The organism is Bradyrhizobium australafricanum (genome assembly GCF_020329495.1).
Lineage (GTDB): Bacteria > Pseudomonadota > Alphaproteobacteria > Rhizobiales > Xanthobacteraceae > Bradyrhizobium > Bradyrhizobium australafricanum.
In genome coordinates this window covers 1-50,633 of the sequence record NZ_JAGKJL010000061.1, presented here as the reverse complement: position 1 = coordinate 50,633, position 50,633 = coordinate 1, and the positions used below count along the sequence as shown (strand labels likewise).

Sequence of the window (50,633 nt, the reverse complement as noted above, 5' to 3'; positions counted from 1 at the left end):
CGACGGGCACAAGAGCAGGCGCAGCATCTCCGCCCAGTCGCCCCTGGCGCGCTTGTCGACGCCAGGTGAACAGCAGGCTATGAGCCACCCCGTGCCGGCGTGCTACCCCGCAGACCGTCTCGCCGGGCTGCAAGGTCTCTTCGACAAGGCGGACCTTCTCGTCGTAACTCCATCGCCGCCGACGCTCGGCGCCCAACACATTGACCTGCATTCCCGACGTGACCTTAAAGCTAGACTTAAGGTCAAATCCTCAGGCCGCCTCGCAAACTACACAAGGCGGCCTTCGCCGGAGAGATACTGCTCTGCCAACGCTTTGCGCGTTGTACTCTCGGAAACGCCAGCGACCGAACGGGTTCGGCCGCCTTGATTACGCAGGACGCGCGCTGCACCGCCTGTGCGATCTGGTCGGGGAAGGCGCTGCGGCATTCCGTGAGCGCGCCTTCAGGTTGACCGCTGGCGGCTCAGGCTCGGCCGCCTGCTCGATGGCATGGCGAGCGACCCCGCAACAGGCCAGCACGATACAGAGCGAAACGACGCGCGCGCCGGACATTGTCCCTCAGATCCTGCTGCGCGATTGACCGGGTCACCGGGCGTCTCATGAGTACGGCTGACGGCAATGCCGGTATCCCGTGGGCAAGCAGAGGATCCCGAACGAGAATACTCTCGTCCGAGCCCCTCCTCTGTCGTGCGGTCAGACGAAGCCTAAGTTGTTGTAGTGATCTAGATCGGTGTGGAGATGGCTTGCCGAGAGATCGATGGCTTGACCGAGCAGCGGCACATTTACCACCGGGCCGCTCCATATCGCAGATGACGTCTTGACGGCCGAGCTCGACGTAAGGTCGTCCGCCACCGACAAGGTATGGAAATCCGCACTGTTTTCGATGGCACCCGGTTTGGCTTGCGTGTATTCGAGCCACTTGATTGCATCATCAATGTCGTGCCTTGCAGTGCCGGCCGAACCATTTCCGATTGCATTACCTTCAAGATAATTGAGCCAAGTGGCTACGACGTCCCTGCCCAACATATAGCGGCCATCCTGGACCTGCTTGTCGGACGCATTCAGCAGCGTAAGTGCATCGGCCGTCGAGATGAACAGCACGTTTTCGCCGATGTCCTGGACTCCGTTGAGATTGTAATCACCGATCAAGAGACCCGCTTTGTCAGCAGAGGTAACATGTGTGTCGTGATTTGAATCTACGGCATAGGTGATTTCGCCGCTCGCAAAGCCATCTGTTCCGGCCTGCTTAGGTTGATTATTTGCGTTACCGTCCCAGAATGTTTGCCAGGTCTTTTGTGCCCAGAAGCCGGGCGTCCGCACGCCCGGTCCCAGTAGGACGTGAGCCGTGTCGTAGTCCGTTACGTTTTGATTGTCAGTGACCGTGGCGGTATTATCGAATACGCCATCGCCACCATTGAGCCAGTTGTTGTCCAAGTCCGCTTGGGTCAATGTGTGGGTCGTTGTGTAGGTCCAGGTTTCACCCACATCGAGGACGTGGTTTCCGTTGTCTCCGGTCACGGTCGAATTGTCCAACGTGGCAAGGGAATAGCCTTCTAGCGCATCCGTTACTTTGACCCCGGTTAGCGTCACGTCGCCGGTGTTCTCCACGGTGATCTGATAGGTGATGACATCGCCAACATGATCAGCATGCCCTCCCGTGACGGAAAGGACCGTCTTGGTCAGATCGACCGACGGCTTGTAGTCGATCGGTTGATCCACCGAGTCGCTGACCGGGGTGGTCTGGTCGCTATCCGCGGTCGCCGTATTCGTGATCTTGTCGTCCTGGGTAAGATCAACCAGGTTCGAGCCGTGATTGTCGATGTCAGACTGCGTCAGCGTGTAGGTCGCCGCCAGATCCTCGCTGCTCCCAACCGCCAGGGTCGATAGGCCACCCGTCGGATCGCCCGTCAGCGGGTCGGTCACCGTCACGCCGGTCAACGTCACGTCACCCGTGTTCGCGACATGGATATTGTAGTGAATGATGTCGCCCGCGTCGGTCAGCCCGTCACCATTGACGTCATCTACCGACACCACTGTCTTCACGATCGACATCGACGGCTTGTAGTCGATCGGCTGATCAACCGAGTCGCTGACCGGGGAGGTCTGGTCGCTGTCCGCGGTCGCCGTATTGGTGATCTTGTCGTCCTGGATGAGATCAACCAGGTTGGAGCCGTGGTTGTCGATGTCGGCCTGCGTCAGCGTGTAGGTCGCCACCAGATCCTCGCTGCTACCGACGTTAAGCGTCGACAAACCGCCCGCCGGATCGCCCGTCAGCGGGTCAGTCACCGTCACGCCCGTCAGCGTCACATTACCCGTGTTCGCGACATGGATGTTGTAGTGAATGACGTCGCCCGCGTCGGTCAGCCCGTCACCATTGACGTCGTCGACCGATACCACCGTCTTATCGATCGACATCGACGGCTTGTAGTCGATTGCGACAGACGCTGTATCCATAGCATCGGGAACACCCGGTGCTGATGCTGTAGCCAGGTTGTCGATGAAGCCATCACCTGGCGCGCCACCTGCGCCGGTGCCGTAGCCATCATGGTCGATATCAGCCTGCTGAACGGTGTACGAAGCTGTGTACTGCCAGTGTTCGCCGGGATCGAGCAGGTTATTATGGTTCGTATCACCCAGATTGTACGTCGCATTATTGAAAGTCGTTGTCACGGCAACAGCAGCCGTGGCGCCTAAGCTTTCGATTTGGTCGGTAACTGACGTCAGGGTAAGCACGCCCGTTCCGGTATTCCCAACCTCAATGCTGTAATCAATCTGCTGGCCGGCATGGTCGACCACCAAATTTTGAGTATTGCCATCGATATCGTGAACCTGTTTGACGACGCTCAGCGCGCCGAGCCCGCTCCCTCCACTTCCGATGACACCCCATTCTTCAAAACCGCTATTTGCAGCATAGTCACCGCCAACAGCGCCAAACTGCGAATAGAGATAAACGTAAGGGTCGGCTCCGGACGTATCGAAATTGGAAAGTGGGACAAGGATCACATAATCACCCTTGCCGCTGCCCGCATCCCACTGCGCGTTAAGCAAAACCGTATTGTCGCCAAGGTCGAATTTCGGCGTTTCGCCGGCGAAGTCGGTCAGGAGATTACCGCTGCTTTCCTGATAGATCTTCAATTGATCCAACGAGATCAATTGGGGTTGGTTGGCCGACCCGTTTTGATTGATGTCGAGTCTGAACTCGAGGTACTGAGTTCCTGCAACGGTGCCGTTCTGACCATCTCCGGTGACCACCGGAATCGACGAAAGCAGGATTGCGTTGGTATGCGATGCTTGTTTGTCGTCAAGCGGCAGAGGCGAGCCATCCGTATTGTAGCCCTGCTCGGTGCCGTTGTTCTGGATAACCAGAAAGCTGTCGAATACGCCTGTGCCGGTCGAAGCAACCGACGCTACGTTCGTGAAAACTGCTCCGGTATCGGTGGTGGCTGTTGAGCTCTGAGCTGTAACGTCGATGGTAGCCATGAAGCATAAACCCCCTAAAATATGAGCACTCGCGGCAATGATCCGGCGCTGTATCCGGATCACCTGACCGCGCATTGCACGCGGTCGCTAAGCGCACGCAGCAAAAAAACCGCACCGCTAACGCGCTGCGGGGACACACAAATTCAAACCGGCATGTAATCCGCTTTTTCAAATTAACGCAATATCAACCTATCCGGGAAGAGATCGATCTCCCCCGCGCATCCGATCTCCGCTTTTCCGAGCTTTCGCCAGCGCGCCGACCTCAAAAATGCAAATGATTCCTGCTGGATGACCATTGAAATTTCAAATCCGGTCGAACCGTTGCTCGGCGCTCGCTTCGGACGCAAGCCCTCCGGCCAACGATGCAGGTAATTGTGGACCTCTCCGCGCAGACCAAGCTTCTGCGCCGAACGAGCAGGTATCGCAGCTCCTCTCGAGACGGCTCCCAAATTCGCTGATCGCGGGAGCGCCTGGCAGACCTTCCGCGGCACGAACGCGCAGAATATCAAAATAATGGCATGGCCGCTTGCAAGCCGGCCCGCGACCGCCGTCTTATCAGAAAGCGCACGATTCGTACGCTACCCGCGATCGCAAGAACTTCCGCTTCTTCCCTGCCAAGTCCTTGCTCCAGGATTAATCATTTCGGCTAGGGTGCTCACCCTGGATACGCCCGTGGAATTTTAGAACCACGCACGCCACCTGAGCAGACGCAAACAGAGGCGAACGAGGACTCAAATGATGTTCAACGTCACGAGAACCGAATTCCTCCTCTATGTCATCGCCGCATTGACCATTGCAGTGCTATCGCTTGGAACGAGCCGTGGATCATGGGGCGAATCTGAAGGTGTCCTTGAGAGACCGGCACGCGATGCAATCCGCAGGCTTTGACGAGAAAAACCTGGGGCGCCGGGCATGCCGACGCAGCCTCGCAGGGACGCGGTACGCTAATTAGGCCTGATGACGCCCCACACGTCGACACCTGCGCGCCAGGCCCGATCCTGCGCTGGCTCTTCCATTTGCCAGCGACGTAAGACGCGAGGTGCGCCTTGGTGTTGCCGAGCATTTGGTTTGCGCCCAGGTAAAGGCCGAAGGCGCGCCAAGCTCGCTCTCGATCCGCCAGACGTGTTCTGGGCTCGCGCATGATCAAGTTGATGGGGCCTCGGCGGTTAGTCTTCACCAGATCGCCGTATTCCTCGCATCAGGGTTGCGTATTCAAGGCCGAGCAATAGGATCAGACGATAAAGGCCGTAGCCGGTCGGACAGGCTTCGTAACAGAGCTGCACACCGACAAATCGGCTGGCGATCCGTTCAACGACCCGGCGCATTCTGGTCTCCGACGTGCCGTCGCACGCATCGGCAGGGCGGCGCAGCTCAAGCCCGCCGAGACCCAAGCCACGGGCCACAAGGATCCCCGGAGTTGTAGCACGGAATGTGGGGCGGCAGTTGCCGCCCCGAAGTTCGCCGACGCCTCAGGTTATTTGGCTGCTTCCTCTTGCGGCTGCGGCGGTGCCTTGGGCATCGACGTCAGCATACGAATTTTCCACTGGCCATTCTCACGAACATCGAGACTGGTCCAGAAGGCGTTCAATTCCAGAGGATCACCTTTCTCACTCTTGCCGGTTACGCGGGCCTCGCCGGTTCGCATAGCCATGCTCTCCGACAAGAGCTGAACGTCGGTTGTTCTTATTTCCAAGTGATTCATCCCGGCCTTGAACGCTCCTTCATAATATTTCGTGTTGTCAACAATCCCCATTGGCTTAACGCGCAGGTAATTTTTCGCAAAAAGTGAAGTAATGCCTGCAGCATCCTGCTTGTTGAAATACTGCTCATAGGCGGTGCTAATCTTCCCGAGTTCGTCCTTCTGACTTTGATCGAATGCATTTGCAGGAACTGCAGAAAGTAACAGTGAGAAACATACTGCTCCGAATAATTTGCGCATAATGTTCTTCCCTCTGTTGAAGCCTCAGGGATGGAGGCGGAGGCCCGCCTCCATCCCTTGCTTAGTCCGTGATCGCCAGCCTAGACCTTGATGCAGATCAAAGTGCGTCGGCCTGTGGGCGCTTCGCGCAGCACGCGCTCTAACAGCCCACCCACCACGTGCGAAGCTATCCGAGGCACCCACGTCGTGTTCGTGGCCGAGCCACAGGATTAGGCGATAGAGCCCGTAGCTAGTCGAACCAGCCTCGCACAGAGATGCACACCAATAAGCCGGCTGGCGGTCCGTTTAAAGGCTCGACGCATGCCGGTTGCCGACGCATCGACCTCACGGAAAAAGCGAACCTCTCCTCCCCGGCTTGTTTCGGCGATCGCGATGGCATTTTTCAGATTCGCGACGTCGATTCCGACAAAGCTTCTCAACGAACTGCCACGGCTCGTCCTCCCATGATGAGGATCGGCTCGGACCGCCCAATTGCCGCAGTGTAGGCGAGCCACCTCTCGGGAAGAGGCGGACCTATGACCTTCCACTCAATAACACGTCCCCGAGTCGCCTCCGAGCCGGCCGCAACTGTCCCCATTGGATTGCCGCCATTGCGTGACCGCCAGCGGCGGCTTGCTCCCGTCCGCCGGCGCGGTCGATAGCCTACTGCGCTCTTCTTCGAGGAGCTGCGAATGCAGCTTCTGAATCTGGATGTTGCGCTCAAGCAGGGACATTGTTCTTGCTTGAACCTGCTCGGCCAGCGCTTTGCGCAGCGCATTCTCCCGATCGAGCAGATCGGGAAACGGCAATAGCGGTCGGACGAGCTCGGTCGCCTTGATCACACACGACGCTCTCGCGACCGCCTGCGCGATCTGATCCGGAAACGCGTTCCGGCATTCCGCGAGTGCGCCGTTCAGGTTGACCGGTTCCGCCGCCGGTGCCGGCGTCCCTGTCGCCTCCGGCGTCGGTGTCGTTGTCGCCGCTGGTGTCGGCTCTGTGGCCGCTGTTGCCGTCTCCGTTATTGGATCCGGTGCCGGTCCCGCCTCCTTCTCGATGGCCTGGCGAGCGGCCCCGCAACAGGACAGCATGATGCAGAACGAGAGAACGACCAAGCATCTCGCGCGCCTTGCCCAACACTCCCTGCCGCCCGCCTCGATCGGACGCCCGATTGCGATATCGATCACGGCAAGCCCCATCGCGAGCTCCCCACCCTGCCTCCTGCTGATCGGAACATCGAGCAATGGGTCGATCGCGACGGCTCGTTAGCAATGCATGCGAGAGACTGGTTGAGGCGGCGCGACAGACACGCCGCCGCGCATCCACACCCGCCCGCTAGAATAACCATCTGCGTAATGTGGGCACGCAAGGCCGTCCTTCCTGCGGCGAAATTGGTATCGACCAAAATCTGCATCTGCAAAAAAGTGGTATCTCGAAATATCGCGCCGGCACGAAATGATGCCGCTACACTAGATTGATTTTAGATGTAGTTTTGTCGGTGACGCAACAATCGCCTTGTGAGTAGCGGCGGGCGGCACGGCCGCGCTGCACCTTTGCTCGGCATCGACGGCGGGCGTTCATTTCTGACGCTGCAGAGATCAGAATCGGCGTTGCGCACGTGCTCGAACCGCCGATGCCATCGAATCGCCATGGCGGCAAATTTTTCTGCGCTGGCGAATGCGCCTCCGTGCCTCGTCGGCGCGAACGGCCGCATCGTTGTTCAACGACAATCGTTTTGTTTGCGTGGGCGGCCAGCCGCGCGCTTTCGACCGTTATGTTATCAACAGGCGCATGATTCGTATGGCATCCGGGTTGGCGAAAATTTTCACTTTTTCCAGGCCGAGTCCTTGCTCTAGGATCAGTCATTTCAGTTTTGGCGCTCACCCACGATGCGCTCGAGAATTATTCAAAACCAAAGCGTACAGCGACTGATCCGGGGGTCATGGGGACTTGAGATGACCGATCGCATTGCACTTTTCATCGATGGCGCGAATCTTCACACCACGGTCAAGAACCTCGGTTTTGAGATCGATTTCCGGCGACTGCTCGCGGAGTTCGGCAAGTATGGACAGATCGTCCGCGCCTACTTCTACACGGTCGTGAGAGACGACGACGAGTTCAGCAGCCTTCGGCCGCTGGTGGATTGGCTCGATTACAACGGATATGCGGTCAGGAGAAAGCTGGCCAAAACGCACGATGACGGCGAAGGGCGGCGGCGAATGAAGCGCAGCATCGGCATCGAGCTCGCGGTCGACGCATTGGAAATCGCGCACCGCATCGACCACGCGTACCTGTTCTCTGGCGACGGTGATTTGCGCGCCGTTGTCGAAGCCGTCAGGCGGGCTGGTGTCCGCGTGACGGTCGTTTCCAGCATCCGAACAAAGCCTCCCATGATCGCCGATGAGCTTCGCAGGCAAGCTGACGTCTTCCTCGAACTCGAAAGCCTCAGGGCATCGATCGAACGTCCAGCGCACCCGATCGCGCCCGAGTGAGATCGCGGGCGCCTCTTCCGGCGGGGAAGCAAAGCAGCTCTGCTTGTCCGTAAATCACCGAGTTGCGCGAGTCGGGCGCTGACATCACTATCCCCCAAACAACGAAACAGAGAGTAATACCCATGTGGAGGTCCTGTTGCTGTTCTTGGCGGCGACGAGCGCCGCGGTCGCCGAACCTTCCACGTTCACCTGCGACACGCCGCGGGGCAAACGGGTCGAGCTCGGCCCGTCAGGCAAAGGCGGTGACGCCCAGTGGATCGATGACGATCTCGATACGGTCCGGCCCGCCGTCGTGATCGATGGCGACACCTTCACGGTCACCTGGGGGACATCTGTCGCGGCAGAAGGCAAGGGAGGAGCCAAGCTCACGACCTACGTCTTTGCGGCCGCCCGCCGCACCGCCGCGTCGATCTTCGCGACCCGCACGGACGACACCACGGCCGAGATCTTCCGGTTCTATTTTGGCGACAAGTCGCTCTACAAACTAACGAGCCGACTGGGAGGCCCCTCCGCGGACACCAAGGCCGCCCCCTTCGTTGCAACCTACCTGGCGACCTGTCGTCAGCAGTCGCCGGCTGCCGCCAAACCTTAGGACAGGCTTAACTGATCTTTCATGTTCCGGTGCCCGGTGTTGCGGCTCGGCACCAGCTCACGAGACCAAAAAATGCCAGATAAATCATTGAGTTTTAATAAAAACGTTTAGATTTCCGCGCGCCGGCACTGATGGCTCGGTCCCCACTTAGGGCGCCTGTGTGGCTGAAATGTCATAGGTCGCGGAACTGTCCTTTGTTACCCTTCGGAGGATTCTACAGAATATTTTTGTGAGTAGGGGCTGAGATTATGAAGTCGGCATACACGGTCATTGCGTGCCTATGCTTGGCGGCGACGCCAGCATGTGCCGAGGTTTTTTCAATTAATGATGCTCTGCGCCAGGCCATGCTGACCAATCCGGGTGTTGGCGAGGCTTCCGCGAACCGGCGGGCGACGGAAAGCGAGCTGCGGCAAACCCAAAGCACGCTGCTGCCGCAGGTACGCATTGACGCCAGCTACGGCCCGGAAAAATTCGATCAATCGCCGGGCTTCATTAGCCCGAACATTCAGGCGGCGCCGACCGTGGGGTCAGGCCCATGGCGCAATGGCAGCCAGGAATCTGTGGTGGTACGCCAGCTGCTGTGGGACGGTTTTTCGTCGATCTATGACGTCTGGCGCCAGACCGCGCGCGTCAATGCCGCCGCCTCCCGCGTCAAGGAGAGAACCGAGCTGCTGGCCCTCGACGCCGCCGAAGGCTACATCGACGTCACGCGCTACATGCGGCTGGTCAGCCTTGCCCAGCAGAACGTCGCCAATCACGAGAAGATCTTTTCAAACGTGAACTCCCGCTTCTCGGGCGGCCGGGCCGGCGAAGGCGATCTGGAGCAAGCCCGCGAGCGCGTCGAGGCCGCCCGTGCGGCACTTGCCGAATTCCAGCGCAGCCTCGATGACGCCAGGGCGAAATACCGCAAGACTGTTGGCCTTGAGCCGATCAATGTTCGCTTCCCCGCCCCTCTCGCGGGATTGCCGCACAGCCGCGACGAAGCGCTGGCGACCACGCTCCGGTTCAATTCGACGATCGCGGCGGCACAGTCCGACGCCGACGCCGCCAAGCATGCGTTCAAGGCGACCGACGGCACGTTCGGTCCGAAATTCTATCTCGAGGGACGGGCAACCCATTACGACAACTCCTATCCTTACGTGGCGGCCCCGGGGACTCCCTCCATTACGCATGAGGACTACAGCGGCAAGGTTGTGATGTCGTGGGACATCTTCCGCGGCGGCCAGGATGCCTGGAACAGGTCGGAGAAGGCCGAGCGCTTTACCGAAGCCACCATGCGCCACGCCCGCCTGCAGCGCGACGCGTATGAGTCGATCGACAAGGCGTGGAATGCCCGCACAATTACGGCCACCCGCATCGCCGCTTTGACGCGTCAGCTGGAAGCGGATCGCAAGACCATCGCGGCGTTCCAGAAGGAATACGAACTTGGCCAGCGTTCGCTGATCGATCTCTTGAACGCGCAGAACCAGTTCTTCAACGCGTCGGTCTCGCTCACCTCAGCCCGCGGCGTCGTGGTCTTCGCCGACTACCAGCTGCTGGCCGCGATGGGGACCCTGATCGAATATCTAAAGGCTCCGCCCCCGGTCGACGCTGCGCCGACCGACATGCTTTCGATTGGCCTACCCCGCTACTCGTTCCCGACTCTTCGCGTGAACCTCCCGCAAACCGGGTCCGAGCCACTGCACGTCGCCGTTCCGGCGCCTGTCGCCCGTCCTGCCAAGACCTATGCGGCAGCCCAGCCGAAGGACGTTGGCTTTGCGGACCGTTTCACCGGCGCGACGACGACCGCAGCGGTGCCCGGTTCAACGGAATGGATGCAGCAGCAAAAGACCGCTGCGGACGGCCCGAACGTCATTTACGCAGACCCTTCGGTCACGGCGAACGCGAGCTCCTACGCGTCGACCAAGCCCCACTGGCTGCTGTCGGCCTTCCCGAGTTCCGCTCGGTAGCGACCGCCAGCAAGCTCAGGACAGGACTGCCGGAAGGGCCCCCATCGGGGCCCTTTCGATTCCTTGTTAATCGTTAAGATAAGTTTCGCTGAATTTGTTCGCTATTTGTTGTAGTCTGCCCGAAATCTTCAAATGCGATTGCTGCATTTCCATTTTGCTTGTCGAGGTTTCAGTTGTTGTTTCGAACCCCCAGCGCGGCGGCCGATGTCGTCCGCCCCTCGCCGGATGACTCAACCTTAAAGCCTGTCGCGATAAATGGGCCACGCGCGCTGGGCGACGATCCCCTCACCGCGTCGCTGACTTATCTCGCCGCTCATCACGGCCGCGCGGTCAGCCGCGAAGCTCTGCTCGGCGGGCTTCCGATCACGGACGGACGCTTGTCCGTTTCGCTCTACGACCGCGCGGCGAGACGCGCCGGTCTGGAGACCGAGGCCGTCAAGCGTGACATTTCAGACATTCCCGCGCTGGTCCTGCCTGCCGTCCTCGTCATGAAGAACGGCTCTGCGTTGATCCTTCTGGGTGTGGACCCGGCAAACAAGACGATCAAGGTCGTTGATCCGGCGACGCCGAACAGCCCGCGCATCGCCGACATCGCCTCGCTGGCCACGGACTATACCGGCTATGCGTTCCTGGTAAGGAGCGCGCCGCAGGCCGATGCGCGCGTTGTTGCCGCAGGCGACATCCCAAAGAACCACTGGTTCTGGTCGGTGGTAAAGACGCATTGGCGCAGCTACGGGCATATCGCCGTCGCGGCCTTTCTGACCAACATCCTCGCGCTGGCGACGCCGCTGTTCACGATGAGCGTCTATGACCGCGTCATCCCCAATGGGGCGATCCCCTCCCTGATCGCGCTCTCGATCGGCATGGGGCTCGGCATCGTCTTCGATTTCATCTTCCGCATGGTCCGCAGCCGCATGATCGACGTGACCGGCAAGACCATCGACGTCGTACTGGCCGCAAACATCTTCGAGCACGTGATGTCGGTGAAGATGGCGCAGCGGCCGACTTCGGTTGGCATTCTGGCCAATCAACTCCGGGACTTCGACTCGGTGCGCGAGTTCTTCACCTCCGGAAGCGTGGTTTCGGCGACCGACCTGCTGTTCGCCATTCTCTTCGTCGGGGTGCTGTTCATCATCGCCGGACCGCTGGCCTGGATTCCGCTGATCATGCTGCCGCTGGTGATGCTGATCGGCTTCCTGCTGCAGCGACCGCTCGATCGCGCCATCAAGCGGCTGCAGGCCGAATCGGCCGCCCGGCACGGCGTGCTGGTCGAATCGCTGTCCGGTCTCGAAACCGTCCGTGCGACCGGCGCCGAGGCCCGCATGCAGACCTTGTGGGAGCGTTCGGTCGCCGCGACCGCCCGATCGGGCGAGGAGGTTCACTTCTGGTCGTCGATGTCGCTGACGAGCGCGAGCACGGCCCAGCAGATCACGAGCCTGCTTCTCGTCATCGTCGGCATTTTCCTGATCCTCGACGGCAAGCTGAGCGTCGGCGCGCTGGTCGCCGCAAACATGCTCGCCGGCCGCATTCTGGCGCCGATCGCCGGGATCGCCTCCGTCATCACCAAGGGAACGCAGACTCTATCGGCCCTCAAGGCGATCGACCGCATCATGTCGATCGAGCGGGAACGCTCGCCGACCCGGTCCTATGTCGCAAGACGGATCGATGACGGCAAGGTCGCCTTCGAGAACGTGTCGTTCGCCTACCCCAACGCGGCGGGTAACGCGCTCGAAAAGGTCAGCTTCAAGATCGAGGGCGGAGAAAGGGTCGGCATCATCGGCAGGGTGGGATCTGGCAAGACCACGGTCGGCAGGCTGCTGCTCGGATTTTACGAGCCGAAGGAAGGCCGCATCCTGGTCGATGGCGTCGACTCGCGCCAATACGATCCCTCGGATCTGCGCGCCGGGATCGGCTTTGCGATGCAGGATACCGACCTGTTCTTCGGCAAGCTGCGCGACAACATCGCCCTTGGCAAACCGGAAGCGACCGACGAGGAGATCCTGCTTGCCGCGCGGCTCTCTGGCGTTGAAAGCTTCATCGCCGGCCACCCGATGGGCTATGACATGCCCATCTCGGAAGGCGGCCGCAGTCTGTCGGGCGGCCAGAAGCAGGCCATCGGGCTCGCGCGCGTTCTGATCCGCAAGCCGCGCGTGCTGTTTCTCGACGAGCCGACGGCGCACTTCGATATCCGCAGCGAACAGGAATTCCTTGAGCGGCTCAAGGGGCTCAATGATGATCGCATGACCATCATCATTTCGACCCACCGTCTGTCATTGCTGAACATGGTCGATCGGCTGCTGCTGTTCGACAACGGCCGCCTGGTCGCCGACGGCCCGCGCGACAAGGTGCTCGCCCTGCTTCAGGGCAAGCCCGCGTCCACGGCGCCGGCACCCGAGAATACGATCCAGCCGAAATCTGCATAACGAGCGAATATTATGGCGTCTTCCGATTTTGCATTTGCAAATGACATCCGGTCCGCGGCGCTGCTGCGCACGCCGCGTACCTCCCGCATGCTGCTGTGGACCTCCTGCACGCTGCTTGCGACGTTTGTGATCTGGGCCCACTTTGCCGTGCTTGACGAGGTGAAGCGCGGCAGCGGCCGCGTCGTGCCGTCGCGGCAAATGCAGGTGGTTCAATCGCTCGAGGGCGGGATCGTCGGTGATATCCTGATCCGGGAAGGCGACATCGTTCAGCAGGGCCAGTCCCTGATGCGCATCGATGATACGAAATTCGCTTCCGAGTTCGGCGAAATCCGCGAGCGCCGCGCGGCGATGGCGGCGCGGGTGGCCCGCCTCGACGCCGAGGCGCGCGGCCGAGCCGAGATCACCTTCCCGGACGACCTCGACAAGATGGTTCCCGCTGCCGTCGCGACCGAGACCAGCGTGTTCAAGATGCGCGGGCAGAAGGTCGCGCAGGACATCGACGTGCTCAACCAGCAGGTCACTCGCCTCTCCGGCTCCCTCAAGCTCCTTGAGCGCGAGCAGACCCTGACGCGCAGGCTGTATGAGCAGAAGGTCGTGCCCGAGATCGAGATGCTGCGGCTTGACCGGCAGGCAACCGAGATGAAGGGACAGCTGGCCGAAGCGCAATCGAAGATCGCGAACATCACCGCGTCGTTCCGCTCACAGGCCGATGAGGATCTGGCCAAATCGCGGGCCGACCTCGCCGTGCTTGACGAGAATATCAAGTCCGCCCAGGACCGGGTGCGCCGCACGGATCTGAAGGCGCCGGTCCACGGCATCGTCAACAAACTGAACATCAGTACCATCGGTGCCGTCGTGCAGCCGGGCGCCAACCTGATGGACATCGTGCCGCTGGACGACACGCTGTTGGTGGAGGGGCGGATTCGTCCGCAGGACATCGCGTTTATCCGTCCCGACCAGGACGCGGTGGTGAAGATCAGCGCCTATGATTCCTCGGTCTACGGCTCGCTGAAGGGCAAGGTTGAACGCATCAGCGCCGACACCATCGTCGACGACAAGGCGGAAAAGACCGAACGCCAGGAGACCTTCTACCGCGTCATGGTGCGCACCGATAAGAATCATCTCGGCACCGAGCAGCATCCGCTGCCGATCATTCCGGGCATGGTGACCACGGTCGAGGTCCTGACCGGCGAGAAGTCTGTGCTGGACTACATCGTGAAGCCCGCCCGCCTGCTGCGCGACGAGGCGCTGCGCGAACGCTGATCGGGACCAGTGACCATGGTTAACCGATCATAACCTCGGTTCGTCCAATTTCGAACGAACCGGCAAACCCCGGATTGACCGCCTTTTCGACATTCGAGGTAGCGGACCCTCCACTTAACTCCGCTTAAGCGGCCAAGGCCCCAGTCTGCGTCCCGATAACAGCGGGGACGCAGATCGACGCACAGACGTTGACGGTCCCCGACATTGGGGACGTCATATGAAGTCGCTGAAGTTTGCTTCGTCGGCCGTGATGGCCGCAGCTGCGCTGACAATAGGTCTTTGCGCAGCGCCATCAGCGTTTGCGGCGGACGAGCGCTCTCTCGAAAAACCCGCCGGCGAGCTCGCGCCCGCCGCGGACGCCGCGTCGAACCGCCCGCCTGCCACCTTCTTCACCATCGCCGACGTCCTGGCCAAGCTGGACCGGCAGCGCGGCCGAGGTCCGAACGCCATTCGTACCGCCTCGCTCACGCCGCCAAATACCGCGACCGACGGGGTGCCCGCGGCAAAGCCGCTTCCGCCTGTCGGCACCGAGCCGTTTGGCCTGTTCACCTTCCGCGCACCGGAAAACGGCCTGTGGCGCAAATGGCGCGGCCTCGAATCCGATCTCGCAAAGGAGCAGAACGTTCTTGAGCAATGCCGCGAGAACGCAACCGGCTGCCCGTCGCAGGCCGCGCAATTCCTTCGTCTGATCGGCGCGGTCAAGTCCAAGGCCGGACGCGACCGGCTGGATGAGGCCAACCGCGCCGTCAACCAGGCGATCCGCTATGTCAGCGACTTCGCCCAGCATGGCGAGGCCGATCGCTGGACTGCGCCGCTCGCCACCTTCGCGACCGGCAAGGGCGACTGCGAGGACTATGCGATCGCAAAATACATCGCGCTCAGCGAAGCCGGCTTCCCACGCGAGGATCTGCGCCTGGTGCTGGGCCGCGATCGCGCCATCCGCCAGGATCATGCCGTGCTGGCGGCGCGCCTGGACGGTCATTGGCTGATCCTGGACAGCCGCCGCTCCGAACTGATTGATGACGGCGAGCTCGGCAACTTCACGCCGATGTTCGCGATCAACGACCGCGGCGTGCAGCTGTTTGCGGCCCCCTATGCCAAGCGCCTCCCGCTCGGCGACGAGCTCGACGCGGCGCCGGCGGCCGCCAATGCCGCGGAGACGGAATGGACGGGGGTGGAGTCGCTTGATGCAGCGAGCCCCCTCACCGGCTTCCTGCCCGTGCTGATGTGATTGCCCGCAAGTAGGCGACAATTCAATCAAGAAAAATCCGCGGAGAGGTCTCCGCGGATTTTCGATTTTGCTGCAAGCCTGGCCTAGAAAATGTGAACGTTCGTAGCCGCCGGCACGCCGGTGCTCACATGTGCGAGGTCCACCTTGTCGGAGCCGGTGCCATTTGCCGAGTACCAAAGCTCCTGGGTCGTGTTGTTGAAGAAGAACTTGTTCGTGCTTGCACTTTCGTTCCAGGCGCTGGCGTTGTTCTCGGTCTGGCCGGTGACTGCCGATGACGTGAACTGACCAGCCGTAAGGGCGTTTGAAACGCCCGTCGGCAGGCTCAGACCGGCCACGTCGAGAAGGAGCGTATCACCGCTGTTGAAATCACTGATGATATCGTGGGCGCTGAGATTGAGAACAAACTTGTCGTCCCCACCATTGCCAGTGAGCGTCTCGTTGGTTGGTCCGGCGACAATGACATCATTGCCGGCCGTGCCAAGCAGGGTCGTGGTGCCATTGATGTTGATATTGATGGTGCTCGACGCCGTGTCGCCGTCACCGTCGATCGTCGACACGTTGAAGCTCAGATCCTCGGAGACGTTCGTGGTCGACGAAACTCCGACGCCAACCAAGTCGACCTTGCCGCTGCCTGTCACGTCCGTGAACTGGACAGTGTAGAGCTGCAGGCCGGCCGGCGCTGTGGGCGTCGACCATTCGGTGGCGACCGTGGTGTGGGTGGAAGGATCGAAATCACCGGATACCGATGTGATGGAGGCGGCGTGCACTCCGTCCCAATAAGAGACGACGTAATGGATTTCGTCCCCGCCCTTGTAGTTGGAGAACGTGTAGTTCGCGACCGATTCGTTTGCCGGCGGATGGAACGCCGCGTTGCCGACCGGACTGGCGATTGCGCCGCTGGTGAAATCGAACAGCAGCTTTTCATTGGGGTCGAAGTTATTGTTGTCGACGCCCCAACCGTTGGTAGATCCGTTCACACCGCCTTGGCTGCCGCCGGAGGTCGTTCCCGAAACAACCGCCAGTTGATCGGTGTTCGAAGAAAGAACCTGCTCCTCCGATGGTCCCGAGCCGAAGGAAGATGAACTGCCGACATTCTGGATCGTTGTCTCCGTGAATGGCTGAAGCAATGTGAATAGGTAGTGACCGGTTGTGTCATCCAGATTCAGCGTGAAGATATTATTCGCTGCTGATGGGGCCGCACCGATATAGGCCGTCAAATTCTGTCCAAATGCGTCGATGGAATAGTGCACGGCCTGGCCATTGAACGTCAGGCCGGCCGGCGCCGTGTTTCCAGTCAAGGTGAAGTCATATGCGCCAAAACCATCGGCGCCGGAGAACACGGGTAGGTTACCTAGCACGGACATTCCCGCGTAATCGGCAATGATTCCATGCTCGATCGTGCCGAAACTCGGGCCGTCGTCGAGGAAGCTGATATGAGTGCTGATGTCGGCGGTGGCCGTCACATGATCGCCATCGGCGTCCGTCAACGTGACCGTCGCGCCGATCTTACCGGCCGTCATCGTCAGCAGATCATTCGAACTGGCGGTGCTGTTGTGGTGGAGCGAGAGATAGTCCGCCACATAGAGCTGACCGGTGATCGGATCGATCGCGATCGCGAAGGCCGTTTGGCCCGTGAGGCTGGGGTTGGCGGCATCGTTGCCCACAGTACCGATGATCCGGCCGCTGGCATCCAGCGACAGCGCGATCCCTGTGCCATCCGTCAATGTCAGGCCTGACGCAGCGCTGAGGACGCTCAACGCATAGGTCGTAGACCCCGCGCCGTCAGAGCCGAAGCTGCCGCCGGCCACCGTCAGGATGCTGCTCGCGCCCGTCGAGGCAAAGCTGAGCGCACCGTTGTCAAGTGACGCTGCCGACACATCGGTGTCGACGCCCTTGTTCGCGACCGTGCTGAACAGCGCGGCGACAGTGCTGGCGGCACCGTTGAACGTGATCGCAGTGGAGCCGAGCACGTCGCTCGCGCCGCCGGTGGTCTGCACGCCGGGCGTCTCGTCCACGCCGATCGTAGCTGCGCTGGCCGTCGCTGTCGGCGCCGTCGGGCCGCTGTCCTGGATTGTGAACACGCCGGTGCCGAGGTCGAGCGGCGTCGACACGCTGTCGCCGTCGGCATCGACGATGGTCTGCACCACCTGCAGCAGGTTGGCGCTCGAGAGCATCAGCGTCGCTGCATCGTCCGAATTGTTCGGATCGGAGTGCCAGATGTTGTTGACCTGGGTGAAGGTCACGATCCCGGTTGCGGGATCAATGGTGATCGTGAAGTAGGTCGTCGCGCCAACCGAACCGGTGATGGTGTTGCCGGACTGGTTCAGCAGAATCTGCGCACCCTGTCCGATGCCATCGCCGTCGCCGGCAGTCTTGTCGGTCGCATCGAGCGCATAGAGGCCGGAGGCCACGTTCGAGCCCGTCAGCTTCAGCGTGTAGGTCGTCGAACCAGCACCGTCGCTGCCATAGCTACCGCCGGTGAAGTTGTCGGAGAAGTTCGCCGTCACGGAAACAAGCCCGTTCGGCGCCGTGCCGCCCGCGGTGTCGGTGCCAACAGGACGCGTCTCATCCAGCACGAGCGTGTCGGTCGGACCGGTCACCGTGCCGGCGGTCGGACCGCTGTCCTGGATCGTGAACACGCCGGTGCCGAGGTTCAGCGGCGTCGTCACGCTGTCGCCGTCCGCATCGGTGATGGTCTGCACCACCTGCAACAGATTGGCAGCCGACAGCGTCAGCGTCGCCGCGTCGTCCGGGTTGGTCGGATCGGAGTGCCAGATATTGTTAAGCTGGGTGAAGGTCACGATGCCGGTCGACGGATCGATCGTGATCGTGAAGTAGTTGGTGCCGCCGACCGAGCCGGTGATGGTGTTGCCGACCTGGTTCAGCAGAATCTGCGCGCCCTGTCCGATACCATCGCCGTCGCCGGCGGTCTTGTCGGTCGGATCGAGCGCATAGAGGCCGGAGGCGACGTTGGCACCGGTGAGCTTCAGCGTGTACGTCGTGCTGCCAGCACCGTCGCTGCCGTAGCTGCCGCCGGTGAAGTTGTTGGAAAAGTCCGCCGTCACGGTGTCGAGCCCGGTCGGCGCTGTGCCGCCTGCGGTGTCGCTGCCAACGGGACGGGTCTCGTCCAGCACGAGGGTGTCGGTCGGACCGGTCACCGTGCCGGCGGTCGGGCCGCTGTCCTGGATCGTGAACACGCCGCTGCCGAGGTTGAGCGGCGTCGTCACGCTATCACCATCGGCGTCCGTGATGGTCTGCACCACCTGCAGCAACTCAGGGCGCGTCAGCGTCAGCGTCGCCGCATCGTCCGGGTTGGTCGGATCGGAGTGCCAGATGTTGTTGACCTGGGTGAACGTCACGATCCCGGTCGTCTCATTGATCGTGATCGTGAAGTAGGTCGTGCCGTTCGCTGAGCCGGTGATGGTGTCACCGACCTGGTTGAGCACGATCTGCGTTCCCTGCCCGATGCCGTCGCCGTCGCCGGCGGTCTTGTCGGTCGGATCGAGCGCATAGAGGCCGGAGGCCACGTTCAAGCCCGTCAGCTTCAGCGTGTAGGTCGTCGACCCAGCACCATCGCTGCCGTAGCTGCCGGCGGTGAAGTTGTTGGAGAAGTCCGCCGTCACGGTGTCGAGCCCGGTCGGCGCCGTGCCGCCGGCGGTGTCGCTGCCAACAGGACGCGTCTCGTCCAGCACGAGGGTATCGGTCGGGCCGGTCACCGTGCCCGCGGTCGGACCGCTGTCCTGGATCGTGAACACGCCGGTGCCGACGTTGATCGGCGTCGCAACGCTGTCGCCATCCGCATCGGTGATGGTCTGCACCACCTGAAGCAGGTTGGCGGCCGACAGCGTCAGCGTCGCGGCATCGTCCGGGTTGGTCGGGTCGGAATGCCAGATATTGTTGACCTGCGTGAAGGTCACCACGCCGGTCGTCTCGTTGATCGTGATCGTGAAGTAGGTGGTCGCACCGACCGAGCCGGTGATGGTGTCACCGACCTGGTTGAGCACGATCTGCGCGCCCTGCCCGAAGTGAGCCGGGTCGGTGTCAGTCGGATCCAGCGCATAGAGGCCGGAGGCCACGTTGATGCCGGTTAGCTTCAGCGTATAGGCCGTGTTGCCCGGGCCGTCACTGCCGTAGCTGCCGGGAGTGAAGTTGTTGGAGAAGTCCGCCGTCACGGTGTCGAGGCCGATCGGCGCCGTGCCGCCCGCGGTATCTGTTCCGGTGGGCCGGGTCTCGTCGAGCACCAGGGTATCGGTCGGGCCCGTCACCGTGCCCGCCGTCGGACCGCTGTCCTGGATCGTGAACACACCGGTGCCGAGATTGAGCGGCGTCGTCACGCTGTCGCCGTCCGCATCGGTGATGGTCTGCACCACCTGAAGCAGGTTCGCCGCCGACAGGGTCAGCGTCGCGGCATCGTCCGGGTTGGTCGGATCAGAGTGCCAGATGTTGTTGACCTGGGTGAACGTCACGATCCCGGTCGTCTCATTGATCGTGATCGTGAAGTAGGTCGTGCCGTTCGCCGAACCGGTGATGGTGTCACCGACCTGGTTGAGCACGATCTGCGAACCCTGCCCGAAGTGGGTCGGATCGGTGTCGGTCGGATCCAGCGCATAGAGGCCGGAGGCCACGTTCACGCCGGTGAGCTTCAGCGTGTAGGCCGTGTTGCCCGCACCATCGCTGCCGTAGTTGCCGCCGGTGAAGTTGTTGGAGAAGTCCGCCGTCACGGTATCGAGCCCGGTCGGCGCCGTGCCGCCTGCGATGTCGCTGCCAACAGGACGGGTCTCGTCCAGCACCAAGGTGTCGGTCGGACCTGTCACCGTGCCCGCCGTCGGGCCGCTATCCTGGATCGTGAACACGCCGGTGCCGACGTCGAGCGGCGTTGTCACGCTGTCGCCGTCCGCATCGGTGATGGTCTGCACCACCTGCAGCAGATTGGCAGCCGACAGCGTCAGCGTCGCAGAATCGTCCGGATTGGTCGGATCGGAATGCCAGATGTTGTTGAGCTGGGTGAAGGTGACGATGCCGGTCGTCTCATTGATCGTGATCGTGAAGTAGGTCGTGCCATTCGCCGAACCGGTGATCGTGTCACCGACCTGGTTGAGCACGATCTGTGCACCTTGGCCGAAGTGGGTCGGGTCGGTATCGGTCGGATCGAGCGCATAGAGGCCGGAGGCCACGTTCACGCCGGTCAACTTCAGCGTATAGGCCGTGTTGCCCGGACCGTCGCTGCCGTAGCTGCCGGCCGAGAAGTTGTTCGAGAAGTCTGCCGTCACGGTGTCGAGGCCGGTCGGCGCCGTGCCGCCCGCCGTATCCGTGCCGACGGGACGGGTCTCGTCCAGCACGAGGGTGTCGGTCGGACCGGTCACCGTGCCGGCGGTCGGGCCGCTGTCCTGGATTGTGAACACACCGGAGCCGAGGTTGAGCGACGTCGTCACGCTGTCGCCGTCGGCATCGGTGATGGTCTGCACCAATTGCAGGATTTCCGGACGCGACAGCGTCAGCGTCGCGGCGTCATCCGGGTTGGTCGGATCGGAGTGCCAGATGTTGTTGAGCTGGGTGAAGGTCACGATCCCGCTCGAGGGATCGATCGCGATCGTGAAGTAATCGGTGCCGCCGGCCGAGCCGGTGATCGTGTTGCCGACCTGGTTCAGCAGAATTTGCGCACCCTGCCCGAAATGGGTCGGGTCGGTGTCGGTCGGATCCAGCGCATACAGGCCGGACGCGACATTGGCGCCGGTGAGCTTCAGCGTGTAGGCCGAATTGCCCGGGCCATCGCTGCCATAGCTGCCGCCGGCGAAGCCGTTCGAGAAATCCGCCGTGACGCTGGCAAGGCCGGTCGGCGTCGTGCCGCCCGCGGTGTCGGTGCCAACAGGACGCGTCTCGTCGAGCACGAGCGTGTCCGTTGCGCCAGACAGCGCGCTCGCCGTCGGGCCGCTGTCCTGGATGGTGAACACACCGTTGCCGACATCGAGCGGCGTCGACACGTGGTCGCCGTCCGCATCGGTGATGGTCTGCACCACCTGCAACAGGTTGGCCGCCGAGAGCGTCAGCGTCGCTGCATCGTCCGGATTGGTCGGATCGGAATGCCAGATGTTGTTGAGCTGGGTGAACGTGACGATGCCGGTCGTCTCGTCGATCGTGATCGTGAAGTAGTTGGTGCCGCCGGCCGAGCCGGTGATGGTGTCACCGACCTGGTTCAGCAGAATCTGCGCACCCTGCCCGAAATGGGTCGGGTCGGTGTCGGTCGGATCCAGCGCATAGAGGCCGGAGGCGACGTTGGCACCGGTGAGCTTCAGCGTGTAAGCCGTGTTGCCCGCGCCGTCGCTGCCATAATTGCCGCCGGTGAAGTTGTTGGAGAAGTCCGCCGTCACAGTGTCGAGCCCGGTCGGCGCTGTGCCGCCTACGGTGTCGCTGCCGACGGGACGAGTCTCGTCCAGCACGAGGGTGTCGGTCGGACCTGTCACCGTGCCCGCCGTCGGGCCGCTGTCCTGGATCGTGAACACACCGGTGCCGACATCGAGCGGCGTTGTCACGCTGTCGCCGTCCGCATCGGTGATGGTCTGCACCACCTGAAGCAGGTTCGCGGCCGACAGGGTCAGCGTCGCGGCGTCATCCGGATTGGTCGGATCGGCGTGCCAGATGTTGTTGAGCTGGGTGAACGTCACGATGCCGGTCGTCTCGTCGATCGTGATCGTGAAGTAGGTGGTCCCGCCGACCGAACCGGTGATCGTGTCACCGGATTGGTTCAGCACGATCTGCGCACCTTGGCCGAAGTGGGTCGGGTCGGTGTCGGTCGGATCCAGCGCGTAGAGGCCGGAGGCCACGTTCACGCCGGTCAGCTTCAGCGTGTAGGCCGTGTTGCCCGCGCCGTCGCTACCGTAGCTGCCGGCCGAGAAGTTGTTGGAGAAGTCCGCCGTGACGGTGTCGAGGCCCGTCGGCGCGGCGCCGCCCGCATTGTCGGTGCCGACAGGACGGGTCTCGTCCAGCACCAACGTATCCGCCGCCGCGATCACCGTGCCGGCGCTCGGGCCGCTGTCCTGGATCGTGAACACGCCGGTGCCGACATCGAGCGGCGTCGTCACGCTGTCGCCGTCGGCATCGACGATGGTTTGCACCACCTGCAGCAGATTGGCGCCAGACAGCGTCAGCGTCGCCGCATCGTCCGGATTGGTTGGGTCGGAGTGCCAGATATTGTTGAGCTGGGTGAATGTCACGATCCCGGTCGAAGGATCGATCGTGATCGTGAAGTAATTGGTGCCGCCAGCCGAGCCAGTGATGGTGTTGCCGACCTGGTTCAGCAGAATCTGCGCGCCCTGCCCGATGCCGTCGCCGTCGGCGGTGGTCATATCGGTCGCATCAAGTGCGTAGAGACCGGACGCCACATTCGCGCCGGCGAGGTTCAGCGCGTAGGTCGTGTGGCCCGGGCCGTCGCTGCCATAGCTGCCGGGCGTGAAGTTGTTGGAGAAGTCTGCGGTCACGGAATCGAGGCCGGTCGGCGTCGTGCCGCCCGCGGTGTCCGTGCCAACCGGACGGGTCTCGTCCAGCACCAGGGTGTCGGTCGGGCCGGTCACCGAGCCGGCGGTCGGGCCGCTGTCCTGGATGGTGAACACACGGGTGCCGACATCGAGCGGCGTCGACACGCTGTCGCCGTCCGCGTCGGTGATGGTCTGCACCACCTGCAGCAGGCTGGGGCTCGACAGCGTCAGCGTTGCCGGATCGTCCGGATTCTTCGGGTCAGAATGCCAGATGTTGTTCGACTGCGTGAAGGTCACGATCCCGGTCGACGGATCAATCGTGATGGTGAAATACGTCGTCCCGCCGGCCGAGCCGGTGATCGTGTTGCCGGACTGGTTGAGGACGATCTGCGCGCCCTGTCCGATGCCGTCGCCGTCAGCAGTGGTCGTGTCGGTCGGATCCAGCGCGTAGAGACCCGAGGCCACGTTCGAGCCGGTGAGCTTCAGCGTGTAGGCGGTATGGCCGGGTCCGTCGCTGCCGTAGCTGCCGGACGTGAAGTCGTGGGAGAAGTCCGCCGTCACGCTGGCAAGCCCGCTCGGCGCAAAGCCGGCCGGCGTGTCGCTACCAACCGGGCGCGACTCGTCCAGCACCAGCGTCTCCGCCGGCCCTTCCTTCTCGATCACCGTGCCGGCCGTCGGACCGCTGTCCTGGATTGTGAACACGCCGCCACCGAGGTCGATCGGCGTTGTCACGCTGTCGCCGTCCGCGTCAGTGATGGTCTGCACCACCTGCAGCAGGCTGGCGCTGGAGAGGGTCAACGTCGCAGCGTCATCCGGGTTGGTCGGATCGGCATGCCAGATGTTGTTGACCTGGGTGAAGGTCACGATCCCGGTCGTCTCGTTGATCGTGATCGTGAAGTAGGTCGTGCCGTTCGCCGAGCCGGTGATGGTGTCACCGGACTGGTTCAGCACGATCTGCGCACCCTGCCCGAAATGGGCCGGGTTGGTGTCGGTCGGATCCAGCGCATAGAGGCCGGAGGCCACGTTCACGCCGGTGAGATGCAGCGTGTAGGCAGTGCTGCCGGCACCGTCGGCGCCGTAGCTACCGCCGGTGAAATTGTTGGAGAAGTCCGCCGTCACGCTGGCGAGGCCGGTCGGCGTGGTGCCGCCCGCGGTGTCGCTGCCGACAGGACGCGTTTCGTCCAACACCAGCGTGTCGGTCGCGCCGGTCACCGTGCCCGCCACCGGACCATCGTCAAGGATCGTCAGATGCGAGCCGACGTCAACGCTCGCACTTGCCGACTGATTGTTGTTGTCAGTCACGGTGGCGGTCAGCGTGATCAGACCCGATGCCAGCGTGATCCCTTCATTGAAGTTGCCCGGTGTTGCCTCATGAACCGCGCGCAGATCGGTCAGCGTCACATGACCCGCGGTGTCAACCGAGACCGTGAGGACCAGATCGCCACTGATCGCCGTGCGCCCTTCCACGACGCCGGCCGCGTTGACCGTCAGCAGAACGTGCTGACCGGTCGCCGAATCGATCAGACCGGAATCTTCGTTTGGTGTCGTGACCGACAGCGCATAGGTCAGCGACTGCTGGCCGCCCGGTACCGTGACGTTGAACGACACCTGCACAGACGCGACCGTTGCCCCTGCTGGTCCGAGCCCCGAACCGGCGACACCATGGTTGGTGGCCGCGGTCAGGAAGCTCTCGTCGACAATCAGCGCCGACAGGGGGTTGCCGGAAATGGTCGGAGGCGGAGCAATGCCCAGCACGAAGCCGGTCGGCGGCACAGGGGTCACGAGGTTCGGCAACTCTTCCTGCGGCGCCAACACGTTGGTCGGTACAGGAGCTAGCGGATCAACCGCGAACGGGCGGAAATCCGCGCCGCTCGCCTGCGCGTTGCCGTTCGAGTTGCCGCCATCGTCGGCCGCCGGCAACACGGAGGCATCCGTGGTGATCGGAAACAGACTGGCGAATTCCTGGACCGAGACCTCGCGTCCCGGCGCCATCTCGATCGTGACATTCTTCTGTCCATCCGTACGGGAGTCGAAGAACGGCTCAACCGTGACGGTCGACTGGTTGTCGAACAGGATGATCAGCTTTTCGCCGACGTGAACCAGCGTGATCTTTTCATTGGCGATCGACGAAAAATCGACCTTCACCTTCTGGTCGTATCCAAGATTGACGACCACCGCCTGATCGGTCAGCGGCTTGGTCAGCTTGTAAATTCGTACGGGAGCCGAATTGGTGGAATTGCCGGTGCCGGTTGCCTGAGCGACCTGAAACGAACCCTGCATTATCAACTCCGCAAAATGCGATTAGAGGAAAAGTTGTAGAAAAATTTAGTTTTAGGCTATTGTTAACCCTCCCCGCGGTCAAGAAATGTATTTGGTTAATCAATGCTTTCCGTGGAAGTGTGGTAAAGATCGGACAGGTCGAAGCTGAAAGAACAACGGCTTAGCCGGATTAACTTGGCCAAAGGCAGTATTTCCCCGGCCCCCGTTCGTCCTTCCCGGCGATTTGGAGCAGCAGTCGATGCGGGTGATTCTTCAGGCGTGTGCCGCTGTCTTGATTTGGGGCTGCTTCGGCGCGGCGGCCGCGCAAGCCCCTGCACAACCTGTCCCGCAGGAGACCACGGTGGAGCGCCAGGTTCGCGCCCTGGCCAACCGGGACACCCAGATTGGCCTCTATCTCAACGTGTTACCAGATTGCACGTCGGGGCCGCTGCCGACCATCCGCCTGGTCACTGCGCCGGCTGCCGGAAAGGTTGTGGTGAAGTCGGCGAAGGCGAAGGCTACCAATTACAAGGCCTGCCTGGCGCTCGAGGTGCCGGCCTATGTCGCCTTCTACAAGGCGCCGCCGGAATTTCTCGGCGATGACGCCCTGACCATCGAGGTCAAGTACCAGGGCGGCCGAACCGAAATTCAGAAGATCACCGTCAAGGTCAGCGGCCCGGGAGGCCAGCAAAAGATCTGACCAGATGACGCGAATGCTGATGCCCTGAATGCTCGCGTCGACCGGCCGCCTTAGAGCGGCTCGCCCTCGGCTTCGTCCTGCTGCAACGACACCTCGCTCGGTGCGGAGGCCGGCTGGCTGAGCGAGGCTCTATCCTCGTGGCAATCGCTGATTCGGCGGGCAACCACCCGGTCGGTCCGCGGCGCCTGACCAACATTGGTCTTGTTGACCTCGGTATAGGCCTCGTCACTGAGAACCGTGATGACGGTGCTGACCGGCCCGAGATAGTCGCAGCGGTTGGAGAAGACGTATTTGTTGTTGATCTTCTCCGGCCGCGAAGAGTGGCAATTTCCAATGGACGGAGATGAGAAGGTCGCCTTCATCGCCTGGGTCGGATCGACACAGCGCGTCATTTCGCGCTCGAGCAGCGTTTGCCGGACGTTCGAGGACGTGGCGATTTCCAGCGTCCGCACGAAGCGCCACATTCCCTTTCGGAAGGTCGGCCCGCTGAATCCCTCCTCCGCCATGGCGCTCGGGGAGGCGAGCACGAACACGGAAAGCGCGGTCACGACGCCAAGCGCGGATGCGAAGATCTTCGACGGGGCGAAGCCCTCACGCGATGTCATTTATTGAATCCCTAACCGGCCGATTGACGCGGATCGCGTGACTTCGCTTGAAGCACGTCCAAGCTCACATCATTCAGGAGCATTTCGTGTTAAGACCCCGTAAACGCTTGGCCTTTGCTCGAAGCTCTCACGAGCTCTTGCGCCAAACACGGTGAATGCCCGGTTGCTTCAGGCCGGGGCAGCTTCGGCGCGAAAGGAAGCGCAGCGTCTGCGTCGTCGGGACGAATGGACGCCTCGTCCGCCGCCACTCTGTTTGATTGCCAGCTACTGCTGCAAAGCCGCCGCAGCGGACTTGTCAGTCTTGGCCTCAGACTTGGCCTCAATCTTGGCCGCACTACCGTCGTCGCAGTCGCCGATCCTTGTCGCGACGACCGTGTCGGTCCGGGGATGCTCTCCGGTGCTGATCTCGTTCAGCTCGGTATAGGCTTCGTCGCTGCGCACGGTGATGACGGTGCTGACCGTCCCCATGTAATCGCAGCGGTGCCCGAAGGTGTATTGATTACCGACCTTCTCCGGCTTGTCCGAGACGCAGCTTCCGATCGATCCCGAGGCAAAGGTCGCCTTCATGGCGTGGGTCGGGTCGACGCAGCGCGTCGTCTCCGCGTTGACCACCCGATACTTGAAGTTCTTGTTGGCGGTCCTGACCACATCGAGCGTTCGCACGAAGCGCCACAGACCTTTGCGGAAGCTCGGGCCAGAAAAGGCTTGATCGCCCTGAGCCGGCGCTGCCGCAGCTGCCCGGCCGTTCGCCGGTTGAGGAGCCTGAGTCTGCGCATGAGCTGCCAGCGCAGGCAATGAGACAATCATCAGGGTCAGCAGCGAACGTGCAATGCCACCACGGAAGTCCATTCCCACCCCCGATGTTCGTCCAAATGCGTTCGTGATGCGATCCGGTCAGCTCATTGAAGCAATCTCCGGAACACGACTCAATACATCACACCACTTGCAGGCCAATTGTGGCCGGTAAAGGTGCATTAACGCTACCGGGCAGCTCGCAGCCGAATTCAGACCCACTGCAGCAAACTTGCAACACCTGACACGCCATTCGCATTGACGCCAGCCGATCTCCCCGCACCGCACTGGGCAGAGGTTTGACCTCCGAAGTTTTTTTTGCTCATTTAGCGCGAGATATTTTCTTCAATTACTTAGCCTATCGCTGGACGAGGGGGCACTGATGCGTATTCGGTTTGGCTACACGGTCGCAGGCATTTTGGCGTTGGGTGCAACGTCGTTCGGCAGCTCCGGGCCGGCGGCGGCAGCGGACCTTGGCCTGGTCACAAAAGCACCGGTCGGCACCTGCACCGAGATCGTCTTCACCTGCGAGAACGGCCATCAATATCCGCTGTGCCCGCGCGCTGTGTCGGTCGAGGGCGAAGTGGTCACGGCCTCCCTGCTCACCGGCCGTGGCGGCATCCATGTGCGGCACGTTCCGATGGGCGTCGGCTATCGCTATGCGGGCCGCGGCGTCTGGCTGGACGGCTTCCGGGAAAACGCGCTGCTCAACTTCGGCAAGCGCCACCAGGTGGCGTGCACCATCGCGCATTCATGAATGCGCGCTCTGCGTCGCTGCAATGGGCGTGACGCAGAGCACCTCAAGCAGCCGAACTCTCCTCACCCCTTGGTGCGGAGCACGACGCGCGACGAGCGCGAGAACATATAGGCCTTCGGATTGACGTAGACCGGGCAGTAGTCCTGCCACTGGTACAGCTGCCAATTCCATTTCCAGCAGCCCGATACGATCTGGGGCTCTTGCACGTAGTCCAGCCGGTACGGCGGATCGCCAAACGGATAGTAGTCGCCGCATCGCGCCGCCGTCGAAGACAGAACGACGATTGAAGCGGCCGCGGCAATGATCACAGAAAATGACTTGTTCATAACGCCCCTCGATCGAATGACGTGACCGCGCGAGAGTGCCAAATCCGCCGGTCGTTATCAAGGTGGCGGCCGACTGCCCCGAGACGCCAACCGGCCGTCTACACCGTGCGATTCTGCGTCGGCGCGCGGCCGCCGCCATCGGCGACTAGCACTGCGCCGGTCACGAAGGACGCCTCGTCGGAGGCCAGGAACAGGCAGCACGCGGCGATCTCGGCGGGCTCGGCCATCCGTCCCAGGGCGATGCGTCGTTCGACGCCGAGAATCTCGGCATCGACGGTGGTGCCGTTCTGGTCCGCGAGCAGCTGCATTTCATGGGCGCTCATCGGCGTCCGCACCCAGCCCGGCGCCACCGCATTGGCGCGGATACCGTCGGCGCCGTGGGCGTAGGCCAGCGAGCGCGTATAGGCGACGACGGCCGCCTTGCTAGCGGCGTAGCTTGCGCTGTCCGGGCTGGCATTGAACGCGGCAACCGAGGCGACGTTCACGATCGCGCCGCCACGCTGCCGGAGCAGCGGCAGGGACGCGCGACAGACACGCATCGTCCCCGTGAGGTTGACGTCAAGCGTTTTGGCCCACACCTCGTCGGAGACGCTGGCCGGCTGATCCGGCACGATCAGGCCGGCGGCGTTGACCACGATGTCGAGCCACGCCCCGCAGGCGGTGACGGCCTTTGCGATATCGTCCGGCCGGGTGACGTCACCATGGATTGCCTGCCCGCCGCACTCCGCTGCTGCGGCCTGAAGCTCGGCGTTACCGAGGCCGAACAGCACGACGCGCGCACCGCTCAACGCCAGCAGCGCCGTCGTGGCCCGGCCGATTCCCGTGGCTGCGCCGGTCACCAGCGCCGTCTTTCCGTCGAGCCGCGGCATCAGGGCATGATCCGGAAGAGTGGAAACCGGTTTTCCGAAAAGATCATGCTCATCTAGACTCCCCATTGCCGTTCGACGGCGAATCCGGTCTCCGGCAGCATCGAGCCGCCGTCGACGACGATGGTCTGCCCAGTGACGTATTTCGCCTCGGAGGAGGCGAGATAGAGCATCGCGCAGGCGATGTCGTCGGCGCTACCCATGTGCCCCATCGGAATGAAGCGCTCGAGCTTCGCCTTGTTCTCCGGCGCGCTCATGGTGCCGCGGCCCGGCTTTTCGATGAAGCCGGCCTCGACGCCGTTGACCGTGATGCCGTCGCGCGCGAGCTCGAAGGCGGCGCCGCGGATGAATGCGTTGACGCCGGCTTTCGCCGCCGAGTAATGCGCGCCGCCGCCCATCGCGACGCGCGCGGAGACCGAGGACGTCACGAGGATGCGCCCGAACCTGACGGCACGCATGTGCGGAATTGCGGCCTGCGCGAGCCAGATGCTGGCGTTGAGGTTCAGCGCCAACGTATCCTCGAGCTTGGCTTCATCGAGCTCCTCAAGCGATGACCACGGACAGCCGCCGGCATTGTGCACGACGATATCAAGCCGGCCGTATCTCGCGGCCACACCGTCAACCAGCGCCCGCAAGCTGCCGCGATCGAGCCTGTCGAACGGAACGCAATGCGCCGCCCGTCCATCGGCCGTCAGTTCGCGCGCCAGCGCCTCGGCCACATCAAGAGCCCGGTTGGCGATCACCACGGTCGCGCCGGCCTCCGCGAGCCGTCTCACGATGGCGGCGCCGATCCCCCTGCCCCCGCCGGTGACGATGGCGATGCGGCCGTCAAGATTGAACGGAGGCGCCTGCATCAGATCGCTCCTGCGCCGCGCAGCAAGTCGATGAACCGCGCCAACACCGCCGTGTGTGTGTCGACGTCGCGCGCGGACGTCGCCGGACACATCAGCAGCATGGTGTGGAACGGGGTCACCAGAATGCCCTCGTTGATGTAGAACGCATGCAGCAGGGTCTCGAGATCGGGTTGCCGGCCGGCAATGACGTCGGCGCCGCTGCGTGGCGGCTGCGGCATGAACATGATCTCGGCGCGCGCGCCGATCTGCGTGACGTGCCAGGGCAGACCGGCCGCTGCGATCAGCCGGCGCGCTTCCTGCGCAAGCCAGGTCGCGGTTCCGATCATCCGCTCGTAATTCGCAGAGGTCAGCACCTTCTCCAGCACCGCGCGCATGGTCGCGACCGTCAGCGCGTTGCCGGCAAGCGTGCCGCCGAATCCAAGATGCGCCGACTGCCGCTCGCGCGGATTGACATGAGGGACGATCTTCCAGAGCCGCTCGGCGATCTCCTGGCTGAGCCCGAACACGCCGGCAGGGATGCCGCCCGCGATCGCCTTGCCCGCGACGAAGATGTCGGGCTCGAGTCCATGGCTCTTCGTGTAGCCGCCCGGTCCGCAGGACAGCGTGTGGGTCTCGTCGATGATGAGGACGGTGCCGGCGCGGCGGGTCAGCTCCCGCAACGCATGGTGAAAACCAGGATCGACCGGGATCATGCCGAAATTCGTCATCAGCGGCTCGGTCAGCACGCAGGCGACGTCGCCATGCGCAAGCGCCGCCTCGAGGCCCGCGACATCGTTGAACTCGACGACCCGGCTCACCGCATCATGATCGATGCCGTTGGGATGGATCATGTTGCGCAGGCCGACCCGGCCGTCGCGGATCTCGACATGCGCCTCCTCGACGCCGCCATGATAGCAGCCGGAGAACACCAGCACCTTGCGCCGGCCGGTGATCATACGCGAGATGCGGATCGCGGCACGGTTGGCGTCGGTCGCCGACGTCGTCAGCGTCCAGTATTTCGGGCCGAAGCGCCGCGACAGCTCGGCGCCGACCCAGATACTGTCTTCCGTCGGCAGCATCATGGTCGCGCCACGCTTGAGCTGAGCGAGCGCCGCCTCGGTCACCGCCTCGGGCGCGTGCCCACACATGCCGCCGGTGTCGCCAAGGCAGAAATCGATGTAGTCGCGTCCGTCGATATCCCTGATATGCGCGCCCTGCGCCTCCTCGGCATAGACAGGGAAGCCGCCGGCCCAGCGCCGCATCCAGTGCGACGGGCCGCCATAAAGATAATGCTGCCTTCCCTCCTGCCAGGCCGCGGCCGAGCGTGGGTGCAGCGCGCGAAAGCGCTCCTGCTCGGCATCGAGCAATCGGTTCAGAACGCCCGCGCGTTCGGCAGCCAAAGATGTCATAGCGCGATCCAGGCGGTCTTGAGGTCGGTATAGGCGTCGAGGGCGTGCAGCGACTTGTCGCGTCCGAAGCCGGATTGCTTGAAGCCGCCGAGCGGCACCGTGATGTCGGCGCCGCCATAGGCGTTGACGTGCACGACGCCGGCCTTGATGGCGCGCACCATACGATGCGCCGTCGACAGACTTGCGGTCCACACCGCCGACGCAAGTCCATAGGGGGTCGCATTGGCGAGCGCTGTGGCATCTTCCTCGCCCTCGAACCGCGTCACTGCCAGCACCGGGCCGAACACCTCATCGCGCCAGACCTGCATCGACGGCGTCACTTCGGTGAGGATCGTAGGCGCCATGAAGTTGCCGCCGCTCTCGGCGCGGATTTGCTCGCCGCCGATCAGCCGCGTCGCGCCCTGCGCTTCCGCGCCGGCAACGGCATCCAGGTTCTTGCGCAACTGCGGCTTGCTCGCGATGGCGCCGATATCCGAGGTCAGTTCGAGGGGATCGCCGACGCGGAGCTTCGCGGTGGCGTCGCGCAGTTCGGCCATGAAGCGATCATAGATCGAGGACTGCACCAAGAGCCGCGATCCGGCCACGCAGACCTGGCCGGAGTTTCGGAAGATCCCGCTCGCGGAGACTTTGGCCGCATGCTTGATGTCAGGCACATCGGCGAACACGATGTTGGGCGACTTACCGCCAAGCTCTAGATGGACGCGCTTCAAGTTCGATCGCGCCGAGCATTCCAGGAGACGCCGGCCCACCGCACCCGAGCCGGTGAAGGCAAGCACATCGACATCCATGTGCAGCGCGAGCACTTCGCCGGCCGTTGCGCCGCGGCCGGTGACGACGTTGAGCACGCCGTCGGGCAACCCCGCCTCGGTCGCGAGCTCGGCAAACCGCAACAGCGTCAGCGAGGCAAGCTCCGGCGGCTTGACCACGACCGAATTTCCGGCGGCGAGCGCCGGGCCGATCTTCCACGCTCCGATCATCAGCGGGAAATTCCACGGCACGATCACGCCGACGACACCAAGCGGCTCGCGATGCACGAGCCCGAGCACATCGCCTGAGGTCGGCGCGATCTCGCCATAGACCTTGTCGATCGCCTCGGCGTAGTAACGGATGGTGCCGGCGGCCGAGAGCGGTTCGGCCTTGTAGGCCATGCTGATCTCGGTGCCGTTGTCGCGGACGCCGAGCACCGCAATCTCGAGCGCATGCCGCTCGATGAGGTCGGCGAACCGCAGCAATACCTTCTTGCGCTGCGCCGGCGCCGCGCGCGACCAGCCACCCTGCTCGAAGGCCTGCCGCGCATGTCTCACCGCGGCGTCGACATCGGCCGCATCGCCGTCAGCGATGCTGGTCAATGGCTGGCCGTCGATCGGCGACACGACATCAAGCCGTGCCTCGCTGATCGCCGGTGTCGGCCGGCCGCCGATGAAGAGCTGCTGGGCCGGAATGATGGCCGCACGTAGTCGATCGATCTGGGCTTGCTGCATGCGAGACAATTATGACGATGACAAAAGCGGCTTCCGAGCGAGACCGCTGGCACCGCGCAATCCTCGCCAAATCAAGGCTTTGGCAGCAATCAACCGATAGGTGGATGTCACGGCAAGGCGCGTCCCCATAGCGTGATCGCACGATGGCCGAGCGCTCCGCCTGCGCTATGCAAACCGGTTGTCACCATCCCTTACGCCTGCCGGCGAGCCGAAGGTCATGCCTGAGATGACGCAGCCCCGCATTCTCCTGATCGGAACGGGAGACACCAAGGCCGACGAACTGCTGTTCATGAGCGAGTGCATCGCGCGCGCCGGTGGCCGAACCATCATGATGGACATCAGCGTGCTCGGCGATCCGCCGTACCAGGCGGCACATGACAAGCACGCGGTGGCGGCCGCCGCACAGACCACGATCGAGGCGATCGCATCGAGCGGCGACGAGAATTCCGCGATGTCACTGATGGCGGTTGGCGCCGCCAATCTGGCGCGCGCGCTCGCGGAGCGCGATGCCATCGACGGCGTGATCGCGATCGGCGGCACGATGGGCACCGACCTTGCGCTCGACGTCGCGCAGGCGCTGCCGCTCGGCCTGCCGAAGCTGATCGTCTCGACCGTCGCCTTCTCGCATCTGATCCCGCCGGAGCGCGTCGCCGCCGATCTGATGATGATCCTGTGGGCCGGCGGTCTCTACGGCCTCAACGGCACCTGCACCGCCGTGCTGTCGCAGGCCTGCGGCGCGATCGTCGGCGCCGCCAGAAGCGCAATCAAGCCGCGTAAGGACCGGCCGGTCGTTGCGATCACCTCGCTCGGCAAGAGCTGCCTGCGCTACATGGTCGAGCTCAAGCCGCAGCTCGAACGGCGCGGCTACGAGGTCGTCGTCTTCCACACCACCGGCATGGGCGGCCGCGCGATGGAATCGATCGCCGCGCAAGGTGGCTTTGCCGCAGTGCTGGACCTCAGCCTGCAGGAAGTCGCCAACCAGCTCACCGGCTCGGTGGTCAATTCCGGCGCTGACAGGCTGGAGAATGCGGGCAGAGCCGGCATTCCACAGATCGTCGCGCCCGGGGCGATCGACATGGTGGACTTCCCGGCATGGCTTGGGGTTCCGGACGAGCTGTCGGATCGCCCGTTCCACGCGCATAACCGGCTGCTTGCGTCGGCAACGTCGGGATCCACTGATCGCCAACGGATCGCCCGCGCGATTGCCGAGAAACTGTCCCAGGCCAACGCTCCCGTTGCCTTCGTGCTGCCCGCCGGCGGCATCCAGCAATGGGATCGCGAAGGCGAAGCCTTGCACGATCCTGACGCTCTCGCCGCCTTCGTCGACGCCATGCGATCGGCGATCAAGGCGCCGGTCGAGCTGCACGAGATCACGGATCACATCAACAGCGCCGCATTCAACGAAACGGTGCTCGGCGTCTTCGACCGATGGGTCGCTGCCGGCATTGTCCCTCGCGGCCGCACCACGGTTGCCGCATGAGGAGGCCGCTTGCCCAGGCGCTGGTGCTCGACTTCGGCGGGGTAATCTCGAAGACATTGTTCGAGACCCACGACCTGACCGAGCGCACGCTCGGACTCGCCCCCTGCACACTGAAATGGCTCGGACCGTTCGCGCCCGACAGCGATCCGCTCTGGACGAGCATGCAGCTCGGCGAGATTTCGGAACGCGACTACTGGCTGACCCGCAGCCGCGAGGTCGGGCGCTTGGTCGGCGAGGACTGGCGCGACATGGAGACCTTCGTGAAACGAGCGCGCGGCGCCGATCCCGACACCGTGATCCGCCCGGAGGCAGCGCGCGCGATCACCCTCGCCGCCGATGCCGGGTTCCGGCTCGCCATCCTCTCGAACGAGTTCGACCTGTTCTACGGCACCGATTTCCGCAGCCGCCTCTCCATCCTCAAGCGCTTCGATACCATCGTCGATGCCACGCATACCGGGATCCTGAAGCCCGACCCCCGCGCCTATCAAAGCGTGCTGGACGAACTGGCGCTGGAGGCAGACAATTGCGTCTTCGTCGACGACCAGCGCCGCAACATCGCAGGCGCCGCCGCATGCAACATGCGCACGGTGCTGTTCGATGTGCGCAATCCTGCCGCGTCCTACAGCGAGGCGCTGCGGCATTTCGGGCTGCAGTTCGACTAAAGCGCTTTCGAGCGAAGCGGGTACCGGTTCGCGTGAAGAAAACGCGTCAAGACCAGAATCTGGAGCTCGGTCCCGATTCCATCGGAACGAAAAAGGCTCCAACCGGACAGGGAACGATCATGCGCGACAGAAACTTCCTGGTTGAGAACAACGCCAAGCCGATCTGGCACCCGATGGCTCATCCCGCCGAGATGCGGGCGCAGCCGCCGCGGATCGTGATGAAGGGCGAAGGCGTCGAAGTCACCGATATCGACGGCAAGACCGTGATCGATGCGGTCGGTGGATTGTGGAATGTCAATCTCGGCTACAGCTGCGATCCGATCAAGCAGGCGATCGCGGACCAGCTCAGCGCGCTGCCGTATTATTCGGGCTTCCGCGGCACCTCATCCGGCCCCTCGATCGAGCTCGCCTACGAGCTCACCGAATGGTTCAAGCCGGAAGGCATGGTGCGCGCTTTCTTCACCTCGGGCGGATCGGACTCGGTCGAGACCGCGCTACGGCTCGCGCGGCAATACTGGAAGATCAAGGGCCAGGCTGATCGCACCAAGTTCCTGGCGCTGAAGAAGGGCTACCACGGCACCCATTTCGGCGGCGCCTCCGTCAACGGCAACGCCAATTTCCGCCGCAACTACGAGCCGATGCTGCCCGGCGTGTTCCATATCCCCGCGCCGTCGACCTATCGCAATCCCTTCAACGAGACCGATCCCGCAAAACTCGCGCAGCTGTGCGCGGCGGCGATGGAAGAGGAGATCGCGTTCCAGGGCGCCGACACCATCGCGGCCTTCATCATGGAGCCGGTGCTCGGGGCCGGCGGCGTGATCGTGCCGCCGGACAGCTTCATGAAGCTGGCGCGCGAGATCTGTGACCGTCACGGCATCCTGATGATCGCGGACGAGGTCGTCACCGGTTTCGGGCGCACCGGCGCATGGTCGGGTTCGCGGCTCTGGGGCGTGAAGCCCGACATGATGACGATGGCGAAGGCGATCACCTCGGGCTATTTCCCGCTCGGCGCGACGCTGATCGGCGAGCAGGTTGCGGAAGCCTTCGAGGCCGACACGACCACGTTCGGCTCGATCGGCCATGGCTATACCTATTCGGGCCATCCGGTCGGCTGCGCCGCGGGCCTTGCGGCGCTCGCCGAGACCCGCCGCCTCAAGCTGGACGAAAATGTCGCCGCGCGCGGCGAGGACCTTGCGCGGGCGCTGGCCGCGCTCAAGGCGAAGCATGCGCTGGTCGGCGACGTCAGAGGCAAGGGTTTGATGGCCGCGCTCGAACTGGTCGCCGATCGCGACAGCAAGAAGCCCGCCGACAAGGAGACGATGGCGAAGGTTGCCGACGCCGCCTACGACGCCGGCGTGATGCTGCGTGTCTCCGGCAACAACCTGATCCTGTCGCCGCCCCTAATCCTGACGCCGGCCGACGTGAGGCGGATCGCCGAAGGGATCGACGCCGGGCTGTCAGCGGCTTCCTGATAGCGCACTCACACAAGCCATGGCGCGCTCGAACAGCGCGCCATCCGCCTTGCCGCGGTCAAGGCAATCGGCCAGCGATATGGCCGACATCCGCTGGTCGGTGCAGAAGATGCGCATGAAGTCGGCCGCGAGCGCGACCTTGCGCGGCGCCGGTTGCCTCTCCCAGTCGCTGGTGCTCAGATAGAGCAAGGACGCATCGTCAACGCTGCTGTTTTCGGCCGCTGCGCCACGCGCGGCTGGGCCGGTCGCCAGCAACGCCAACAGCGCGCCGACCACGGCTCCCATGCGATGCATGCGGCCGCTCATTTCGTCTCCCTGGCATTCACCATCGGCGGCACGTCGAGCGCGGGATTGCGATCGAAGAAGTTGAACGGACGCAGCCGGAAGCCATGCCATAGGCCCGGCATGACCGGCCAATCCTCGGCGCGCGGCACGTGGCGGAAGCCGACCGTGTACCACAGCACGAGGTCGCGGTCCTCGATCGGCCGCTTGGCCGCCGTCCATTTCGGCAGGCCGTCGACCTCGGGGTTTCCGTTCGGATACATGCCCGCGGCGTAGCGCTCGTCCTTGGCGTAGGCCGAGGTCCACAACGTGTAGGCGCTGAAACCGGCACGCAGCTGGATCGGATCGTCCTTGGCGAGCAGCGAGACGTCGGAGTGGCCGGGCATCAACTGATAGCTTGTGCGGTAGCCGCGGCCGTTGGTCCTGCCCGTGCTCTCGACCCTGAATTGCGCCGCGTTCAGCGGCATAGTGATGGGCCCTTCGGTCGCAACCGGCCTGGTGTCGACCTGCCAGAGGCTCTTGCGCTGACCCTGCTCCAGGCGGCGGACATTGAAGCGATCCTCGACCAGCCGGTTCGAGGTGCCGTCGACGTCCATGTCGATCCGGAACGTCATGTAGTGATCGTGATTGACCGCGAGCAGCCGTTCGTCGACCAACGTCCCAAAGGCGGTATCCTGCGCAGCCGTCGGGTCGCTCAGTGTCTTGCTCGCGACGCCCTTGGTCGCGTCGATGCCGTAGGCGCCGAGCCGCACATCGATATTGCCGGCACGGTCGAACACGTAGTCCACCAGATAGTCGTAATTGCCGACCACCGGCGCCATCCGCACCACCAGCTCGTTGTTCGGCCGCACCTCGGCGGTGTTGTTGATCAGCTCGCTGTGGCGCCAGATCGGATCGCCGGTCGGGCGCTCGAAGATGCAGACCGCGCCCTTGGACACGACCGGCGCACCCTTGGTATCCGAGATCGTCAGGTCGAGATAATGCGCGCCTTCGGGACAATCCACGCCGCGCTGCAATTCGCTGGAGAGCACGCCAAAGCCATACTCGCCGATGTCCATATAGGCGCGGAACGACCAGGTCGGCGCCGGATCCATATAGGGCACGAACATCTCGCTCGCCGAAATCTGGTAGGCGATGTCGCGGAGCGTGCCGTGGTCGTCGTAGCGGATCAGCGACAGCACGGCGCCGACACGCGGCTCGAGACGGACATGGAACGACCAGTTGTCCCAGCGGACCTGGCCGCCCTCCACCTTCACATTGCTGCCCTCGGGCGCTGCGATTTCGATCGGCTTCGGTGGCTTGCGATATGTTCCGGAGTCGGCATAGGCGTGGGACGGCGTCTGCGGCGGTGGCGGCACCACGCCAAGATCGGTCACCGACAGCACCGTTTTGCTCTTGAGATCGACCTGGGCGAACAGGTTCTCGATCGGCTTGCCCCAGAGATTGTTGGCAGCGCCCGTGGTGTCAACACAGGGAACGTTGAGCAGGCGGCGGCCTTTCAGGGCCGGGTCGCTCACCGGACCGACCGTCAGCGGCAGACACATGACGTTGCGGAAATCGGTGATGCCGCGCTTGGCCATCGCGGCGATCCAGCGCGGGTCCTGCTTCGGCAGGTCGCCGGCGGAGATCAGCTCATCGATGGTCAGCGCAGCCTCGTGATCCCTGACTTCCTGCCAGCCGAGCAGGCTTCGCGTGGCGAGATCAATATGCGCCTCGTAGAGATGCCCGCCGCTCAGCAGCGTCGCGCTGGCCCGGCGCGTGAAGGGCTGTCCGGGCTTCCACGCCCGCACCTCGTCCTTGGGATCCTCGTCGACCGACATGGAGACGACCCGCGCCGAATCGTCGAGCTTTCCGGCGCTGCGAAGGATATCGGAGACCGAGCGGATTTCGTCGGTGGTGAGCCCGTCCATCGGGTGCGTTGCGGCCGCCTGCGGCCACATCCGCCGCTCGGCCTGCGCCGGCAGCGGCGCCGCCAATGTCGCGACCATCAGACCGGCCACTGCCCACACGCCATGCCTGAAAATCAGAGCCATTCCGCCCTCCACTCAAAGCTAGAACTGTCAGAATACAAGCAACGGTGGCGACGTGAAGGCCCGCTCCTTCATCCGGTAACCTGTTCCGACGCCGCCGGCAGGATCGCGGCCGCGGCCGGGCGTGGCGCGGCGCGATGGACATCGAGCAGCCGCACGCCGATGCGATCGCGCAAGGCCGGCCAGATGCCGCGCGGCGCCACAATCATCACCACGACGGCAATGATGCCGAGCCCGACCAGATACCAGCCGCCGGATAGGCCGAGCGGTCCGGTCATCAGCTCGCGCAGGCCGAAGAAGATGATGACGCCGAGGATCGGACCTTCCAGCGTTCCAATACCGCCGATGATCACTATAAACATCATGTAGACGGACCAGTTGACGTCGAAGGCCGCCAGCGGCGCGATGAACAGATTGCCCATGAAGCTGAGCGCGCCGGCAAGCCCACATCCCGCCGCCGAGAGCACGAAGGCGACGAAACGATTGTGCCGGACGTCAACGCCGACGCTCATCGCGGCAAGATCATTGTCGCGCACGCTCATCAGCCCGAGCCCGAAGCTCGACGTCATCATCCTGTACAGCGCCGCGATGGTCACGAGCGTCAGGCCGCCGGCGAGCCAGAACATCGTCGGCTCGAACCAGTCGAAATCGATCAGCTTGCTGGTCGCGAGCGGCACGCCCGACGTGCCGCCGACGGCCTGCGACTTCATCGTGAACGCGCCGATGATTTCGGCGAACACCCACATCGCGATCGAGAAATAGGCGTCGCGCAAACGAAACAGCGGAAAGGCGATGATGGCCGCAACGGCCCCCGCCACCAGCGGCGCGACCGGCAGCACCCAGATCGGCGTGACCTCGAGCCAGCCCGAGGTCAGGAACAGCGCATAAGCGCCGAAGGCGATGAAGACCTGGTGGCCAAGCGAGACCAGCCCGGCATAACCCGCCAGCAGGTTCCACATCTGCGCCATCGTCAGCAAGAGCAGGCACTCGGTCGCGAGCCGCAGGAATCCCTCGTTCAGGACGAAGGGCGCGCCGGCAATCACCGCGACGAGCACGATCGCAGAGGCTATGAGAATTGTCCGCGTCGGCATCGGCATCACACCCTGCTCGACACGAGACCCGACGGGCGGATCAGCAGCATGATGAAGAACAGGAGATGCGCATAGAGCAGCCCGGCATTCGGATCGATTTTCAGCCCGATCAATTGCGCCATGCCGAGCGCGATGCCGCCGAGCAGCGCGCCCCAGAACGAGCCGAGCCCGCCGAGCACCACGACCTCGAACGCGATCAGAAGCCGCTCGGCGCCCGAGAACGGCGTGAAGCTCGAACGCACCGCCAGCAGCACGCCGCCGATCGCGCCGAGCGCGAGCGACAGGCCCATGACATAGTTATAAACCCGGTCCGGCTTGACCCCGGACAGCCGGACGATATCGCGGCGGTCGGCGGTGGCGCGCACGATCCGGCCGAACTCGGTATGGCGCAGCACGAGTTGCAGCGCCATGAACAGCAGCGCGGCGAGCACCAGCGTCAGCAACGGCATGATGCCGATGTTGAGGCCCGCGATCTCCAGGCTGGCGCGCGACAGCTCGCCGACCTGGAGGCTGCGCACGTCGGCGCCGAACACCTCGACCATCACGTTGCGCAGGATCACCGAAACGCCGAACGTCAGCAGCAGCGGCGACAGCGGATCGGGCGAGGTCACGACGCGGTTGACGATGGCGGCCTGATAGAGCCATCCGACCGCAAAGGACAGAGCGATCACCGGGATCAGCATCAACAGCGGCGACACCTCCGGAAACAGGTTGGCCAGCAGCACGGCGCAGAACGCGCTCAGCACCATGAACTCGCCATGCGCGATATTGACGACGCGCATCACGCCGAACACCAGCGCGAGCCCGATGCCAAGCAGCCCATAGAGGCCGCCGAGCAGAGCCCCGTTGATCAATGTCTCAACCCAGATCATGTCGTGCCAATCCTGGCTAGTTACCGAAATAGGCGTGCGTTAGCTGCTCCGGCTGCAACCCTTGCGCCGGGCCGGTCAGCGACACCCGCCCCTTCAATAGGCAATAGATTCGCTCCGAGGTCGCGAGCGCGCGCTTGACGTCCTGCTCGACCAGCACGACCGCGGTGCCCTCGCGGCGGATGTCGGCAAAGGAGCGGTAGATCTGCTCGACCACGACCGGCGCGAGCCCGAGCGAGATCTCGTCGCACAGCAGGAGCCGCGGGTTCGACATCAGCGCGCGGCCGATCGCCGCCATTTGCTGCTGGCCGCCGGAGAGCTGGCCAGGAAACATCCGCCGCCGCTCCTCGAGGATCGGAAACAGGTCGAACACCCGCCGCAAGGTCCAGCTGCCTTTGCGCCGGTTGACGCTGCCCATCAAGAGGTTCTCCTCGATCGTCAGCGAGTCGAACAGCAGGCGGCCCTCGGGCACCATGATGAGGCCGAGCCGCGACACCTCTTCCGCCGGCATCTGCGAGATATCGATGCCGTCGAACTGCACGGCCCCGCGCCGCTCCTCGTTGAGACCGACCAGCGCCTTCAGGAACGTCGACTTGCCGGCGCCGTTGGCGCCGACCAGCGCCACCGCCTCGCCGTCCGCGACGGTGAAGTTCATGTCGAACACGGCTTGCAGATCGCCGTAGAAGATTTGCAGGCCGTTCACATCAAGCAACGCCATCGGCCTTCAATCCCATGTAGATCTCGCGCACCACGGCGCTGTCCATGACCTCGGCCGGCGGTCCCTCCAGCACCTTGCGGCCGAAGTCGAGCACCAGGATGCGATCCGACACCGCGCGCAGCGCGTGCGGAATGTGCTCGATCCAGATCGTGGCATGGTCGGCCTTCACCGACTGGATGATGGCAACGAGGCGCTCGACCTCGGGCTCCGTGAGACCGGCCGCGATCTCGTCGAGCAGGATCAGTTTCGGCTTCGAGGCCAGCGCCTTGGCGAATTCCAGCCGCTTGCGGTCGATCAGCGCCAATGCGCCGGCGAGCTTGTCCGCCTTGGCGTCGAGCCCGGTGCGCTGCAGCACCTCCATGGTCCAGCTCGATGCCGCCTCGCCGGTGAGGCCGGCGCCATAGGATGCCGCGACCAGCGCGTTCTCATAGACCGACAGATGCGGGAACGGCTGCGGAATCTGGAACGCTCGCCCGAGCCCCATCCGCGCCCGGCGGTGCGGGGGCAGGCCTGATATCTCTCTGTCGTCGAGCATGATCGAGCCGCCGTCGGCGGTGAGCAGGCCGACGATCAGGTTGAGCAGCGAGCTCTTGCCGGCGCCGTTCGGGCCGATCACGCCGAGGCACTCGCCGCGCGCCAGCGCGAAGCTGACATTGTCGGCGACCACGATCTCGCCAAAGCGCTTCGACAGCCCGCTGACGCGCAGAAGCCGTGCCATCTCAGGCCAGCTTGGAGAGCAGCTGGAGATCGGCCTGCTTCGGGATGAACGGTGCCGTTCCGTTGTGCACGATCAGGAGCTCGTATTTCGACTTGCCGCCCTTGGCCTTGCGCCATTGCCCGCCCGACAGCGAGGTCACCGCGACGTTCTTGATCGGGCTGTCCTTGAACTTGACCCGGCCGACCACGGTCTCCATGTCGAGGCCGGCGATCGCATCGCGCAATGAGTTCTTGTCCTTTGGATCGCTGTTCTGCAACGCCGCGAGCCCGACCTCCCACAGCGCATGGGCGTAGCCGATCGGTTGGGTCCACTGCTTGCCGGTGGTCTTCTCCCACTCCGCGGCGAGCTCGGCAGCGCTCTGCCCGGTCAGCGAGGACTTGAATGGATAGGCCGGCGTCCACCACACCTCGGTCGACATGCCGTCGCCGCGATCGCCGAGCGCATTAACCGCGGCCGGGAACAGGAAGGCCGCCGCCACCGTGCAGATCTGCGGCTTGAAACCGGCCTGCGCCGCCTGATTCCACAGCGTCACCCAGTGATTGCTAAATGTGAAGCCGGAGACGATGTCGACGCCGTTGTTCTTGAACAGCGCGATCTGGTTGGTGAAGTCGTCGGTCGCGATCTGGAATTTGCCGGCCGAGAATTCCTGATAGCCGGCCGCCGAGATGCCCGCCGGCAGGCCGAGCTTCGGATCGGAGAACGCCTGGCCCGGCGGGTTGTCGATGTAGAGCGTGCCGACCTTCTTGTTGGTGTCGACCGACTGCCACATACCCAAGAAATTTTTCGCAACGTCGTCGGCACCCCAGAAGAAATGGTAGCTGTAGGGAAAACCCTTGTCCGGCGTCGACTTGCGCGGAAACATCCAGCCTTGCCACGGCACCATGGTCGAGATGGTAGGAATCCCGCGGGCGTCGGCGAGCTCCTGCACCGGCGGCTGGGCGTCGCCGTCCTCGATCAGGATCAGGTCGCACTTTTCACGCAGCACCAGTTCGCTCGCGATCACCGACGAGCGGTTCGGATCGGATTGATTGTCCTTGAACACCAGCTCGACCTGATAGGTCTTGCCGCCGATCTTCAGGCCGTCCTTCAGCCGCGCCTTGATGCGCTCATGGATCCAGGGATCGGGCTCGGCGAACTGCGCGCGGACGCCGGAGAGGCAGCCGACCCAGCCGATCTTGATGGTGTTGCCGGCGGCCCGCGCGAGATTGACCAGCGGCACGTTCATCGCCGATGCGAGACCGGTGGCACCGGCCGCTTTCAAGAGCGTGCGCCGATTGAGCCGGCCGGATGCCGTATTGTTCTTTGTCTCAGTCATGTCCCTCTCCCTCCACAACCAATGAAAATGCCTGACCGCGGCTCACGCAGCCGATCGCTGGATCGCCGCACGGCTCACCGCGGCGAATTTGCACAAGGTGTTTTCGATGATCTGGCGCGGGATGCCGCGCACGATGAAGACGAGCCGCGAGCGCCGGTCCGCCGACGGCCAGCCCTGCAGCGCGATCGGCGGATGGAACACGTGCTGCACGCCGTGCACCACCATGGGCGCATCGGGCTGCTCGGCGACATGCACGATCGCCTTGAAGCGCAGCAGGTCCTCGCCTCTAAGCGCCGCGACATAATCGAGCCAGCGCGCGAACGCCTCCCGCTGGATCGGCTCGTCGATGATCAGGCTGTAGGACGATACGCCGGTGTCGTGCGCGTGGTGACTGTGGTGGCTGCACGCCTCGCCGTCGCAATGGTGATCCCCGTGATGGTGCGGCGTGTTCGCCGCCTGCGCTGCCAGATCGAACCAGCGCACCACATCAGCGGAGCGCGCCGCCGGATCGAACAGCCCGGCATCGAGGACTTTTGCCGGATCGACGATCCCGTTCCGCACGTGTGAGCGCGTTGCGACCGGATTGATCGTCGCAAGCTGCGCATCGAGCCGCGCCAGTGCATCATCGGCGGCCAGGTCGGTCTTGGTCACCAGCAGCCGGTCGGCGACCGCGATCTGCCTGACGGCCTCGCCATGGGCCGCGAGGGTGTGCGCACCATTAACCGCATCGACGGTCGCGACCACGCCGTCGATCCGGTAGCGGCTGAGGACATCGGGTGCCGTCATCAGCGTGTGCAGCACGGGCACGGGATCGGCGAGCCCGGTGGTCTCGACCAGCACCCGGTGGAACGGCGGGATCGTTCCTGCCGCACGTCGCGACGCGAGGTCGGCCAGCGTCTCGATCAGATCCTCCCGCACCGAGCAGCAGATGCAGCCATTGTCGAGCAGCGCCAGGCGGTCCTCGCTGCTCTCGACCAGCAGATGATCCAGCGCCACCTCGCCGAACTCGTTGATGATGGCGACGACGCCATTGAGCGCCGGCTGGCGCAGCAAATGGTTCAGCACCGTGGTCTTGCCGCTGCCGAGGAAGCCGGTCAGCACCGTGACCGGAATCTGATCCACCGCTGCCATCACGCGCCCCGCTCGTAGACCTTGCGGCCCTCGAAGAAGGTCATCTCGACCCGCGTATCGGCCAATTGATCCGGCGGGATGTCGAAGATCATCTGGTCGAGCACGATCAAATCGGCCGATTTGCCCACCTCGATCGAGCCGATCGACTGGCCGAGCCCGGCCGCGCGCGCGGCGTCGATGGTGTAGATGTCGATCACGGTTTTGAGGTCGAGCGCCTGCTCCGCCCACAGCGACTTGCCGGGAAAATCTCCGGTCGGATTCTGCCGCGTCACCATGCCCTCGATGCCCTGCCAGGGATCGGGGATCGGGATCACCGGCCAGTCCGAGCCGCCGGCCATCAGTGCGCCGGCTTCCTTCAAATCCCTGTTCGGCCAGAAGCGCTGCGCGCGCTCCTCGCCCATCGCGGCCTTGTGCGCCTCGAGGAAGATGGTCGGATACCAGATGATCGGCGACAGGTCGGCGGCGACGCCGAGCTCGGCGAAGCGCTTGACATCGTCGGGCGCGATATAGCTCGCATGCGCGATCTGATGGATCAGATGGGTCGGGCCGTTGAAGCTGCGCACGACATCGATGGCGTCGAGCGCCTGCGTCACCGCGGCGTCGCCCGCGCAATGGATCTTCGCGGCAAGGCCGAGCTTCTCGCAGCGCCCGAGCCAACGGATCAGGTCCGGCACGGTCAGCATGGTGGAGCCGCGGAAGCAGCAGCCGCGCACCGGGTCGGCCACATACGGCTCGTGGAAGGCCGCGGTCTTGGCGCCCGGCACGCCGTCGAGGAACACCTTGACATAATCGGGCTTCACATGCGCACCGCGGTAATCCTCGCGCAGCGCGAACAGCTCCTCGCCGGCCTTGCCGAACATGAAGCCCGGCTCGACCACCGGCATCGCGCACACCGCCCAGGCGGTGAGCTCGCCGCGATCGTCGAGCCCCTTCAGCGCCGCCATGATCGGCTGCATGCTGGCGGCGTCGATGAAGGCGGTGACGCCATAGGCGTTCAGCACCGAGATCGAGCGCGCCACCGCCGCGCGGTCCATCTCGGCCGTGTAGTGGCCGGAGGCCGCGAGCGCCCGCTCGACCAGGCCGGAGGCGGCCTCGATCATGATCCCGGTGAGCGTTCCGGACTTGAGGTCGCGGCCGATCTCGCCGTCGGTCGGATCAGCCGTGTCGGCCGCAACACCGGCCAGCCGCAGCGCCGCCGAGCTCGCCCAGCGATTATGATAGGTGTCGTCGCGCAATACGACGGGATGGCCCAGGCAGGCCGCGTCGAGCAATGCGCAGGACTCCGCGGTGTTCATCTCGTTCAGGAGATTATTGCCGAACTGCCCGCCGACGATCCAGGCGCCCGGCGCAGCCACTGAGGCAGCCTTGTGCAGGGTCTCCGCGATCCTTGGAATGCTGTCGGCGTTGGAGAAGCGCAGCTCGTAGAGATCGGCCTGTCCGCCCATCATGATGTGATTGTGGATGTCAACGATCCCCGGCATCGCCATGCGTCCGCCGAGATCGACGGTCGCCGTCCCCTCGCCGATGAGCGCCGCGACGTCGCGTTCCTCGCCCACCGCGATGAACCGGCCGGCCTTGACGGCTGCGCAGCTTGCCCAAGGTTGCCCGCGGTTCGACGTGTAGATCCGGCCGTTGCGGAAGACCGTGTCGGCGAATGTCCTGTTCATACGGATCAAACTTCTCGATTGGGAAGGCCTGGAGCGATCAGCCGCTCACCGTGCGGTGCACAAGGGCGAACCGCGCACGACGCCGGCATGATGGCCAAACGTTCGGCATGTCGGCATTTGGAACAATCCACCGTCCGGTGGATGCTCCGCCGCCTGCCGCAATGCGGGCGGCGGCCTCAGCTCAGGATGATAGTCATGGGGCACATCGGTCCATCCACGTCATTGCGAGCGGAGCGAAGCAATCCATCACTCCGCGGGCGGTGATATGGATTGCTTCGTCGCTGTCGCTCCTCGCAATGACAACTGTAAAAGCCTCACCGCCCCTCAAAACCCCAGCGCGAGGCCGTCCTTGCGGTGATCGGAGGCACCGAACAGCACGCCCCTCGCATGGTCGATGCGGATCGCCTGGCAGCCGCCGATCGGCTCCTCCGAGAACCGCGCATCGTGGCCGCGGGCGCGAAGGTCGTCGCGTATCCCGGGAGAAATGGTCGTCTCCAGCGACAGCGCGCCGTCGAAGGCAAAGGAGCGCGGCGCCTCGGCCGCGGCCTGGATGTTCATCTTCATGTCGAAGATGTTCGACAGCAGATTGGCGTGGCCCGCGGCCTGGTAGTGCCCGCCCATCACGCCGAACGACATCACGGTCTTGCCGCCCTTGCGCAGCAGGCCCGGAATGATCGTATGCATCGGCCGCTTGCGCGGCCCGAGCGAATTGGGATGTCCGGGCCTGGCGCGAAAGCTCCAGCCGCGGTTGTGCAGCAGGATGCCCGATTTCGGCGCGTAGATGCCGCTGCCGAACGGATAGAACAGCGAGTTGATCAGCGAGACGGCGTTGAGATCGCGGTCGACCACCGTGACATAGACGGTGTCGCGATGCTCGATATCGTCCCAGGTCGCGGGCGCGGACGCGCGGCGCATGTCGATTTTTCCACGGATTCTCCCGATATAGTCGTCGGCAAGGAATGCGGCCGGATCGACCTTGCTGGTGGCGGGATCGCAAAAGAAGGCGTCGCGCGCGCGGTAGGCCGCTTTGGTGGCTTCGGCCAGCAGATGGATGCGATCGGCCTCTCCGAGCTTGCCGACATCGAAGCCGGCAAGCGTCCGCAGGATCATCAGCGCGGCTAGGCCCTGCCCGTTTGGCGGACACTCGACCACGTCGTGGTCGTGGTAGCGCGCCGAGATCGGGCGCACATAGTCGGAGGCTTGGGCGGCGAAATCGTCGGTGCTGTGGGCGCCGCCCAGGGCACGCAAGATAGCCACCATCTCGTCGGCAGCCTCGCCCGCGTAGAACGCGTCGCGCCCGTGCTGCGCGATCCGGCGAAGGGTGCGGCCGAGCGCGGGTTGCGTACGGATGTCGCCGACCTCAGGCGCCTTGCCGCCGGGCAGGAACTGCGCAGCCGCATTGCCGTCGATCTCGATCCGTGCCCGGAAGCGGCGCCAGTCCTCCGCGACGCGCGGCGTCACGCAAAAGCCCCGCTCGGCAGCCGCGATCGCCGGCCGGAAGATCTCCTCCAGGGACCTGCTGCCATGATCGGCGACCAGCCGGCACCACGCATCGATCGCGCCGGGCACGGTGACGGCCTCGGGCGCGGTCGGCGGAATGTCGCGCGCACCGCTCGCGGCAAATTTCTCGACTTCGGTTGCGGCCGGCGTGCGGCCCGAGCCGTTCAGCGCGATCGGCTCGCCGGCGTCAGGCGAATACAGCGCGAAGCAGTCGCCGCCGATCCCGGTCATCTGTGGCTCGACGACGCCCTGCACCGCGACCGCCGCCACCGCGGCATCGACGGCGTTGCCGCCGGCCTTCAGCATCTCGACCGCGGCCAGCGTCGCCTGCGGGTGCGAGGTCGCGGCCATGCCACGCTCCGCAACCGCCACCGAACGACCGATGGCCATGAAATCGCGCATGTCGTTTCCTTCAATGTTGTGAGCGGCCGCCGCTCGCCAACATTGTCGAAAACGACACCGGTCCTCGCGGAGGACTCTCGTTTGGCCACCGGGCAGGCAGCAATCCACCTAACGGTGGATCGGTGAACACGGACGAGGGTTGTCCTGCCAGACGCGTCTCGGACGCGGCGGATTGATCCGGCGGGCAACCCGGCAACACCTGTCAAACCTGCACGTGAGGAATTCTTTCGGCCTATCTGAATAGTTTCGTGCTCGGCGGCAATTCTGTGGTGGGTAACTGGTTGCCAAGCCCGGAGCGCGATGGCACGCTGCCATGATCAATTTAGCTCATGTCGATTGCCAATGCCGATGTCATCTCTCAGAGAATTTCATGGCGCCAGGCGAAGTCGGTTCGGTTGCGGGGCTGGTTGGTTACGCATTGTCTCGTCTCTGGTTTCACTGTCATGCTGCGCCGTCGTTCACGACGTGCGTGCAGCGTCGCCCATTGAGGAGTCGAGCCGGCAGGTGACGGCATCCGAACCGTCGGCTCAATCCGATGCCAACGGGAGTGTCTTGCCGGATGCGGACCGAGCGTCGCCCGAGGCTCTGTCGACGACGCCAAGCGAGAAGCAAGCTGAGCAGGCCTCTCAAACCGCCAACGTTACCGACCCGCTCAAGGCCGCCCCGGACAATATTGATACAGTTCTGGTCCTGGACGAATGCTTTGTTGCCGAGGCGTGCATCGACCGGTTCCTTGGCGCGCTCTACACGCGAGCGCCGAAGACCGACTGGATCGTCGTGTACGAAAAAAAGGACGTGATCATCAAACGGAAGCGCAAACTGATCACCGTCACACGCAGCATCCCGAAGCGGGTCGAAAATGACTTCGGATGGAAGGACCCCAAAGCCGCGGATAAAGCCGGGATGCCTCTGATGGATTACGTGATCGGAGGGATGGATCGAGCCTTCAAGCAAAAGCTGTTCTATATGCTCCATGCAGCGGAGCAGGCCGGACTGGCGCCCGGGATCACAAGCGGATTCCGCGATGACTACCGCCAATCGATTGCAAGCGGGCTGAAGGCCGCAAATGACAAGTCCTATCACGGCGGCAGCGCGCGTGGGGGCTATGGTCACGGGCTCGCCGCAGACGTCGTCAGCATGAATGGCGGGAGCAAGGAGGAGTGTGCAACCGAGACCAAGCGATTATGGAAATGGATCGACGAGCACGAAAAGCAGTTCGGAGTTGGGCGTCCATACTTGAATGGAGACCCAGCGCATCTCGCACCGGTCGATGGTCGGGAGTATGCTGCTCATCGTACGGTATCAAGGCACACAAAGCTGGCCGGCAAGCGACATACCCGAATTGCAGCATCGTCCAGACATGGCGTGACGCCGCGCGCAAAGTCAAAGGCAGCGTCGAAGGCCGCGACGACGAAACTCAGCTCGCGCCTCTGATTGGCCTACCCCTCCTGCGCTTCGTGCGCTCCGGCGCGCCCCAGCTCAGGGGGGTGAGCTGGGGCTGGACGGCGGCTTCGGAGGCCGTAGCGGCCAGCCTCCACCCATGACGTTATGCCTCTCTTCGGACTCTCATCTACCAGGAACCGCGATTGCTGCGCCGCGCTACTACTTCTGCGCTGTGGAGCATGCTTGCCGCTGAATCTGTCACTCGGGGCTAGTCCAGAATGGCAATTGCCGCGTGCGCTTGTCGATCTATCATGTCCCCAGTCGTGCGGATTGGCCGACATTTTGCCCACACCCGACCATGCACCTCGCGCGATCAGGGATCGCCGCTTCGGCCCACGGAGCGACGGTCCCGCCCAATTCCGGATGTGTGACTCACAGACCGCGCACACACTCAATGTCGTCCTGGCGAAAGCCAAGACCCATTGCCCCGGATCGCAATTGTTGCGCGACGCTGGGGCCACGATCCCGTTCATGATCAAATGCTGTGGTTGATGGTGTGGACGGCCCCCTACGGCATCAGTGTGCCAGAATGAGGTTGTCTAGATCTCATACAAGGGAGCCGTCCGTGAACCAGATTATCCGCATTGGGATTGATACGTCGAAGTATATTTTTGTGCTGCATGGGGTTGATGCGGCGGAGCAGGTGGTGCTGCGCAAGAAGCTGTCGCGCAAACAAGTGCTGGAGTTCTTCGCCAAATTGCCGCCGACTGTGATCGGGATGGAGGCCTGCGGGGCTTCGCAACATTGGGCGCGTCAACTTTCCAAGCTCGGTCACGAGGTGAAGCTGATGGCACCGCAATTGGTCAAACCCTACGTGATGCGGAACAAGAATGACGGGCGGGATGCAGAAGGCCTGTGTGAAGCGATGAGCCGGCCGAGCATGCGCTTCGTGCCGGTGAAGACGGCCGAGCAGCAGGCCGCGCTGATGCTGATGGGTGTCCGCGACGGATTGATCGTCCGGCGCACCCAGCTGACCAATACGATACGCGGCCATGCGGCGGAGTATGGCC

The 50,633-nt window shown here is 63.6% G+C and carries 36 protein-coding genes; 13 read left to right on the top strand and 23 right to left on the bottom strand.

What is annotated here, in order from left to right:
- From tnpA to J6525_RS36685, 5 genes are all read right to left on the bottom strand, one after another.
- A partial coding sequence (gene tnpA / locus J6525_RS36705) for an IS66-like element accessory protein TnpA (RefSeq protein ID WP_225644407.1) occupies window positions 1–211 on the bottom strand: 211 nt, incomplete at its 3' end.
- A gap of 480 nt (window positions 212–691) precedes the next feature.
- On the bottom strand, window positions 692–3,478 hold the full coding sequence (locus tag J6525_RS36700; protein WP_176937223.1) for a CLIPPER-2 domain-containing protein: 2,787 nt from the start codon (window positions 3,476–3,478) through the stop codon (window positions 692–694).
- A 1,166-nt stretch (window positions 3,479–4,644) separates the two neighbouring features.
- Window positions 4,645–4,803 carry a hypothetical protein gene (locus J6525_RS36695; RefSeq protein WP_176937224.1) on the bottom strand — a complete coding sequence of 53 codons (159 nt, stop codon included), beginning with the start codon at window positions 4,801–4,803 and terminating at the stop codon, window positions 4,645–4,647.
- A 149-nt stretch (window positions 4,804–4,952) separates the two neighbouring features.
- Window positions 4,953–5,417 carry a nuclear transport factor 2 family protein gene (locus tag J6525_RS36690; protein WP_225648289.1) on the bottom strand — a complete coding sequence of 155 codons (465 nt, stop codon included), beginning with the start codon at window positions 5,415–5,417 and terminating at the stop codon, window positions 4,953–4,955.
- A 527-nt stretch (window positions 5,418–5,944) separates the two neighbouring features.
- A complete protein-coding gene (locus J6525_RS36685) occupies window positions 5,945–6,592 on the bottom strand; it encodes a hypothetical protein (protein ID WP_225648288.1) in 648 nt (215 codons plus the stop codon).
- 756 nt (window positions 6,593–7,348) lie between these two features.
- Here J6525_RS36685 and J6525_RS36680 point away from each other — a divergent pair.
- From J6525_RS36680 to J6525_RS36655, 6 genes are all read left to right on the top strand, one after another.
- Complete coding sequence (locus J6525_RS36680; RefSeq protein WP_092089783.1) at window positions 7,349–7,885, top strand: LabA-like NYN domain-containing protein; 537 nt, start codon at window positions 7,349–7,351, stop codon at window positions 7,883–7,885.
- 136 nt (window positions 7,886–8,021) lie between these two features.
- On the top strand, window positions 8,022–8,477 hold the full coding sequence (locus tag J6525_RS36675; RefSeq protein WP_225648287.1) for a hypothetical protein: 456 nt from the start codon (window positions 8,022–8,024) through the stop codon (window positions 8,475–8,477).
- A gap of 248 nt (window positions 8,478–8,725) precedes the next feature.
- Complete coding sequence (locus J6525_RS36670; protein WP_092089785.1) at window positions 8,726–10,426, top strand: TolC family outer membrane protein; 1,701 nt, start codon at window positions 8,726–8,728, stop codon at window positions 10,424–10,426.
- Window positions 10,427–10,677: 251 nt separating this feature from the next.
- Window positions 10,678–12,849, top strand: coding sequence for a type I secretion system permease/ATPase (locus J6525_RS36665; protein ID WP_092089806.1), 2,172 nt, complete (start codon window positions 10,678–10,680; stop codon window positions 12,847–12,849).
- Window positions 12,850–12,861: 12 nt separating this feature from the next.
- Window positions 12,862–14,112 carry an HlyD family type I secretion periplasmic adaptor subunit gene (locus tag J6525_RS36660; protein WP_092089786.1) on the top strand — a complete coding sequence of 417 codons (1,251 nt, stop codon included), beginning with the start codon at window positions 12,862–12,864 and terminating at the stop codon, window positions 14,110–14,112.
- A gap of 217 nt (window positions 14,113–14,329) precedes the next feature.
- Window positions 14,330–15,343 (top strand): transglutaminase-like cysteine peptidase, encoded by a 1,014-nt coding sequence (locus J6525_RS36655; protein WP_092089787.1) that lies wholly within the window; start codon window positions 14,330–14,332, stop codon window positions 15,341–15,343.
- A gap of 83 nt (window positions 15,344–15,426) precedes the next feature.
- Here J6525_RS36655 and J6525_RS36650 read toward each other — a convergent pair whose 3' ends face one another.
- Window positions 15,427–25,095 carry a beta strand repeat-containing protein gene (locus J6525_RS36650; RefSeq protein WP_225648286.1) on the bottom strand — a complete coding sequence of 3,223 codons (9,669 nt, stop codon included), beginning with the start codon at window positions 25,093–25,095 and terminating at the stop codon, window positions 15,427–15,429.
- A gap of 238 nt (window positions 25,096–25,333) precedes the next feature.
- On the opposite strand from J6525_RS36650, the gene J6525_RS36645 reads away from it, so the two are divergent.
- Window positions 25,334–25,774: a hypothetical protein gene (locus tag J6525_RS36645; RefSeq protein ID WP_225648285.1), complete on the top strand. Its 441-nt coding sequence runs from the start codon at window positions 25,334–25,336 to the stop codon at window positions 25,772–25,774.
- Between the two features lie 50 nt (window positions 25,775–25,824).
- Here J6525_RS36645 and J6525_RS36640 read toward each other — a convergent pair whose 3' ends face one another.
- Together J6525_RS36640 and J6525_RS36635 are read right to left on the bottom strand one after the other, a co-directional pair.
- The gene (locus tag J6525_RS36640; protein WP_225648284.1) at window positions 25,825–26,379 is read right to left on the bottom strand and encodes a DUF3617 domain-containing protein; all 555 of its coding nucleotides are present in this window, start codon (window positions 26,377–26,379) and stop codon (window positions 25,825–25,827) included.
- Between the two features lie 264 nt (window positions 26,380–26,643).
- A complete protein-coding gene (locus J6525_RS36635; RefSeq protein WP_092089790.1) occupies window positions 26,644–27,228 on the bottom strand; it encodes a DUF3617 family protein in 585 nt (194 codons plus the stop codon).
- 325 nt (window positions 27,229–27,553) lie between these two features.
- Here J6525_RS36635 and J6525_RS36630 point away from each other — a divergent pair, with 325 nt between their 5' ends.
- Window positions 27,554–27,928, top strand: coding sequence for a hypothetical protein (locus tag J6525_RS36630; RefSeq protein ID WP_141339930.1), 375 nt, complete (start codon window positions 27,554–27,556; stop codon window positions 27,926–27,928).
- A 62-nt stretch (window positions 27,929–27,990) separates the two neighbouring features.
- On the opposite strand, the gene J6525_RS36625 is transcribed toward J6525_RS36630, so the two are convergent.
- The 5 genes from J6525_RS36625 to J6525_RS36605 all read right to left on the bottom strand — a co-directional run bounded on the left by J6525_RS36625 (window position 27,991) and on the right by J6525_RS36605 (window position 32,843).
- Window positions 27,991–28,254 (bottom strand): hypothetical protein, encoded by a 264-nt coding sequence (locus J6525_RS36625; protein WP_076826182.1) that lies wholly within the window; start codon window positions 28,252–28,254, stop codon window positions 27,991–27,993.
- A 98-nt stretch (window positions 28,255–28,352) separates the two neighbouring features.
- Window positions 28,353–29,123, bottom strand: coding sequence for an SDR family NAD(P)-dependent oxidoreductase (locus J6525_RS36620; protein WP_225648283.1), 771 nt, complete (start codon window positions 29,121–29,123; stop codon window positions 28,353–28,355).
- A 53-nt stretch (window positions 29,124–29,176) separates the two neighbouring features.
- On the bottom strand, window positions 29,177–29,974 hold the full coding sequence (locus J6525_RS36615; RefSeq protein ID WP_225648282.1) for an SDR family oxidoreductase: 798 nt from the start codon (window positions 29,972–29,974) through the stop codon (window positions 29,177–29,179).
- The gene (locus J6525_RS36610; protein WP_225648281.1) at window positions 29,974–31,362 is read right to left on the bottom strand and encodes a transaminase; all 1,389 of its coding nucleotides are present in this window, start codon (window positions 31,360–31,362) and stop codon (window positions 29,974–29,976) included. Before J6525_RS36610 ends, J6525_RS36615 begins: the two co-directional genes overlap by 1 nt.
- Window positions 31,359–32,843 carry an aldehyde dehydrogenase gene (locus J6525_RS36605; RefSeq protein ID WP_225648280.1) on the bottom strand — a complete coding sequence of 495 codons (1,485 nt, stop codon included), beginning with the start codon at window positions 32,841–32,843 and terminating at the stop codon, window positions 31,359–31,361. Before J6525_RS36605 ends, J6525_RS36610 begins: the two co-directional genes overlap by 4 nt.
- Before the next feature lie 217 nt (window positions 32,844–33,060).
- Here J6525_RS36605 and J6525_RS36600 point away from each other — a divergent pair, with 217 nt between their 5' ends.
- From J6525_RS36600 to J6525_RS36590, 3 genes are all read left to right on the top strand, one after another.
- Entirely contained in the window at window positions 33,061–34,323 is a 1,263-nt protein-coding gene (locus J6525_RS36600) for a Tm-1-like ATP-binding domain-containing protein (RefSeq protein WP_225648279.1), read from the top strand.
- Complete coding sequence (locus J6525_RS36595; RefSeq protein WP_225648278.1) at window positions 34,320–34,985, top strand: HAD family hydrolase; 666 nt, start codon at window positions 34,320–34,322, stop codon at window positions 34,983–34,985. Before J6525_RS36600 ends, J6525_RS36595 begins: the two co-directional genes overlap by 4 nt.
- A gap of 119 nt (window positions 34,986–35,104) precedes the next feature.
- Window positions 35,105–36,457, top strand: a complete 1,353-nt coding sequence (locus tag J6525_RS36590; protein ID WP_225648277.1) for an aminotransferase class III-fold pyridoxal phosphate-dependent enzyme — start codon at window positions 35,105–35,107, stop codon at window positions 36,455–36,457.
- On the opposite strand, the gene J6525_RS36585 is transcribed toward J6525_RS36590, so the two are convergent.
- The 10 genes from J6525_RS36585 to J6525_RS36540 form a co-directional block, all read right to left on the bottom strand.
- Complete coding sequence (locus J6525_RS36585; protein WP_092089798.1) at window positions 36,443–36,763, bottom strand: hypothetical protein; 321 nt, start codon at window positions 36,761–36,763, stop codon at window positions 36,443–36,445. The genes J6525_RS36590 and J6525_RS36585 overlap by 15 nt on opposite strands.
- Complete coding sequence (locus tag J6525_RS36580) at window positions 36,760–38,772, bottom strand: copper amine oxidase (RefSeq protein WP_225648276.1); 2,013 nt, start codon at window positions 38,770–38,772, stop codon at window positions 36,760–36,762. The genes J6525_RS36585 and J6525_RS36580 overlap by 4 nt, the downstream gene beginning before the upstream one ends.
- Before the next feature lie 68 nt (window positions 38,773–38,840).
- Window positions 38,841–39,860 carry a branched-chain amino acid ABC transporter permease gene (locus J6525_RS36575; RefSeq protein ID WP_225648275.1) on the bottom strand — a complete coding sequence of 340 codons (1,020 nt, stop codon included), beginning with the start codon at window positions 39,858–39,860 and terminating at the stop codon, window positions 38,841–38,843.
- 5 nt (window positions 39,861–39,865) lie between these two features.
- Entirely contained in the window at window positions 39,866–40,732 is an 867-nt protein-coding gene (locus tag J6525_RS36570) for a branched-chain amino acid ABC transporter permease (protein ID WP_225648274.1), read from the bottom strand.
- Between the two features lie 16 nt (window positions 40,733–40,748).
- Window positions 40,749–41,447, bottom strand: coding sequence for an ABC transporter ATP-binding protein (locus J6525_RS36565; RefSeq protein ID WP_028331396.1), 699 nt, complete (start codon window positions 41,445–41,447; stop codon window positions 40,749–40,751).
- Window positions 41,434–42,165 (bottom strand): ABC transporter ATP-binding protein, encoded by a 732-nt coding sequence (locus J6525_RS36560; protein WP_225648273.1) that lies wholly within the window; start codon window positions 42,163–42,165, stop codon window positions 41,434–41,436. Before J6525_RS36560 ends, J6525_RS36565 begins: the two co-directional genes overlap by 14 nt.
- A gap of 1 nt (window position 42,166) precedes the next feature.
- Window positions 42,167–43,480, bottom strand: coding sequence for an ABC transporter substrate-binding protein (locus J6525_RS36555; RefSeq protein ID WP_225648272.1), 1,314 nt, complete (start codon window positions 43,478–43,480; stop codon window positions 42,167–42,169).
- Between the two features lie 42 nt (window positions 43,481–43,522).
- On the bottom strand, window positions 43,523–44,611 hold the full coding sequence (locus J6525_RS36550) for a CobW family GTP-binding protein (protein ID WP_225648271.1): 1,089 nt from the start codon (window positions 44,609–44,611) through the stop codon (window positions 43,523–43,525).
- Window positions 44,611–46,278: an amidohydrolase gene (locus J6525_RS36545; protein WP_225648270.1), complete on the bottom strand. Its 1,668-nt coding sequence runs from the start codon at window positions 46,276–46,278 to the stop codon at window positions 44,611–44,613. Before J6525_RS36545 ends, J6525_RS36550 begins: the two co-directional genes overlap by 1 nt.
- A gap of 324 nt (window positions 46,279–46,602) precedes the next feature.
- Window positions 46,603–48,180, bottom strand: a complete 1,578-nt coding sequence (locus J6525_RS36540; protein ID WP_225648269.1) for a gamma-glutamyltransferase family protein — start codon at window positions 48,178–48,180, stop codon at window positions 46,603–46,605.
- A 504-nt stretch (window positions 48,181–48,684) separates the two neighbouring features.
- Here J6525_RS36540 and J6525_RS36535 point away from each other — a divergent pair.
- A complete protein-coding gene (locus tag J6525_RS36535) occupies window positions 48,685–49,614 on the top strand; it encodes a D-alanyl-D-alanine carboxypeptidase family protein (RefSeq protein WP_225164288.1) in 930 nt (309 codons plus the stop codon).
- A 574-nt stretch (window positions 49,615–50,188) separates the two neighbouring features.
- The coding region (locus tag J6525_RS36530; RefSeq protein WP_225648268.1) for an IS110 family RNA-guided transposase at window positions 50,189–50,633 on the top strand (445 nt) is incomplete at its 3' end.

Bases quoted from the DNA above. Each gene is read 5' to 3' on its own strand.
- J6525_RS36600 (WP_225648279.1), top strand. From the start codon at position 33,061: ATGCCTGAGATGACGCAGCCCCGCATTCTCCTGATCGGAACGGGAGAC.
- J6525_RS36565 (WP_028331396.1), bottom strand. From the start codon at position 41,447: ATGGCGTTGCTTGATGTGAACGGCCTGCAAATCTTCTACGGCGATCTG.
- J6525_RS36570 (WP_225648274.1), bottom strand. From the start codon at position 40,732: ATGATCTGGGTTGAGACATTGATCAACGGGGCTCTGCTCGGCGGCCTC.
- J6525_RS36660 (WP_092089786.1), top strand. From the start codon at position 12,862: ATGGCGTCTTCCGATTTTGCATTTGCAAATGACATCCGGTCCGCGGCG.
- J6525_RS36630 (WP_141339930.1), top strand. From the start codon at position 27,554: ATGCGTATTCGGTTTGGCTACACGGTCGCAGGCATTTTGGCGTTGGGT.
- J6525_RS36580 (WP_225648276.1), bottom strand. From the start codon at position 38,772: ATGGCTCTGATTTTCAGGCATGGCGTGTGGGCAGTGGCCGGTCTGATG.
- J6525_RS36620 (WP_225648283.1), bottom strand. From the start codon at position 29,123: ATGCCGCGGCTCGACGGAAAGACGGCGCTGGTGACCGGCGCAGCCACG.
- J6525_RS36555 (WP_225648272.1), bottom strand. From the start codon at position 43,480: ATGACTGAGACAAAGAACAATACGGCATCCGGCCGGCTCAATCGGCGC.
- J6525_RS36550 (WP_225648271.1), bottom strand. From the start codon at position 44,611: ATGGCAGCGGTGGATCAGATTCCGGTCACGGTGCTGACCGGCTTCCTC.
- J6525_RS36595 (WP_225648278.1), top strand. From the start codon at position 34,320: ATGAGGAGGCCGCTTGCCCAGGCGCTGGTGCTCGACTTCGGCGGGGTA.
- J6525_RS36640 (WP_225648284.1), bottom strand. From the start codon at position 26,379: ATGACATCGCGTGAGGGCTTCGCCCCGTCGAAGATCTTCGCATCCGCG.
- J6525_RS36700 (WP_176937223.1), bottom strand. From the start codon at position 3,478: ATGGCTACCATCGACGTTACAGCTCAGAGCTCAACAGCCACCACCGAT.
- J6525_RS36540 (WP_225648269.1), bottom strand. From the start codon at position 48,180: ATGCGCGATTTCATGGCCATCGGTCGTTCGGTGGCGGTTGCGGAGCGT.
- J6525_RS36575 (WP_225648275.1), bottom strand. From the start codon at position 39,860: ATGCCGACGCGGACAATTCTCATAGCCTCTGCGATCGTGCTCGTCGCG.
- J6525_RS36605 (WP_225648280.1), bottom strand. From the start codon at position 32,843: ATGCAGCAAGCCCAGATCGATCGACTACGTGCGGCCATCATTCCGGCC.
- J6525_RS36695 (WP_176937224.1), bottom strand. From the start codon at position 4,803: ATGCGCCGGGTCGTTGAACGGATCGCCAGCCGATTTGTCGGTGTGCAG.
- J6525_RS36610 (WP_225648281.1), bottom strand. From the start codon at position 31,362: ATGACATCTTTGGCTGCCGAACGCGCGGGCGTTCTGAACCGATTGCTC.
- J6525_RS36560 (WP_225648273.1), bottom strand. From the start codon at position 42,165: ATGGCACGGCTTCTGCGCGTCAGCGGGCTGTCGAAGCGCTTTGGCGAG.
- J6525_RS36655 (WP_092089787.1), top strand. From the start codon at position 14,330: ATGAAGTCGCTGAAGTTTGCTTCGTCGGCCGTGATGGCCGCAGCTGCG.
- J6525_RS36645 (WP_225648285.1), top strand. From the start codon at position 25,334: ATGCGGGTGATTCTTCAGGCGTGTGCCGCTGTCTTGATTTGGGGCTGC.
- J6525_RS36670 (WP_092089785.1), top strand. From the start codon at position 8,726: ATGAAGTCGGCATACACGGTCATTGCGTGCCTATGCTTGGCGGCGACG.
- J6525_RS36625 (WP_076826182.1), bottom strand. From the start codon at position 28,254: ATGAACAAGTCATTTTCTGTGATCATTGCCGCGGCCGCTTCAATCGTC.
- J6525_RS36690 (WP_225648289.1), bottom strand. From the start codon at position 5,417: ATGCGCAAATTATTCGGAGCAGTATGTTTCTCACTGTTACTTTCTGCA.
- J6525_RS36635 (WP_092089790.1), bottom strand. From the start codon at position 27,228: ATGGACTTCCGTGGTGGCATTGCACGTTCGCTGCTGACCCTGATGATT.
- J6525_RS36680 (WP_092089783.1), top strand. From the start codon at position 7,349: ATGACCGATCGCATTGCACTTTTCATCGATGGCGCGAATCTTCACACC.
- J6525_RS36650 (WP_225648286.1), bottom strand. From the start codon at position 25,095: ATGCAGGGTTCGTTTCAGGTCGCTCAGGCAACCGGCACCGGCAATTCC.
- J6525_RS36590 (WP_225648277.1), top strand. From the start codon at position 35,105: ATGCGCGACAGAAACTTCCTGGTTGAGAACAACGCCAAGCCGATCTGG.
- J6525_RS36685 (WP_225648288.1), bottom strand. From the start codon at position 6,592: ATGGGGCTTGCCGTGATCGATATCGCAATCGGGCGTCCGATCGAGGCG.
- J6525_RS36545 (WP_225648270.1), bottom strand. From the start codon at position 46,278: ATGAACAGGACATTCGCCGACACGGTCTTCCGCAACGGCCGGATCTAC.
- J6525_RS36585 (WP_092089798.1), bottom strand. From the start codon at position 36,763: ATGAGCGGCCGCATGCATCGCATGGGAGCCGTGGTCGGCGCGCTGTTG.
- J6525_RS36615 (WP_225648282.1), bottom strand. From the start codon at position 29,974: ATGCAGGCGCCTCCGTTCAATCTTGACGGCCGCATCGCCATCGTCACC.